This is a genomic window from Marinobacterium iners, assembly GCF_017310015.1.
Taxonomy (GTDB): domain Bacteria; phylum Pseudomonadota; class Gammaproteobacteria; order Pseudomonadales; family Balneatricaceae; genus Marinobacterium; species Marinobacterium iners.
Genome location: NZ_CP022297.1, coordinates 3,558,685 through 3,616,355, shown reverse-complemented (window position 1 = coordinate 3,616,355; position 57,671 = coordinate 3,558,685). Strand labels below are relative to the sequence as shown.

At 55.1% G+C, this 57,671-nt stretch carries 34 protein-coding genes and 1 pseudogene (2 of these 35 only partly in view); 28 read left to right on the top strand and 7 right to left on the bottom strand.

Translation table 11 applies throughout. From position 1 onward, the window contains the following. The 4 genes from radC (CFI10_RS17115) to CFI10_RS17100 form a co-directional block, all read left to right on the top strand. Window positions 1–460 carry the 3' portion of a RadC family protein gene (gene radC / locus CFI10_RS17115; RefSeq protein WP_206836845.1) on the top strand. Its footprint begins 35 nt before the window's first position, so only the last 460 of its 495 coding nucleotides appear in the window; the start codon falls outside the window, past its left edge; its stop codon occupies window positions 458–460. 136 nt (window positions 461–596) lie between these two features. Next, window positions 597–1,478: an Rpn family recombination-promoting nuclease/putative transposase gene (locus tag CFI10_RS17110; RefSeq protein WP_206836842.1), complete on the top strand. Its 882-nt coding sequence runs from the start codon at window positions 597–599 to the stop codon at window positions 1,476–1,478. Next, on the top strand, window positions 1,459–1,791 hold the full coding sequence (locus tag CFI10_RS17105) for a hypothetical protein (protein WP_242530036.1): 333 nt from the start codon (window positions 1,459–1,461) through the stop codon (window positions 1,789–1,791). The genes CFI10_RS17110 and CFI10_RS17105 overlap by 20 nt, the downstream gene beginning before the upstream one ends. 41 nt (window positions 1,792–1,832) lie before the next feature. Then, window positions 1,833–2,051, top strand: a complete 219-nt coding sequence (locus CFI10_RS17100; protein WP_206836839.1) for an RpnC/YadD family protein — start codon at window positions 1,833–1,835, stop codon at window positions 2,049–2,051. A 24-nt stretch (window positions 2,052–2,075) separates the two neighbouring features. On the opposite strand, the gene CFI10_RS17095 is transcribed toward CFI10_RS17100, so the two are convergent. Then, window positions 2,076–3,290 carry a tyrosine-type recombinase/integrase gene (locus CFI10_RS17095; RefSeq protein ID WP_206836836.1) on the bottom strand — a complete coding sequence of 405 codons (1,215 nt, stop codon included), beginning with the start codon at window positions 3,288–3,290 and terminating at the stop codon, window positions 2,076–2,078. An 88-nt stretch (window positions 3,291–3,378) separates the two neighbouring features. Between CFI10_RS17095 and CFI10_RS17090 the strand changes: the two genes are divergently transcribed. The 5 genes from CFI10_RS17090 (at window position 3,379) to CFI10_RS17070 (ending at window position 17,816) form a co-directional block, all read left to right on the top strand. Further along, window positions 3,379–3,696, top strand: coding sequence for a helix-turn-helix domain-containing protein (locus tag CFI10_RS17090; RefSeq protein ID WP_206836832.1), 318 nt, complete (start codon window positions 3,379–3,381; stop codon window positions 3,694–3,696). Between the two features lie 240 nt (window positions 3,697–3,936). Then, window positions 3,937–14,928, top strand: a complete 10,992-nt coding sequence (locus CFI10_RS17085) for a beta strand repeat-containing protein (RefSeq protein ID WP_206836830.1) — start codon at window positions 3,937–3,939, stop codon at window positions 14,926–14,928. A gap of 109 nt (window positions 14,929–15,037) precedes the next feature. Beyond that, on the top strand, window positions 15,038–16,294 hold the full coding sequence (locus tag CFI10_RS17080; RefSeq protein WP_206836827.1) for a glycosyltransferase family 9 protein: 1,257 nt from the start codon (window positions 15,038–15,040) through the stop codon (window positions 16,292–16,294). Beyond that, window positions 16,287–16,700 carry a hypothetical protein gene (locus tag CFI10_RS17075; protein ID WP_206836824.1) on the top strand — a complete coding sequence of 138 codons (414 nt, stop codon included), beginning with the start codon at window positions 16,287–16,289 and terminating at the stop codon, window positions 16,698–16,700. The genes CFI10_RS17080 and CFI10_RS17075 overlap by 8 nt, the downstream gene beginning before the upstream one ends. An 81-nt stretch (window positions 16,701–16,781) precedes the next feature. Next, window positions 16,782–17,816, top strand: coding sequence for an RpnC/YadD family protein (locus CFI10_RS17070; protein WP_206836821.1), 1,035 nt, complete (start codon window positions 16,782–16,784; stop codon window positions 17,814–17,816). Window positions 17,817–18,070: 254 nt separating this feature from the next. Here the strand turns inward: CFI10_RS17070 and CFI10_RS17065 are convergent, their stop codons facing one another. Beyond that, window positions 18,071–18,262 (bottom strand): hypothetical protein, encoded by a 192-nt coding sequence (locus CFI10_RS17065; RefSeq protein ID WP_206836818.1) that lies wholly within the window; start codon window positions 18,260–18,262, stop codon window positions 18,071–18,073. 44 nt (window positions 18,263–18,306) lie between these two features. Continuing rightward, window positions 18,307–18,999, bottom strand: a complete 693-nt coding sequence (locus CFI10_RS17060) for a SapC family protein (protein WP_206836815.1) — start codon at window positions 18,997–18,999, stop codon at window positions 18,307–18,309. Between the two features lie 419 nt (window positions 19,000–19,418). Between CFI10_RS17060 and CFI10_RS17055 the strand changes: the two genes are divergently transcribed. Both CFI10_RS17055 and CFI10_RS17050 read left to right on the top strand, forming a co-directional pair. Further along, entirely contained in the window at window positions 19,419–21,119 is a 1,701-nt protein-coding gene (locus tag CFI10_RS17055; protein WP_206836814.1) for a hypothetical protein, read from the top strand. Window positions 21,120–21,280: 161 nt separating this feature from the next. Continuing rightward, the gene (locus CFI10_RS17050) at window positions 21,281–22,432 is read left to right on the top strand and encodes an IS4 family transposase (protein WP_206836810.1); all 1,152 of its coding nucleotides are present in this window, start codon (window positions 21,281–21,283) and stop codon (window positions 22,430–22,432) included. A gap of 250 nt (window positions 22,433–22,682) precedes the next feature. On the opposite strand, the gene CFI10_RS19280 is transcribed toward CFI10_RS17050, so the two are convergent. Together CFI10_RS19280 and CFI10_RS17040 are read right to left on the bottom strand one after the other, a co-directional pair. Further along, a complete protein-coding gene (locus CFI10_RS19280; RefSeq protein WP_242530035.1) occupies window positions 22,683–23,153 on the bottom strand; it encodes a helix-turn-helix domain-containing protein in 471 nt (156 codons plus the stop codon). A gap of 125 nt (window positions 23,154–23,278) precedes the next feature. Beyond that, the gene (locus CFI10_RS17040; RefSeq protein WP_206836807.1) at window positions 23,279–24,166 is read right to left on the bottom strand and encodes an inovirus Gp2 family protein; all 888 of its coding nucleotides are present in this window, start codon (window positions 24,164–24,166) and stop codon (window positions 23,279–23,281) included. 599 nt (window positions 24,167–24,765) lie between these two features. Here CFI10_RS17040 and CFI10_RS17035 point away from each other — a divergent pair. From CFI10_RS17035 to CFI10_RS17005, 7 genes and pseudogenes are all read left to right on the top strand, one after another. After that, on the top strand, window positions 24,766–25,104 hold the full coding sequence (locus CFI10_RS17035; protein ID WP_206842320.1) for a hypothetical protein: 339 nt from the start codon (window positions 24,766–24,768) through the stop codon (window positions 25,102–25,104). A 91-nt stretch (window positions 25,105–25,195) separates the two neighbouring features. Beyond that, complete coding sequence (locus CFI10_RS17030; protein WP_242530034.1) at window positions 25,196–26,317, top strand: YqaJ viral recombinase family nuclease; 1,122 nt, start codon at window positions 25,196–25,198, stop codon at window positions 26,315–26,317. Between the two features lie 156 nt (window positions 26,318–26,473). Beyond that, a pseudogene (locus tag CFI10_RS17025) lies at window positions 26,474–27,361 on the top strand (recombination directionality factor); the annotation flags it as partial. Between the two features lie 427 nt (window positions 27,362–27,788). Next, window positions 27,789–28,616 (top strand): DUF932 domain-containing protein, encoded by an 828-nt coding sequence (locus CFI10_RS17020; protein WP_206836800.1) that lies wholly within the window; start codon window positions 27,789–27,791, stop codon window positions 28,614–28,616. An 18-nt stretch (window positions 28,617–28,634) separates the two neighbouring features. Beyond that, window positions 28,635–29,129 (top strand): RadC family protein, encoded by a 495-nt coding sequence (gene radC, locus CFI10_RS17015; protein WP_425270410.1) that lies wholly within the window; start codon window positions 28,635–28,637, stop codon window positions 29,127–29,129. Window positions 29,130–29,265: 136 nt separating this feature from the next. After that, the gene (locus tag CFI10_RS17010; RefSeq protein ID WP_206836797.1) at window positions 29,266–30,267 is read left to right on the top strand and encodes an Rpn family recombination-promoting nuclease/putative transposase; all 1,002 of its coding nucleotides are present in this window, start codon (window positions 29,266–29,268) and stop codon (window positions 30,265–30,267) included. A 41-nt stretch (window positions 30,268–30,308) separates the two neighbouring features. After that, window positions 30,309–30,503, top strand: a complete 195-nt coding sequence (locus CFI10_RS17005) for an RpnC/YadD family protein (protein ID WP_206836795.1) — start codon at window positions 30,309–30,311, stop codon at window positions 30,501–30,503. Between the two features lie 24 nt (window positions 30,504–30,527). On the opposite strand, the gene CFI10_RS17000 is transcribed toward CFI10_RS17005, so the two are convergent. Beyond that, window positions 30,528–31,742: a tyrosine-type recombinase/integrase gene (locus CFI10_RS17000; RefSeq protein ID WP_206836792.1), complete on the bottom strand. Its 1,215-nt coding sequence runs from the start codon at window positions 31,740–31,742 to the stop codon at window positions 30,528–30,530. Between the two features lie 88 nt (window positions 31,743–31,830). On the opposite strand from CFI10_RS17000, the gene CFI10_RS16995 reads away from it, so the two are divergent. From CFI10_RS16995 to CFI10_RS16960, 8 genes are all read left to right on the top strand, one after another. After that, window positions 31,831–32,148 carry a helix-turn-helix domain-containing protein gene (locus CFI10_RS16995; RefSeq protein WP_206836789.1) on the top strand — a complete coding sequence of 106 codons (318 nt, stop codon included), beginning with the start codon at window positions 31,831–31,833 and terminating at the stop codon, window positions 32,146–32,148. Window positions 32,149–32,456: 308 nt separating this feature from the next. Then, window positions 32,457–42,686 (top strand): beta strand repeat-containing protein, encoded by a 10,230-nt coding sequence (locus CFI10_RS16990; protein WP_206836786.1) that lies wholly within the window; start codon window positions 32,457–32,459, stop codon window positions 42,684–42,686. 108 nt (window positions 42,687–42,794) lie between these two features. After that, window positions 42,795–44,051, top strand: a complete 1,257-nt coding sequence (locus CFI10_RS16985) for a glycosyltransferase family 9 protein (RefSeq protein WP_206836783.1) — start codon at window positions 42,795–42,797, stop codon at window positions 44,049–44,051. Then, window positions 44,044–44,487, top strand: a complete 444-nt coding sequence (locus tag CFI10_RS16980) for a hypothetical protein (protein WP_206836780.1) — start codon at window positions 44,044–44,046, stop codon at window positions 44,485–44,487. Before CFI10_RS16985 ends, CFI10_RS16980 begins: the two co-directional genes overlap by 8 nt. Before the next feature lie 183 nt (window positions 44,488–44,670). Next, entirely contained in the window at window positions 44,671–46,038 is a 1,368-nt protein-coding gene (locus CFI10_RS16975; RefSeq protein ID WP_206836777.1) for a hypothetical protein, read from the top strand. A gap of 67 nt (window positions 46,039–46,105) precedes the next feature. Further along, the gene (locus CFI10_RS16970) at window positions 46,106–47,191 is read left to right on the top strand and encodes an IS5 family transposase (RefSeq protein WP_206834486.1); all 1,086 of its coding nucleotides are present in this window, start codon (window positions 46,106–46,108) and stop codon (window positions 47,189–47,191) included. An 18-nt stretch (window positions 47,192–47,209) separates the two neighbouring features. After that, window positions 47,210–48,055 carry a VCBS domain-containing protein gene (locus CFI10_RS16965; RefSeq protein WP_206836774.1) on the top strand — a complete coding sequence of 282 codons (846 nt, stop codon included), beginning with the start codon at window positions 47,210–47,212 and terminating at the stop codon, window positions 48,053–48,055. Between the two features lie 271 nt (window positions 48,056–48,326). Beyond that, window positions 48,327–50,087: an ATP-grasp domain-containing protein gene (locus CFI10_RS16960; RefSeq protein WP_206836769.1), complete on the top strand. Its 1,761-nt coding sequence runs from the start codon at window positions 48,327–48,329 to the stop codon at window positions 50,085–50,087. A 53-nt stretch (window positions 50,088–50,140) separates the two neighbouring features. Here the strand turns inward: CFI10_RS16960 and CFI10_RS16955 are convergent, their stop codons facing one another. Further along, entirely contained in the window at window positions 50,141–52,822 is a 2,682-nt protein-coding gene (locus tag CFI10_RS16955) for a Mur ligase family protein (RefSeq protein WP_206836764.1), read from the bottom strand. A 218-nt stretch (window positions 52,823–53,040) separates the two neighbouring features. On the opposite strand from CFI10_RS16955, the gene CFI10_RS16950 reads away from it, so the two are divergent. Next, a complete protein-coding gene (locus tag CFI10_RS16950; protein WP_206836762.1) occupies window positions 53,041–54,177 on the top strand; it encodes a hypothetical protein in 1,137 nt (378 codons plus the stop codon). A gap of 96 nt (window positions 54,178–54,273) precedes the next feature. Then, window positions 54,274–57,671, top strand: partial view of a choice-of-anchor I family protein gene (locus CFI10_RS16945; RefSeq protein ID WP_206836757.1) — the 5' portion only. 484 nt of this gene lie beyond the right edge of the window; only the first 3,398 of its 3,882 coding nucleotides appear in the window; it begins with the start codon at window positions 54,274–54,276; the stop codon falls past the right edge of the window.

Below are 57,671 nucleotides of genomic sequence, written 5' to 3'. Positions count from 1 at the left end.
CACCTATGTCGTCCCCAATGCCGTAACTGATGCCCAGTTGATGCACCTGGCTAGAATGCTGGCCCGTCGACGCCTGCGCAAAGGCCGTGCGCTGGATAAACCCGATACGGTGTTCAATGCCCTGCAAACCCTGCTGATGGAGTATGAGCATGAGGTGTTCGGCATGCTGATGCTGGACAACCGCCACCGCATCATCGCCTTCAAGGAGTTGTTCCGGGGCACCATCGATGCGGCCAGCGTGTACCCACGGGAAGTGATCAAGGAAGCGCTGACACATAACGCGGCGGCCGTGATCCTGGTGCACAACCACCCATCAGGGAGTCCAGAACCGAGCCAAGCGGATCGGCGCATTACCGATCGGCTGCAGCAAGCCCTGAGCACAGTGGAGATCCGGCTGCTGGACCACGTCATTGTCGGGCATGAAGGCACCTGCTCCTTTGCAGAAAAGGGGCTGATTTGAAAACCCCGGTCGTCGTGTTCGCCCTGTGCGAACACGGCGGCCACTGCGTCCTGTTATTATTTTTTTACACAACGGGCACTATCCTATGACACGCAGCGTGTGTGGTAGACTGGTCAGTAATCAGACAGGAGTAGCCATGACCGATTTACTCGACCCAACCAACGACTACGTGTTCAAGCGCTTGTTTGCAGAAGCACCGGATCTGCTGGTGGATCTGATCAATGACCTGCGCCCGGATCTGCCGAATATAGCGTCGGTTGAAATCCTGAACCCGAACATTGAAGCGTGTGAGTTGACGGGCAAATACATCATCCTGGATGTATTGGCACGGGATGGTCAGGGCCACTGCTATAATGTTGAGATACAGGTGCGCCGCTACGGTGCCTGGCACAAGCGCGGGCTGTTTTACCTGGCCCGGACCTTAGGAACGCAACTGGATGCCGGTGAAGATTACCAGCATTTGAGAGCGTCCGTTGGTTTGCATTTGCTGGATTTTGATCTGTTCACCGATACTGAAAGCGAGCGTCAGCAAGCTACCTGGCGGTTTGAAATGCGCGATGAGACCCAGCCAGATGTCACGTTGGGGAACATCTTGCAGATGAATCTGATCGAACTGAACAAGGCGGATCGCTTGGGACTTCCCGAAGGCCCGCTTCGCGCTTGGGTTACTTTTTTCAAGCACTGGCAGGAGGAACTGACCATGGCCAATGTAGCACACGAACCGGTTAAGAAAGCGATGAGCCGCATCCGTGAGCTGAGTGCTGATGACGAAGCTCGCCGCCTGGCGTTTGTGCGTGAACGCGCACTGCGGGATGAGGTGTCGTTGTTGAATGATGCTAAGCGAGAGGGTGAGCTGACAGGCGAGCGCCGTGTTTTGCAGCGCTTGCTGAAAAAGCGTTTTGGCGAGATACCATCTTGGGTGAACGAAAAGCTTGAGATAGCTGGCAGTCCTCAATTGGAGGTATGGGCAGATGAAATCCTGGTAGCAAAAAGCCTTGATGAACTCTTCAAGCATTAAAGCCGGAAAGTCAGAAGCGAGCAGCATCCGTGAGCTCAGTGCTGATGACGAGGCTCGCCGTTTGGCATTCGTGCGTGAACGGGCACTGCGGGATGAAGTATCGCTGTTGAACGATGCTGAAAAGCGCGGACGCATGGAAGGTCGGATGGAAGGAGAGTCACGACTTCTGCGCAAGATGATCGAGATAAAATTCGGCGCTATTCCTGAATGGGCTGAATCAGTACTGGAGTCTGCTGACTCCCAGCAGATTGATCTCTGGGCTGAATCGATCCTGACTGCCGAAAGCCTGGAAGCCCTATTGGGTAAGCACTGACCCCCAAGGCACTTGAGCGCAGCGGCATAGAAGGAACAGACATGTTGGCTGAACGTATGAAAAAGTGGCCCGAGCAGTGGGAGCAGCGCGGAATTCAGAAGGGTCGGGTGGAAGGCCGGATGGAAGGTCGGATAGAAACGATGCGTGAAACGGCACTCAATCTGATCAACATGAACATCCTGACCGATGCCCAGATCGCCCAGGCCTCTGGTTTGACAGAGGCTGAGGTCAAGGCATTACGCACTGAAGCCAGGCTCTGACCCCGGTGGGGCTGGAGTGCTCGACTAACGAGCCTCCAGCAGGGCGACTTGAGAGGCGCGGTTCGGCATCATGGTGGCCAGTGACGGCAGTGACCGGGTGGCGGTATCAGCCGCTGCAATCAGCGAGTCCTGCGTCAGGTGAGCATATCGCTGAGTGGTTTTGACTTGGGTATGCCCCAAAATATTCTGCACTTCATACAGACTGCGCCCTGAGTTGATCAGGAAGCTGGCAAAGCTGTGTCGCAGGTCATGTAACCTCAACTCCGGCATCCCGGCACGCTTACGTGCCACATCCCACGAGTTAAAGATATTATTGTACGGCTTCAGTGTTTTGGGGTTTGGGAACAGCCACTCGCAGCCGGGTATACGCAGCTGCTCCACGGCATTCAACATCTCCAGCAATCCATCTGAAATCGGAATATAGCGTGTCGTTCCGGTTTTATTGAACTCCACCGTCCAGATACGCCGCTCCAGATCCAGATCCTTCCAGCGCGCCGTTAACACCTCACCCTTGCGGGCACCAGTCAGCAAGAGCATGGCCACAATCCATTTAAGTTGAGGGTTGCGTGACCGTGTGATCGTCTCAAACAGGCGTGCAGCCTCCTCCGATGTTAAGTAACGCTCCCGTTTATTGTTTTCCACAAACAGGTCGATACCGGCCGTCGGGTTGCGAGTTGCCCCGGCAGTTTCCCAGCGCATGGCGCAGTTAAAAATATAACGGCACAGCACAATGAGCCGGTTGGTGGAGCTGGGCTTGTGCGTTTGACGGTTGACGTTGAACAGATCCACTAAATGACGCCGCGTAATCTCATCCAGATGCAGAGCACCGATGGCGGGCAGGATGTGCTTGTTCAGCAGGCAGACATCCGTTCTCCACGAGCGCTTGTAGGCTTTTATATGGGGCAGATAGGACTGCTCCACGAACTGAGCAAAGGTCGGGACCTCCTTCAGCGTTTTTTTCTGTTCAAAGGGATCAATACCCATTGCCAGTGTCGTCAGTCGCTCCGTTGCGAGCTGTCGAGCATCCGCCAGGCTCAACCGATTGGCCGGGCCTAACTTTTTCTCTTGTGTTTTACCCCGGACATCCTGATAACGCAGGTAATAGGTGCGCCGTCCAGATTTGAGGGCTTTGAACACCAATCCGGGTATTTTGGTATCGAAATAGTCGACTTTGGATTTGTCGGCCGGGCATAAGTTGCTACTCTGTACGAACTGTTGTGTAAGATTGCGCTTTGGCATGGCGGATACTCCTTTCATGTTTCGTAAACGCTACTAAAAGTAGCAATATATATTTAATAGTTCTTTTATCGGCTTGGAGTCAAGCTTTATGGATGAAAAAGTACGTTTTGCGATGGCGATGCGGATAGGGCGTGCCGCGTTGGGCATGAGTCAGCAAGAGTTCGCGGACATGCTGGGGGTGGCCAAGTCGACGATTGCACGCAATGAAACACTGGAGATGGTGATGCGTGCGGAGACACTGACCGCCATGATTCGTGCCTTGCGCGAAAGGGGGGTCGAGATCGATATACTGGGCAGTGATGATGTGCTGGATGTTCAGGTGAGAGAGGCAGCGGTAGAAAACTTGAAGAGTCGCCTGGAGGATGAGAGCCGTCGTCGCAGTGATCGAAAGCGCTCTCTGAACTGAAAGGAAAGAAGAGGAGACGTTGCTGCAGAGTGCGCTGGAATTGATGTGAAATGAAGAAACTGTGAAGAAAAATAAACGCTGTAGCTAAGAGACTGCAGGGCGCGTCAGATAGGCGATCTTGAGGGTATTAGATCGGTTATATTGGGCACGGATCGACTCGAAAAAATAGATATAGCGTAGAAAAACCATAATACGACATATTAGTAGCGTAAAAGCTGTTTTATAAACAGTATCTTACCTTTGAGCACTATTTGGTCGCTGACTGAAAATGTCACAGTGGTCGAACTGCCGGATACTTATCCGACTCAGATGCTGACTTACTGGGGCAACCCGGAAACAGGTGAAGGCGTACCGGCCGGTCAGGTGTGGGGCACAGTCCGTGCGTTCCTGTCTGAAGCCGACGATATGGCTGCTAACCTGTTTGACATCGGTGAAGCGCTGCACGATATCAAAGACATCACGCTGAATGGTGTAGGCGATGAGCTTCAGGGTGAAGGCTCCGCCGAAAACCCCGGTGCTGGCGACACCAATGGTGATGGCAGCCAGATTATCGATAAAGAGGGCGATTACACAGGTAACTATGAAATTACAGTTACTCTGTCGGATGGCACCATCAATACAGCCATTGTTGAACTGACTCAGGAGCAGTTCGAGTACCTGAACGGCTTGTTGTTTGATTCCAACGGAAACTCTCGTCTGTTCGAGAAAGAAGTTGCCTACACCATGACGGTGCAGGATGCCGAGGGTAATGACGTAGAAGTGCCTTCTGTAGTCGAAGGCGAAACAATTGTTACCAACCACCCGATCATCCTGACCCCGACTCAGAACAACGGTGGTACCGAAGAGATCGGTAAAACCTCTGCTGCGGATGACTTCATCGTTGCAGGCCGTCTGGACCTGCTGCACGGTGCCTACATCGACGGTGGTGAGGGCAACAATACTCTGGAAATTGACGCCAAAGGCTACTACGCTCAGCCGAAAGAGCTGTTGAACATCCAGACGATCAACATCGAAAACCTGCCAAACGTCTACACCAATGACAGCGGCGACAGCACTTACCCGGATCTGTCCGGTGACGGCTCCAACGACTCTACCATCGACCTGTCCCGTGCCGTTGACCTCGAAAAGCTGACCATCACCGAATCCGATTTTGACGGTGTTGATGAAGCGACTCTGGGTACGCTAACAATTGCCGGTGTACGCAACGGCGCGCTGACCCGCTTCGAAGGCGAGTTCAGCCAAGACGTGACCGTTCACTACGGCGAAGGCCTGACCGGTGAGCTGAACATCGAACTGGCAATCGGTGATGTTGATGGCACCATCAACCTGCTGCACAACGCCTCGACCCTGAATATCGATTCTCAGGGTACCGAGAACCACATGCATACGTTCTTCGCTGGCGGCACGCTGAGCCACCTGAACATCAGCGGCGAAGCGATCTTCTCTGTTGAAGACAGCATGGATAGCGGCTTCAACTCCGACCGTCCGGCTGTGATCGATGCCTCTGCCAACACCGGCGGTGTGGATCTGACCATTAATAACCATGAAGATGAAGTGATCTTCACCGGTACCGCTGAAGCGGATGACCAGTTCCAGGCCAACAACAACGGCAAGGCTGTCACCATCAATGCGGGTAACGGCGACAACGAACTCACCGCCGAAAACGGCGAAGTTGTTACCATCACTGCGGGCGACGGTGCCAACACCATCCGTGTTGATGGCAGCGACACTGTCTCTGTGACCGCGGGTAATGGCGGCAACATGGTTAGCGCTGCAAACGTTGATGATGTGACCATCTCAACCGGTGAAGGCGCTGATGTTATTACGGCCAGCGCTGGTGAAATCACCATCAACTCTCAGGGTGGTGATGATGTTGTTACGGTTGCGGGTCGTGAAGGTAGTGAAGCATCAGGGGTAACGGCTTCTCCGAACCTGGTGTTGGTGTTGGACGATTCAGGCTCAATGAGCAATGGTCAGACACCCGCACCTATCGAGGCACAGGCTGCGGCTGTTGCTGAACTGTTTGATCAGTTGCCTGATGATACTGCTGTGTATCTGGTTGCGGATTTGGGCTCAGGCACACAGCCGGCCGATGCTTGGGTCACTAAGGCACAGGCACTCGCAGTCGTTAATACAATGCAGGCCCAGGGTTACTGGAATACAGCTGGTTTTATTACTGAAGTACAGGCTGCGTTTGGTGATCAGACGGGTACGTACAATGTAGGTGGCGCCAATGAAGTGGTATTCATCACGGATGGCGGCAACAGTGTTCCAGATGAGCAGGCGTGGATCGACTTCCTCGTAGCCAATGATGTGCGCGCAAATGTCTTGGGCATTGGTGCAAATGATCAGAGTGATATTGATGTTATCAATAGCATGGCTTACGACGGTCGCGCTAACGCCGACCTGGATGGCATTGTTGCACCGACCACTGCCGAGCTGAGCGGTCTGCTCGAAGACCTGGGGCGTGATATTGCTGTATTGAACGGCAATGGTGCCAAAGTCAATATTGACCTGGGCGAAGGCAATAACGTTCTTGTGTTGGGTAACGCAGATGGTCTGGCACAAGGCCTTGTTGCCTACGAAGGCTCCAGCATTACAGGTGAAAACATCACCATGGTGGTCAATGCTGACAGTGATCTGCGTGCAGCAACACTGAATGGCATCACCAGCGTTGTACTGGATAATGGCGATGTGGGCAGTGCTGATCGCACTGTAGATAACGCCAAGCTGACCCTCACCTCAGAGCAGTTCCTTGCCATCGGTGCCGAGAACTTCAGTGTTGAAGGTTCTATCTTCCACACCTACGCGCAAATTGAAATCATCGTCACCGATGACATCTCCCTGACTGACCTGGGCGTTGACAACCTGTCGCGTAATATTGACCTGATCCTGGAAGTACAGGACGGCGTCACTCTGGAAATGACAGCTGAACAGCTGCACACCCGCGTTGCCGAGCAGGGCGTAACCCTAGCGAACGACAACAACGGCGACCAGCAGTCTGGCAGCGTACTGATCACCAATGCCGGTCTGGACTTCGACCCGTTCAACAGCAGCGACGACGCGCGCAGCATTGTTGACGGAGTGGCACTGTCTGGTGGTTCACTGTCGAGTGACTTCGGCGAAGATGGTAACGATTCAAACACCACTGTTGATCGTAACGAATGGGGCCAAAACGTCCTGATCGACCGCAACATGAACGGTTACGACCGTCCTGCGGATGTACCGTCTTACAGCCGTCTGGTCATCAACACCGACGAGATGTCTGAGATCGGTCCGTTTGAGACCATCGAAACCTTCCTGCGCATTACCGGTGATTCTGATCTGACCTTCACTCCGGTTGAAGGCGGTGTAGATGATTGGGGTCGTCCGATTGAAGGCGGCAGCGCGATTGCACTGGGCGTTGACAACGGCGTGGCCACTAATGGCTTCATCGTTGATTTCTCCAGCGTCGGCGGCGATGTCATCAATCTGACCCTGGCTAACTTCGAAAACGCGGATGCTATCTACGGTAACGGCTCTGAAACCAAAGATGTTCGTGTCAATGTCGAAATCAATGAAGAAGAAAGCCTCGATAAGGATGTCGGTGAAGTCGGTTCCTTGGCACAGGGGCTGGTGTCCAGCGGTGTACAGACTTACGTCGTAACCGATATCGACCTTCTCGATTCCGGCAGTGATTACGCAGTCGATTTCTACACCTGCGAAACTACTCAGGACCTCGAAGTCTTGGGTCTGCAGGGTAACTACGGCAAGACAATCAACTTCCTGAACACCGAACGTGGTGTTGAATTCCTGATGGAAGTTGCTTACGACAAGCAGGATGGCTACGCGGTTGGTGAACTGACAGCTTCCTTCGCTCGTCCTGAAGGCGCCACGGCTGTTGTCAACGTTGTGGGTCTGGATACACTGCCGGCTGGAGAAGTACAGCTGGTTGACGGTATCTCTACTAACGCAACTGCAGCTGTCATCAACATCGAAGGCGGCAACACCGTCATCGAAGAACTCACCGATACCTCTGAAGATGGTAACCTGACCAGCCTGACCGTAACCGCAGACGCTGATCTGGCCATCGAAACCGATCTGCCGGCTACACTGGAAAGCTTCGATGCATCCGGCGTTGTGGGTGAACTGGCGGTAACGGTTGATCTGTGGCAGGCAGGTGAAACCCCGCTGACCTTCGAAGGCGCAGCAGGCAGCACCACCCTGACCATCGACGATGCAGCTGAAGGTGCTATCGCCAGCATCACGGGTGCTGGTGAAGTTTCCCTGGTAATCGGTGACGGCGAAGGCACTGACAGCGCTGACCTGTCTGATACTAGCCTGACCAACGTTACCTCCGTGTCTATCCACGAAGGCCAGAGCCTGACTCTGACCATGGAACAGGCTGATACTATCGGTGCTGAGAACTTCTCTGTAATCGATACTGATGGTAATGGCACTATCACTTCTACCAGCCTGACCCTTGAAGGCCTGAACGATCAGCCGTTCTCCCTGGCTGATTATCCGGAAGACGTCGAAGTAACACTGACTCTGGCGGAAGAGCCGGTAGTTACTCTGCATCCGGATACCGACCTGACCGGCATTGCAGCTCTGGAAATCCCGGAAGGCACCGTTCTGGAACTGACCGCTGAGCAATTCCAGCAGCTGGAAGGTAACTCAGACGGAAATGTACTGACTGGTAGTGGCTCCGTTCATATCACCGATATGAGCAACAGCGAAGCGATCGGCGAGCACGGCGAAGAGCTGGATCTCTCCACAATTGCTATCGAAGACACCGCTACTGACGGTTCTACAGATGGCGTCGCCACTGTCACCATCTCTCTGGCTGATACAGTGAATCTGTCTGCAGCAACGGTGCTGGATGCCAACGGCAATCCTGTTGCTGACACCTTCAACATCGGTGATGGTCTGACGCTGGTGCTGGAAGGCATCGAAGATGCCGATGGCGTTGAATTCGTGGGCGGCGCTGAGTCCACCCTGAAGTTCATTGACATCGCTAACGATGCCGAAGACGGCTCCATCGATGCATCCAAGTTCGGCACAACCTATGTTCAGCTTCTGAACGTGCTCGTGGCAGATGCCAATGTTGACCTGCTGTTGGATGGCCTGCCAGGTAGCGTAACCAAGGTTATCTACAACGGTGACGGTTGGGTTACTACGTTGGATCAGGTGGCAAATGTTGAGCCAGAAACAACGGTTGATGGTCTTGTGGCATTCGATACCACGAACCCGGATGTAGAAATTGCGAACTTTACCCTGAACCTTCAGGGCGCAGCTGATATCACCGGCAACCTGGATTTGACCACTGGCGCCAAGTTCAGCGATGCAGATGGTGACCGCACCCAGGATACCGGCGAAGCCAACCTGATGCGCGCCTTCTTGCAATCGCTGACTATCAACTCCACCGATGAGACTGAAAACTCAGATGCGACGAACCTGCTTACAGGTGAAACCGCGAACATCATCGGCGGGAAAGTCACCGCAACTGACGGAGCTGATAGCGCTCGTTCAAACAACAACCTGCTGAACGTCACCATTACGGGTGATCAGGCGCTGGTTATCGAGGGCGGCATCGAGTTCAGTTCTGTTGTCGGCGATGATGACTTCACCGCGAACGACAACGACGAAGCGGTTGCAACGCTGAACGTTGAAAGCGACGCGTCTGTCGTGCTGGGCGTACTCGACACCAGCGACGTCGATGTGGTTGAACTGGTGGTTAACCAGACCGGAGCGGGCGACCTGACCTTCACCCTGGATCCGGATAACCTGGTTGCAGACGATCAGCTGACCATCAACGGCAGCGCGACTGCGCAGACCACCATCGTGGTTGCAGACGGTGCCACTGACCTTGACCTGTCTGACGACACGCTGGTCAACGTTGATGCCATCGTACTGGAAGATGATGCGGATCTGGTCCTGACTCAGGCTCAGTTCAACGATATCGGTGCGGCCAACTTCTCCCTGGCTGACAACGCTTCCGACGCTGACATCGACCTGGTTGCCTTTGAAGGCGCCGTTGTATTTGATGCCACTGCGCTTGAAACGGGTATCGACATTGACACCATCACCATGGCACCGGGTGCTCAAGTGATGGATCCGGCTACCAACCTGATGGGCGTAGCTCAGATCGTTGTACCGGAAGGTGGCAGCCTGACCCTGACGGCTGATCAGTTCGCGCAGCTGGATGGCGCTGGCAGCATTGTCGGTGTGGGCGCTACTCAGGACTTCACTGTGACCATCACAGGCCTGGATCAGGCTGACGTGGACGCAGGCCTGGATCTGACCGGTATCGACTCCACCAACATCATCGTGGATGTTGATGGCTCCGTTAACCTGCATGACACCACTGAGCTGGGCACTGTCGGCAACCTGACCTTCCAGATGGACGACAACGCCATCCTGGGTCTGGCCGAGATCGAACAGCTGAGCCCGACCTATGTGGTTGATACAACCAACACTGCAAACCAGCCTGCAACCTCTGTCGTGGTCGGCAGCGGCCTGACCGTGATTGGCGGCACAGGCTCTTCTGTTGAACTGCAGTTTACCCAGACCGCAGGCACAGCAGTTAACTGGTGGGAAGCATTCGATGCGTCCGGTATTCAGACCGACACCATCCGTCTGCTGAACGACCTGGTGATGAACCGCAACATCGAACTGCTGCAGGGTATCGACAGCGACGTTGAAGTGATCATCTTCGAAACGCTGGAAGACTTCCCGGGCTACCTGGCCACCATCAACCGTGTGGTTGAAGTTGAGCCGGGCGTCACCATCGATGGTTTCATCGTCTTCAATGACTCCACCGATGACAGTGAAATCCGCACGCTGCAGCTGGACCTGCAGGGTGATGCCACTGTTGACGGCAGCATCTATCTGACCACGCGCGACAAAGACAGCGACAAGCTGCCGCGCAACTTCGATACGCTGACCATCAACTCACTGGGTACCGATTCGAACACCATCGACGGTAACATCACGCCGATCAGCCAGCTGTCCTGGACCAATGACAACAGCCTGCTGAACGTGAATGTCAATGCCGACCAGGCACTGGAAATCACCGGCGACATCGTGTTCAACAGCCTGGGCACCGATGGTAACGACGACACCGCGACCCTGAACATCACTGGTACAGCGGATGTCACCATCGAGCAGCTGGACGTAACCGACAACACCGATGACGGAATTGGAACCCTGGTTGTCAACAATGCCGGTACTGGCGTGCTGACCATCACAGGCTCCAGCCCGGCCATCCTGACTGATGAAACAGGTCAGACTACCTCCAGCGTACTGGAAACGCTGATCTTCGAAGGTCAGGGCGACATCGTGCTGGGTACAGATGGCGAAGGTATCAGCTCTGAAGCCCTGTCCGAGATCGACGCATCCGGTCTGTCAGGTAACCTGACTCTGGAAGTTGTGGATAACATCGACTCTCAGAACTTCTCCTTCACGGCAGGTACTGGCGTTACCACGCTGACCCTGACTGACGCGGATCTGAGTGCTAATGTGAACGCCAACCCGGCAGATACCGGCTGGAGCTTCGACTTCACCAACGCACAGACAGGAACCGAGTTCCACCTGGCGGCAGCGCTGGACAGCAATCCGGCAGGTGACTTCGGTCCGCTGAACATCAACATGGGCCCGAACGGCGTCCTGTTCATTGATGCGACCATGGATCTGTCGGGTCTGGACCTGACCATCCTGGGTGATCAGCCGATCGTCCTGGCGGATGACGTAACCCTGACACTGACCGCTGCGCAGGCCTCTGGCCTGAACATCGTCGCCGGTACAGACGTGGGTAACGATGGCTACAACGGCTCTATCGAAATCATCGATCTGGGTGATTACGCTGACCTGAACCAGAACGGCAGCAACGATGATGCCGCCGAGCTGATTGATTATGACTTCAGCGGTCTTCAGGTGCCGGCGTCTGCCACCCTGGCTGACAACGATGTCACCCTGTCTGTTAACACCGACCTGGGTGATGTCGTGATCAATCTGGTTGATCTGGCTGATGGTGCAGGTGGAAACGCTGCACTGACCGGTCAGACCATCCGTTTTGCAACGGAAGAGCAGGCTGCCCGCACGATCAATGTGGGTACAATTGATGGTGAAGAATCCACCAACGTCATCTGGCTGTTCGACAGCGTCAGCGGTCCGGTTGATACCAGCGGTTACGATCCAGAGATTGCACGCCTGTGGATTCTGGAAGCACTGGCCAACGGCACCAACATTGAGCAGCTGTTCACCAGCCTGCCGAGCACCATTGTCCGTGTTGACTTTGCCGATCTGGATGATCTGCCGACTGCACTGGATGACTCTACCGCTCGCAGCCGTGTGGTTGAGCTGGCATCGTTCACTAACCTGCCGGCAGGTCTGAGCTTCAGCGATGAAGACCGTCTGGAGCACGTTGAAACACTGACTATCCGCATGGGTGGTGAAGTGACACTGGGTAACGTCGAGATCGATAACATCATCGACCTGACCGTTAACCAGGCCAACATCAACTTCACTAGCCTGGTGATCGACTCTCTGCTGGCAGACAACACCAACGACCTGTTGGCGGCTGACGGCTACGATGAAAACACCAACGTTGCCCCGGTTGCGGCCAACGTGATTGGTGACATCTCTGTCGGCACCGAAGAAGGTCTGGAACTGCTGTCTGTGACACTGAACACAGGCGACAATCTGGGCATGGATGGTAACGATCTCGAAATCGGTACGATCTACTTCGAAGCCAATGCCACTAACAGCGCAACGCTGATCGTAACCGGCGACAACGATGTCACCATCAAGTCACTGGATACCAGCGATCCTGAAGTGGACAACACGGTAACCGTGAATGCTGCTGGCCATACCGGCAACCTGGTCGTAACCGGCGGTAGCCCGGCTGCAGCAGTAGCTGACATCGAAGCACTGTTCATTAACGGTACTGAAGAAGATGCAGGAACGGTTTACTTCGGTCACGTTGAAGAAACTGAAAACGTGTTCGTTCTCAACCTGGATGGCAACGGTGTACCGTACGCCGGTGTTGCAGGCGCTGAGCTGAGCCTGATCGAGGTTGATAGCGAGAACAAAGTGGTCAACCTGGGTGTTCTGGCGCTGATCGACGGTACCGATGACGACTCAGATGATGACGGTATTGCTGATGTTGATGCCTTCACACTGACTGGCAATGGCAACACCAGCGCAATCCTGGGCGAAGGTAATGTTGACGGCGTTGTGACCTCTCCGCTGCTGGAAGCTGGCAGCACTTGGGCGTTCAACAGTGTTGACCTGACCATTCAGGAAACCACCAACCCGATGTTCGAAGCGGGCGCGATCCTGGAAGTGGATGGCGGCAGCCTGACCATCGAAGGTGAAGTGAACCTGACCGAGGTAACACTGACGCTGACCAATGGTGCACAGGTATTCGTACCGGCTGATCAGACCCTGATCCTGACCGTTGAACAGGTTAAAGCGCTCGACACTGCAGGTGTTGATGTGACTGGTTCAGGTACCGTTGAGGTTATCGGTAACGGCGATGACGCTACTGCTAGCATCTTCAGCCATCTGCGCACCGCTAATGTCGACCTGTCGGCTGTAGTTCTGACGGAAGATGATGCGGATGATGTGTTCGCGGCTAGATTCGTAGGCGGCGAAAGTGACGCCCATGAAGCAATCGGCCAGACCATCACTGGTTCTGCCTTCGATGATTACATCATTGCAGGTGAAGATACCGACGATACGCTGATCGGTGGTGCCGGTAACGACACACTGGTTGGTGGCACAGGTTCTGGCAGCAGCGATACCTACAACGTCGACGCAGGAACTGACACCATCACGGATCTGCACGCCGATGGCTCAAGCGGTGAAGAGGATGTGTTGGTTGTCAGCAGCGGCGCTGAAGCGGTTGCAACTGGCATCACTACCTTCACAGCTACGGCTGAGACCATCAACAACGGTACAGCTACCCTGACAGGTGCATCCGGTGACAGCACCATTGATGTCTCACTGGCAGGTGGCGATAGCGGCTTCATTCTGATCGGCGGACCGGACGATGGATCGAACGGTGCCAACACCCTGACCGGCAGCGCCAACGATGACATCATCAACGGTGGTGATGACATCCAGAATGGTGTCGATGTCCTCACAGGTGGCTTGGGTGATGATCGGTTCGTGTTTAACGTCAGCAGCAGTGTTCCAGCTTCATTCACTGAAGATGATCAGCTGCCGTTGCCGGTGGATCAGGAAACGATCGAGTACACACCTGGTAACACAGAGGTGGATAGTGGTGATGAAGAAATCACTATCACCTATGCACTGAACGGTCTTGTCCAGACAGCAGTAACCGTCACAGAGTTTGATGCCGCAGACGCTGCATCTGTACACAGTGCCATTGCTGCTGCGCTTGATGCCCGTCCAGGTATCAGCGCTTACGTGACAGCAGGTCGTGTCGTGATCGAAGGCGATAACGGCAACTCTGTAGGCAATGTGACGCCGACGCTCAGCAGCGGTACTTGGGATGCTGATGGCACCCCTGCCGATACTGCAATCACTTCTATTAATGGAACTGATATCCCTCAGGTTACACGCTTGGATATCGACACTTCTATCAACGGAGTTTCTGCCGGTGAAGAGTACACAGTGACTGTTACTCTGGCAGAAGGTGGCGGTGCTTTCGGTACAGCTGTTGCAGGAAGCAACGATCCTCAGGCTTTGGCTGAGGCTTTGGCGGATTCCTTTAATACAAACGCTGGCCCCAGCACTGTAGTTGCAGTGGCTGATAACACCAGCGGTAGTTGGGGGATTACCTTCACGGATGAAAACGCAGACAACGGCGGCTTCAGTCTGTCAACTGATGCGCAGGGAACCTACGGTGGTTCTGGTGCGTCTAACATCGGCGCGACTGATCTGGCTACTGCCGATATCATCACGGACTTTACATTAGGTGAAAACGTGATTGATCTTGGCTTGGTCGCAGGTTCTTCTGCGAACTACGCTGAAGCAGCAGAAGCTGGAAGCTATGCAGTTGCTCTGTCTGATGCGGCCTCCGCGTTCGACGGTACCGTTCAGTACTACCTGACTTCTATCGAAGCAACAGGTGCTGAAAATGATGCGCTGAGCGACAACACTGAAGCTGGCGACAGCATCGGTCTGTTGTTCTTCGATGCGAATGCAGATGGTGCCGTAGATGGTGTGATCGCAATGGTAGGCGTTGACGAATCTAACTTCGCCTATACCGACATCGTAGCCTGAAGCTGATCGTTTCACTCACTGACCCGCAGCTCCTTGCGGGCCAGTGATGGCTGATAAAACCCCCGCTTCTCACAAGGAGGCGGGGGTTTTTGTTTATGGAAGGAAGACTATGCAAGCCTTTATTGTGACGAAAACCTTTATCGGTAAACTGGGCGACTCGCCCTATCCGTTTGTGGCCCCGGGTGACCTCGCGCGGGTCACCCCCTACGAGATCTATCTCGATACCCGTCAGGGCCAAAAACGTATCGCCGCCAGTGCCGAAAAAACCGGGGTCGAGTGCCGTGTGCTGGACCCCGCTCAAAACCCGTCCTTTACACTGCCCATTACACTCAACGGGCACGAGGGCAAACCCACACTGTTGCCGCTGGACCCAGATATTGCCACCCAACTGCGTGCGCGCATCCGCCCCGGTCAACCCTTGCGGTTGGCGCTGTTCAATGCCCTGGGCACAGGGCTGGGGGATAACCTGGTCGGCGCACAGGCGTTTCGGTTGGTATTGCCCCTGCTGAAGGCGATCCACCCGCTGATCGAGGTGGACGTGATCCGCTCATGGGCCGCCACCAAACCGGACTATGTGCTCAAGCACGAGCCCTGGGTGACGCGCATCCGCACCACCCCCATCCGCCTGGACGAATGGCGTGAATACGATGCCTGTTTTGATTTTTCCGGCTTTGTGTCGTTGCCGGGATTCAGGGGCGTGCCCTGGCCGGATTTTCATCTGATCAATTTGGGTGTCGCACCGGAAAAGATCGCCCCTGAGCTAAAGCAGGCATCCTGCGGTAACATCAATGCGGATGATTTCGCACGCGGGGCCGCTGCCGTAATAGCGTCCAAATCACAGGCGAGTGTGCAGGATATCTTTGTGCATGCGACGGCTTCGACACCCTTGCGCTCAATTCCCGCTGTGGCTTTGTTGCGACTGTGTACGGCACTTAAACAGCAGAGCCTGCGCGTTGTGACCGATGATAATGCCGTTGTTGCGGCGGCCCAGTCGGTAAACTGTCCCTGCTTAATGATCCGAGATCGCAGTTTGAGTGAACTGTACGGGGCCGTGTCAGCCGTGGACAGCGCCATCTGCTGCAACTCGTTTGTACTGCATGCGGCCAACGCCGTCGGCCAGCGCACGGTTGGGCTGTTCATGGGCCTTGGCTGGTATGATAACGGCATGCTGCCCTATCAACCGCAGCTGACCGCGATCGACGTGGACCACGAACAGCGCTACGCAAAACACTATAAACTGTCAGCCGATGCCCTGAACGACCCGGACGAAAAGGCCTACTTTGAAGGCTGCTGGCTGGCGGCGATCGAGCAGGTCATACACAGGCTCATTGAGCCCACCGACAAGGAGGCCCTCCATCATGCATAAACCCGCCTGGCCCGCCCGGCCTCTGATCCCCGTGGCTTGGGGTGAGGTGTTCGACAAACTCTCGATCCTGGCGATCAAGCGCGAACGCATTGATGACCCCACCAAACAACGCAACATTGCCCGCGAACAGGCGGCACTGGAAGAAATCGTGGGCGACACGGCCCGATACCCCGCCGCGCTGGATGACCTCCGCCAGGCCCTTAAAGCCGTCAATGACCAGCTATGGGACATCGAAAACGGCAAACGGGCACATGAAGCCCGGCAGTGCTTTGACGATGCCTTTATCCAGCTGTCACGCAGCGTATACCGCCTGAACGACCAGCGGGCACAGCTCAAACGCGAGATCGACACCCTGCTGGGCAGTGAACTGACAGAAGAGAAGAGCCACCCGGACTATGGACAATGACAGGCCCCGAACGCTCAGAGTGCTGAGCTTCCCGTTGCGAAGGCCAAGCTGCTATCCTGTGCCCAGCAAACAGGAGGCCCCATGACCGACACCGATACGGATCGCACCACCGATCACGACAGCCCTTGGAAAATCGCCCTGGATGGCTATTTCAAGGAGTTTCTGGAACTGCTGTTCCCGCATATCCCGTCAGAGATCGACTGGCGCCAGGGTTATACCTCGCTCGACAAAGAGCTGCAGCAGGTGACGCCTGACGCCAACTCTGGTAGGCGTTACGCCGATAAACTGGTCAAGGTACACACGCTGGAGGGCCATGAGACCTGGGTGCTGATCCATGTTGAAGTGCAGGGCGAGCCAGAGGACGCTTTTGCACAACGGATGTATACTTACCAGTATCGCCTGCGTGACCGCTATGGGGTGGATGTGGTGAGCCTTGCGGTACTGGCCGATACCAGCCCCGGCTTCAGGCCAGCGGCATTCAATTATGATCGCTGGGGGTGTGCACTGCAGTACCGTTTCCCAATGAGCAAATTGATCGATTTTGAGTCTAACTGGGAAGCGCTGGAACAGAGCGCCAATGTGTTCGCCTTGGTGGTGATGGCACAGCTCAAGGCCAAGCGAGTGAAAGACGGCGTGGCGCGTAAAGATGCCAAAGTCGCCATTATCCGCCTGATGTACGAACGCGGCTACAGCAAGCAGCAGATCCTGGAGCTGTTCAACGTGATTGATTGGATGATCCAGCTCCCCAGCAGTCTGAATGAAGCATTTTTGAACACGATCTATGCGATCGAGGAGGACAAGAACATGCCGTATATCAATACCGCTGAACGGGTGGGGTTGGAGAAGGGCCGTCACGAAGGTGAACTGATCGGTATCCAGAAAGGTGAGCAGATCGGTATCAAGAAAGGTGAGCAGATCGGTATCCAGAAGGGCGAAAAGATCGGTATCCTGCGGAACCAGCGCGAGACTGCCCTTACCCTGCTGGAATTAAAGTTCGGTGCACTGCCGGACTGGGCAACCGAGATGATCCGCCAAGCCGATGCGACCAAGCTCGATGCCTGGACGAGGGGTGTTCTGACAGCTGAAAGCTTGGAAGCCCTGCTGGGCAAGCACTGAGTCACGGCAGCACGTTGAAACCACGCATTGAGGCGGGGTGGGGGCTGTCCTGCCCCATGACCGTGTTGCCAGGTGCTGGCTGAGCGGGAGGCTTATGGCTATTCGCTGTTCGAGCTATGGCCCCGCGTGACCTTGCTTCCACACGCTCAAGCCCTAGACGCGGGTCAATGTCGTGTATGACTGGGTGGCTGAGGGCCAGGCCTCCGTGGAAGCGTCTAAGCCCTCTTTCCCCGATGCTTTGCCCGGTATCAGCGTCACTGCATCGGTGGCGCATTCTTTTTCACGTTCTCACCTGTCATAACCGTCCTCTCGTGCAGCCCTTTCTCACCCTCAATCTGGGTCAGCCAGCGCACCTGATCAGCCTCAAGTCTCTCTTGGGCATCAAGCAACCGATGGGCCAGTACGGTGGCACTCAAACCCTCTGCTTCGGAATCCAGGGCCTCCATCGTGAAAGCGCCTATGTAAGGCGCAGAATGTATTACGCCGTCGTTTATCCACTGTCAGAGTTTACCCAGATGCCATCGTACTCCGTTAGGTGAGATTGTGATTCCAGTAAGTAATCAGCCAGGAGTAAGGCTCGCAGGCCCCCTGGTTGATCTTCTAGCCAGTTGCTGTGACTTGAGAGTGCTCTTGGGTCGATGCGAGCCATGACATATAAGCGCCCTTGATGGAGCAATGTGATCGACGACAAGAGATTTGCTTGATGAATTAGTCCTACCAATTCCCGGATATCGGCTATTTGGTGTCTAACCGTTTGAGCTACTTCAATTTTGCGCTGTAAATAGCGTGTTGGCTCGCCGTTGTCGGTAAACAAACGGTAACCGCTAAACTGGTTAAATTGTCTGCTTGTAGTATCGACCCAAAGGGTACTACCGGCATCATCAAGGGAGTCGCTTGGGTTGTCAGTTTGTACCTGTGTATCGGCTATCTCAAATGGATACTGCTCCCATTTGCACGGAACATAGCCATCTAGAGGTTCGCTTTCAATATCCGCTTCAAGGGGTACAACGGGTAGCGTTAGAGCTGAGTGAGGATCAAGCAGAATGGGAAAGCGGTTTTTCAGCGCATGGATATCTGCGCAGGTGAGCTCCGCAAATCCACTGTTGGTTTGGTTGCTGAACACCCATCCCTTGTCAGCAGGGATATGACGTAAGTCAGGGTGCGTATAAGCATTAATATACATGTGTGATCTCCAGGGCCGATAAAACGACACCAATCTCTGTTTCCAACGCGGCTAGCTGTCCTGCGTTGGAACCAAAAAAAAATGCACTGAGCGACTGAGTCGCTATGCAGCACTTGAGTGGGCTTCCTTCAGCCCCGGAGATTTGAAAGGCACTAAACGGTTGAACGGTCGAACAAGTAAAAGTTGGGTTGTAGGATGATCCGTTACTGCCTTTCTTATATATACGTCCAGAATAGATACTTGATGGTGAAGGAGTCAAGTACCGCGAACGGGAAGTTCTTTGAGATGACTGGTTTTTTAGTGCCAGGGGTATTCTTTGTATCCTCTTTCATAGCTGTAGCAGACAAAATTGATTATTAGTCTATGATTTAGATTAATTATTTCTATTTTGGGGCTATTAATAGCACGAAGGAGCTGTAATGAGTACTGATAGCGCACGACAAGCGACCGAAGGCACATCAAATCATAGCACTCGCGCCATTAATCATACCGAGCCTGAAATGCCGGAATTTACGCCGCCTCCTCCTCCTCCCCCTCCCAATCATCCCCCTCCCAATCATCCTAGGTTTGTTTGGCGGGATTCGCAGCCATTTGAGGGGCAGTATCTTGAAAGAAATGATCAAATCGTTCAGCCCTTTCCGCCTCAGCAGCGGCGGCAAAGGGGTATGACACGCAGGGATTTGGTTCAATCGATGGTTGTCTACCTTGAGCAGCACTATTATTTGCTTCGAGACGATTCTGGTGTGTTCTTCCTGCAGAACAAAGCTAACGCTTATCTGATGCCTGTCAACGCGGATAGCTTGACGATTCCCATGAAGGATTATGCGATGAGGTATTTCGCTAAAGAGCTCACCGACGGAATGATTAAAAACGTGCTGGACCTCTTTTGTGGACTCTATAGTGCTCAGTCAGTGCAGGTTCCTTACGTCGAATGTGGCAGGGGGGGGAGCCGCCACGACCATCTGGTTAACTATTACGTTGGTCCAGGTATGTTGTGGCATCTTTACTATGACCCCATTCAGCAGCAGTGTTTTTCAACACACGACAGGACTGTTGTGCCGTTGATGCTCAACCGCTCAGCACAGTTTGATTATAAGTATCACCACACAACGCGCCCTGCTGACTTGGAAAACCTGTTCCGGGGCTATTCAGTACCCGAGAGCGAATATCTGATACTGATCACATGGATGGTCAGCACGCTGGTGTACGGCAGCAATGTATTTTTGCTGGAATTGATCGATAGCGATGATGAACGTATCCACAAACTTCAGCGAGATCTGAAGAACCTGATCGATTTTTGTGGAACAAGCTTTATTCCGGAGGTGCCCTCCAAACGTAAAGGGCTAGAGAAACTGGCTCTTGATCACTATGTGATGAGTTTCAGTCCCGTGGATAACCTTACCGCCTCCATGCAGAAGAACCTGCTGGATCTTCTAAACGGTTATACTGTCGATGCTGAACTAAAACCCAAGCGCCACAGCTATTCCGTATTCATTCAACGCCCTGTTCTGCTGTCTGCAGATGAAAGCGTCATTACACATGGGCCGCTGCTGAATCGCTCCATCACGTTGTATTTATCCCGATTGGGTGAGCCAACGGGTGTGGATATGAGCGTTCCGTTTGATACATATTTTAGCGCTTGGCTGCAGCTGACAGTCTGTGTTAAACATCACGTTCATGGCTTCCTGAAGGAGCACATTAACGATCATACCTCCCCAATGGAGATTTTCCGTGAAGTAGGGTTACAAGTATGTAAGTGCTTGAATAAGGATGAGAATCTGTTCCTGAATGAACTCGCTTATCAAGTAGCAGCTAGACAGGAACTATCGCAATCGGAGAGTCCGGCGGCTCAGGCTCTAATCGCATACCTGGATCACAACAGTCTCTGCGAGCAGTCAATGCCTGTGAGTGATTGGCTTGATGCGTTGGAACCCTTCCGCCCCAAACGCGTTCTTATAAGCAACTGGCCTGCTAACGCTAGGGCGCTGGGAGCAGCACTCAAGAAGGCCAAATCGGTTCTGGCTGCATCCAATATTGAGTGCTTCGGTAAGAAGCGGGGCTCGTATCGGGTCTTGGCCATCCGTCGAAGCACCCCGCTGAAACCTTCAGCCACGGATTAATCTTAAGCACTTGGCCTGGACGCTTGAGTGTTTTTGATCGAAACCAAAGGGGGGCTTGAAGGCCACTGCTGTCCCATAAATGGCAGCAAATGAGAAAGCCTGAATCCAAGTGAGTAAAATGAGAGTGCGACCAAACACTCTACTCACAAAGGATTCAGGCTTTGTCTCATCATAACACCGCGTTTCATCAGTTGCTCCAGCCTTTGTCCAGACATGATTTTGAGCGAACGGCCCGTGAGCATCATGTGGGGCAAAAACTCCGTTCAGCTTCACGCTGGGATCAGTTCATTGGCATTGCGATGTCCCAGATTTCTGGCCGACAAAGTCTCCGCGACATCGAGTCTAGCCTCGCCAGTCAGCGGCATAAACTCTACCACCTCGGAGCCAAGCCGATTGCTCGCTCAACCCTCGCCCGCCTCAATGAGCAGCAGCCTGCCGAGCTCTATGAGGCCATCTTTTATAAGCTTTTACAGCGCTGTTCTGTGCGTTCAAATGCGCATAAATTTCGCTTCAAAAATCCACTTTATTCACTCGATGCCAGCACCATCGATCTGTCATTGAATATTTTCCCCTGGGCAAAAATCCATCAGTCAAAAGCCGGTGTAAAGCTGCATACCGGCCTGAACAACGCCAGCTTAATTCCCGAGTTCGTTGCGCTCAGTGATGGCCGGGAAGGCGATTTGATTCAGGGGCGCCAGTTCACCTTTCCGGCAGGTAGTATCGTGGCTTTTGATAAGGGCTATGTTGATTACCGCTGGTATGGAGAGCTGACAAAACAAAAGGTTAGCTTTGTCACGCGACTGAGACCCAAAGCTGTTTATCAGGTGCAGAAATCGAATCCAGTACCTGCCAAGACGTCGGTTGAGTACGATCAAGTGATTGAGCTGAGCAGTCAGCACGCGCAAAAACAGCGCGCACCCACGCTTCGATTGGTGGGGTATAACTGCCCGGAAAGCGGTAAACACTTCCGCTTTATCACCAACAACTTCAAGCTGGCCGCGACGACGATTGCGGCGATCTATAAGGATCGTTGGCAGGTGGAACTCTTCTTCAAAGCGCTCAAGCAAAACCTGAAGATAAAGGCGTTTTTAGGTAACAGTAAGAATGCTGTGCTGACGCAGATCTGGATCGCCATGATCTGCTATCTACTGCTCTCGTTTGCTCGCCACAGCGCCCGGCAAGGCTGGAGCGTACAACGCATAATGCGAACACTTCAGGTGAGCTTGTTCGAACGCATACCCCTTTGGGCGCTACTTAATCCTCCTTCACTAAAGCCAGAAAAAAGGGACCCTCAAATGAGGATCCCTTTATGATCAAAAACTATGGGACAGCAGTGGCTTGAAGGCCCCTTCTCCGCCCGACTCCTTGTTTGATTGTCTCTTCCCGCAGCTGTTTTCTCCTTCGTCTTAACTGGCGATAAAGTCTCACTTCGGTTGCGTCCATGCACGCATTGAAATAACCAGCCTGCACGACGTTGCAGACGTTTAAAGGTATGAAAAATAGAAAAAAGCCGATATTAGGCGCTATTACGCCGGTTTATCTCGGTTTTGATCGTCGCAATGTCTAATGTCGTGATGCAGTGCCGTCTGTTTCCAGCACTTCCCTGACCCGTTCCAGCAACGCTTTCCCCGGTCCTTGCGGCTGTCGTCGACCCCGTTCCCAGTCCTGTAGAGTGCGCTGACTGATACCTAAGGCACCGGCCATTTCCATCTGTGTCATCGCCCGTTCGTGCCTGAGTGTGAGGATCGCTTCGACGCTCGGATGCAGTCCTTTGGGTGGATCACTCGGAGAGCGTTTGGCTCGATGCGGCGGTAGAGTCTCGGGCTGATCCCCTGCGCTGTGCTGCATCATCTTTTCCTGGTTGAGACAGGATAGTTTCGTCTGGCCTGTCGGTGCTGCAGTCGGGTGTGACACTGACTGATTGCGTGCAGGCGGTGCATTCGTTTCCGGTGCCTGCCACTGGGGCATGGCGTCCGCCTGCAGTGGGCTTTTCTCCTCTGTGCCGTTCACTGACTCTGTGCGGTCGGTGTGCATCGCTCGATTCTCCTCTGTCGTTGCGTGCTCCATAGGATAGGGCGTGAGTATTTTTTTATTTTTCACAGTCAATGCACGTCCTTGTGCCGGGATCGACTCGGATTAAACCGATCCGTCTGCTGCCGTTAGCAACGACACCTGCGGCTGCTATCAAAACAACGCGTCCCTTCACCAAAACGTTTGCTATACGCCTTGCAGAGGTAACTCGCCCGGTAGTACAGCCGTGCCAGCTCATAGCCATCTGATGGATGACTGGAAATCCGAAAATGCCCGGTCTCGTAATCGATGGCCTCTGAACGGCTGGGTACGTCACAGCCGTAGGGATAATCCGTGTCGTACTGCCCACCCACCGCGTAGTGAACCAGCCCTTCGACTCCATGATCATTCGCCAGCCTCAATGCGTAGCACCACGCCCGTACAATCCGATGGAACAGGTTCTGGCGGTGATATCCGCCTTCCTCACACGGCCCGTAAGTACCGATCTGATGAACGGCATTCTGGTTGAACATCAGCAGCAGGTGGTAGTGGGGATGAGGGCTGCTGTCTTGCTCACGTGCCCAGACGTAATGCACACGGGTCGGGTATTTCAGATCGGCTCGATCCAGTTCCCGTTGCAGGTACTCAAAAAACCGCTTCATGCACTGATTGTCTCGACTCAGCTCTACCGGATAGGCCTGCGGGTAACGCAGATCCACCCGCACGGCATAGACTCTCGGATATTCCGTCAGTGCGGCATCGATCACCTCCCAGGTACGTTCCAGGTAGTTTTCGACCAGCCCTCCGTATTTCGGCTGCTGTAACACTGCCCAGCCTCGGTACTGGCTTTCGTAGTGCAGACGCAGCTGAGGACTGCCGGGTACCCGCTTGGGCAGTCCTGTGGTGTTGTGCGGGTGTTCTTCCCAAGGATCGAAGGACTCGATGGCTGGATCAGGATCAGGATCAGAGACTGAGCTGGGGTATGGACCGTAGGTGTTGACGTAGGTTTGGTAGTGTTCTGGGTTGTAAGGATTCATGAGTGTGCTCCAGTACCGGTTAAAGGGACTGAGCGTGGAGATCACTCGGGTGGCTGCCCTCACCCTGGTGGAGGTAGAGGGTTGTGTATCATGGACTTATGCCTGATCTCTCTTTGGGAAGAGATCAGGCTATGACCTGTTTGAATCTGGGGGAGTGGTAGAGGGATGGGTTATATCCATTGATAAGTAATGGGTTATACGGAATAGATCTATGTGTTGGTTCCAGAGAGTGAACTCTGATTGGATAACCTGTTGGTTATATATACTACTGTAACCGTCATTCCGACCTTGCCAAAAACCCCCGTCCCATCGAGGTTTGCCCACAGGCACACCCCCGGAAACATTGACCCTCGATTTCAGAAATTAAATCATTTTGGGTTCGGGGATAACTCAGTGGGTGATCACCACGCTCACTGTATTCCACCGCCCGATTATTTTTTACACGCACTGCGTTCTTAGCCCGGATACCGCACTGAATCGACTCCGCATCCAGCTGTTGGCACTGGCAGATTCAACCAAATCTCAAACCTATATCACCGACCTGGATACACCCCGAGGTGCGTCCGCTCAACGCAGGGTTAATGCCCAGGAGGTGATAGATGACAAACACATGCCCGGTCTGTGCATCAGACCGTATTCTGCCCCGTCGTATGGGGCGTAAAGCCGGAACCGTGACCGGCATCGCAGCCGGCACGGCCAGTGGCATCGCCGGTGCGCTCAGTGGGGCAGGCGGCGGTGCTGTAACCGGCCTGCAGCTGGGCCGGATCGCAGGCCCGCCCGGTATGGCCTTAGGCACCCTGTCCGGTGCGCTGATTGGTGGACTCATTGGGGGTGCTGCCGGTGGCGTGACCGGTGCCCAGATCGGTGATGAGCTGGATCGACGGGTGCTGGATAACTGCGAGTGCCTGAACTGCGGCCATACCTTTCGACGCGACTAACCGACCTCTTTTTGACTGACTACTGGTTATCCCCAGGCATTGCTCCGGCGGTATGCCGGGGCGTTATGCTGTTACGGGACATAGGAGAACGATGATGAATACACACCACACCGCGATTCAACCGACCGCTCTGGCACTGCCTGCGCCTCATAGTGCCCTGACGGATCAAGCCATGATGAACGCTCAGGCCGAAGCGCTGCAGGGGCTCACCTCCAGCAAGCGCCGCCATGCCCAGGCGCACCGTCTGGTGGATACCCGTCAGCTGGATCGCAATACCTGGCTGGCCGTGCGTCAGACCGGCATTGGCAGTTCGGATGCGGCGGCTGCCGTTGGACTCAATCCCTATAAATCCCAGCTGGAGCTGTGGATGGAGAAGACCGGTCGGCTGGTCCATGCCGCTCAGTCGGATGGGCTCGCTGAACAGCCTGACGATGACGATAACAGCCCCTTGTTCTGGGGCACGGTACTGGAGCCCATCGTGGCCGAGCACTATGCCAAGCGCACCGGCTTCAAGGTGCGCCGTGTCAATGCGGTGCTGCAGCACCCGACACACGCCTGGATGCTGGCCAACCTGGACCGTGAGGTGGTCGGTTGCGATGAAGTGCAGGTACTGGAGTGCAAAACGGCGGGCATCAACGGGGCCAAGCTGTGGAAGAACGGCGTGCCGGAGTACGTGCAGCTGCAGGTGATGCACCAGTTGGCCGTCACCGGTCAGCAGGCGGCGGATGTCGCCGTGCTGGTCGGAGGGCATGAGCTCAGGATATTCCGTCTGGAGCGGGACGAGGCGTTGATTGAACGGCTGATCCAGCTCGAAGCCGAATTCTGGCGGCATGTGACGGAGGATACACCACCCCCGGCCGATGCCAGTGACTCAGCCGATCGTGCGCTGCGGGCACTGTTCCCGGAGGATGACCATGAGGTGATGGACTTCACTGAGCAACCGGAGCTGTCCGAGGTGTTTGAGCAGCTGCTGGTGGTGCGCTCGGTACTGGATGATGCCAAACGCGATGAGGCCCAGTTGAAGCATCAGTTGCAGCAGGCGATGGGCACGGCCAGTGAGGCTCAGTTCTCACAGGGCCGCATTACCTGGAAGAAGAGCAGTGACAGCCGGGTGGTGGATCTGGCACGGCTGAAGAAAGATGAGCCGGAACTGGTGCAGCAGTACCTGACGGTAAAGCCCGGCAGTCGCCGCTTTGTGGTGCATGGAAGCTGAACGTTGCAACCACTGATACTGCCGGTTATCCACAGTACTACTCAGATCCATTCGTATCATTTCAACACAACAGCCCCAGCCCTGTGCCCTCTGCGGAGGCACGGGGCTTTTTATTGTCTTCAATTCAGGCTCTGACTGCAGAGCAGGAGGTACCCCATGTTAAAAGGACTCGCCATTACCCCGCCCATTCTGGGGCGGATCGCCATCGGTAAGGTGGTGGAGAAGGACGGCAAACGCCTGCCACAGAAGGATGATCAGTTTACCCTGACCTCCCAGATCCAGACCCGTGAAGGCTGGTTGCCACACCCGCTGGATGAACAGCTGCGCGAAGGGCAGGGCGGTAAGCTGCGCCGCATCCCGATCCGGTTGCTGTTCAATGACCCGGATCTCAACCTGAGGGCGGAGTATTCGTTGTTTGATCGCAATACCGCAAGGCCTTTGTGCGTGGGGGATGGAGAACAGTGCCGCCGTCGGACCCGTGAAGGGATGCAGACGCTGCCGTGCCCTGGCCCCGATAGCTGTGAGCTGGCTCAGGGCGGACGCTGCAAACCCTATGCCCGGCTCAACGTGGTGATCGGGGATGAAGACCCGCTGGGGACGTTCATCTTCCGTACCACGGGGTTCAACTCCATTCGGACCCTGGCTGCACGGCTGCAGTACTTCAAGGCGGTCTCCGGTAACCGTCTGGCCTGTATGCCGCTGGAGTTAAGGCTGCGGGGCAAGTCCACCCGTCAGAGTCACGGTACGCCCATCTACTATGTGGATATCACCCTGCGCGAAGGCATGGATCTGGAGGAGGCCTTAGCCAAGGCGCACGATATGGCCTTGGACCGGAATGAGGTGGGGTTTGATCAGAAGGCGTTGGATCGGGTGGCTAAGCAGGGCTTTGCCAACGGGCTGTTCGAAGAGCAGGAGGAGGATGTGGCAGCCGTGGTGGATGAGTTTTATCCACAACTGGAGGCTCAGGCAGGTCAGGGGCATCACCTGAACCCACCCGCCACGGGCCAACTCAGTGCCACCGGTACGCTGAGTGACAAGCTGGCTCAACGCTCCCATCGACTGACCCGCAAGCCTGCACCCTTTGAGGATGGGGATGCGGCTGCATCGGGTGCGTCTGAGTCTGAGAATGCAACCAAAGAAGCGTTAGAAGCCGAGACACAGCAGAAACAGAAGGCTGCAGCTAATGTCGACGCTGAGATGGACGCAAACGCCATCGAAGCCTCACTGCAGGCGGATATTGCTCAGGCCTCCCGCCTGGCCAAACGTGCACGTCAGTCAGGGGTGAGCAAGGCGCGTCCGACCGCTCATTGATCAAGCCGCTATCCCATGCCGTGCTGAACGCTTGGGTACCACAACGCCACAACGGCGCTTCCAATCATCCGCTCTATACCAAACAAATAACTACTCTCAATCACCCTGCCGGTATCGCTGCCCTGTGGGGTGGCGATGCCTGCAGGTCTGGAGGTTTATCATGACGACTCACTCCCATGCGGGCACTTTGTCCCGTGATCAACTCTACCGTCAGGCCCCGGCCATCTTTGCCCGCGCGCCGGATGATGCTGTCTCTGACCGCTACGGCTTTGTGCCCACCATTGAAGTGGTGGACGCCCTGCAGGCGGAGGGCTGGTACCCCGTCCGTGCGCAACAGACCCGTGTACGTGATCCTGAGCGCCGCGATACCACCCGCCATCTGGTGCGGTTCCGCCAAGACCCACAACGCCAGATCACGGTGGGCGACAGCATTGCGGAACTGGTACTGACCAACAGCCATGACCGCTCTGCGGCCTATCAACTGGATCTGGGCTTGTTCCGACTGATCTGCAGCAACGGCATGGTGACACCGGTAGGCGATATGGGCGGTATCCGGGTACGCCACGGCAAGCAGGTGGTGGATCAGATCCTGGACGGCTCCCTGGCCTTGGTGGACGAAGTCCCCAACCTGGCCGGTACCGTCGAGCGCTTCCAGTCCCTGCGGTTAAGCCCGGAAGAGTCCCGCCTGTTCGCACAATCCGCTCTGACCCTGCGGTACGGGGAAGACTGGCGTCAGGTCAGCCCCATTCAACCGGATCGCCTGCTGGATGCCCGTCGCGCGGAAGACCGGGATCAGAACCTGTGGCGGGTGTTCAATCGCACCCAGGAAAACCTGCTCAAAGGCGGACTGACGGGGCGTTCGGCATCCGGGCGTCATACCCGCACCCGTGCCATCACCTCCGTCACCGAGGATGTTCGCCTCAACCGCGCACTCTGGCAGCTGACCGAGCACTTTGCCGCACTCAAAGGACAGGCCCGTGTGGCCTGAAGAAAGGAGAATACACTGATGACACCCCAACTGATCGCCGGGGAACGCCCCGGTACCTATGTCGTCCCCAGCGCTGTAACCGACGCAGAGTTGATGCACCTGGCCAGAATGCTGGCCCGTCGTCGCCTGCGTAAAGGCCGTGCGCTGGATAAGCCCGATACGGTGTTCAACGCCCTGCAGACTCTGCTGATGGAGTATGAGCACGAGGTGTTTGGCATGCTGATGCTGGATAACCGTCACCGCATCATCGGGTTCCGGGAGCTGTTCCGGGGTACCATCGATGCGGCCAGCGTGTATCCACGGGAAGTGATCAAAGAGGCACTGGCACACAACGCGGCGGCCGTGATCCTGGTGCACAACCACCCGTCGGGCAGTCCAGAGCCGAGCCAGGCGGATCGGCGCATTACCGATCGGCTGCAGCAGGCCCTGAGCACGGTGGAGATCCGGCTGCTGGATCACGTCATCGTCGGGCATGAAGGCACCTGCTCCTTTGCAGAAAAGGGGTTGATTTGAAAACCCCCGGTCGTCGTGTTCGCCCTGTGCGAGCACGGCGGCCACCCCGTCCTGTTATTTTTTTTTACACAACGGGCACTATCCTATGACACGCAGCGTGTGTGGTAGACTGGTCAGTATTCAGACAGGAGTGGCAATGGCAAGTCAGCATCACGATACCGGATATAAAGAGGTCTTCAGCTATCCTGAGTTCGTTCAGCAGTTGATTGAGGGCTTCATACCGCCCGAGATTGCGCAGATCATGGACTTCAGCACTCTGAAGAACCACAGCGGCAACTACATCACACCGCTGTTCGAGGAAAAGTTTGAGGATGTGGTCTGGTCGGTCGAAGTGAACTGGGATGGCACCACACAGCAGGTGTATCTGTATATCCTGCTTGAGTTTCAGTCTCAGGTCGATCAAACCATGCCAATCCGGCTGATGCACTACGTGGCCTGCTTCTACGACCACCTGTTGAAGCACAAGGAAATAAAGCTCAGCCAGGGGCTACCACCCGTGTTGCCGATCGTGCTGTATAACGGTTCGCAACGCTGGTCGGCCAAGCAGGACATCTACGATATGGTGCAGCCGGAACCCCCGGCGTTTCTGCGGGTCTATCAGCCGCACCTGCGTTACTATCTGGTGGATGAAGGCCGCTATACGGATGCAGAGCTGGGACTGAACCCCTCACCGCTAAGCGGGATGTTCAGTGTTGAGAACGCAGGCGATAGCTGGGAGTCACTGCAACGGGCAGTTGATCGAATTGTGGCCATTATTCAGGCTGATCCTAACAAGGAGCGGGTTGACCGCGTGATCACCCGCTGGATAAAACGTCACCTCAGCCGCTTGGGCGCAGACGTGAACTTGGATCAGTTGAACAGCTTAGTAGAGGACAAGAATATGTTAGCCGAAAACTTGGAAAACCTTGTTAAGAAGGAACGCCTGCAGGGTGAGCAGATCGGGGTTCAGCGTGGTCGGATGGAAGGTCGGATGGAAGGAGAGTCACGACTTCTGCGCAAGATGATCGAGATAAAATTCGGTGCTCTCCCAGAGTGGGCTGAATTGGTGCTCCAGTCGGCAGACTCGCAGCTGATTGATCAATGGGCTGAGTCGATCCTGACAGCTGATAGTCTGGAAGCCCTGCTGGGCAAGCACTGACCCCCAAGGCACTTGAGCGCAGCGGCATAGAAGGAACAGACATGTTGGCTGAACGTATGAAAAAGTGGCCTGAGCAGTGGGAACAGCGGGGAATTCAGCGAGGTCGGATAGAAACTATGCGTGAGACGGCACTCAATCTGATCAACATGAATATCCTGACCGATGCCCAGATCGCCCAAGCTTCTGGTTTGACAGAGGCCGAGGTCAAGGCATTACGCACTGAAGCCAGGCACTGAGCCCTGTGGGGCTGGAGTGCTCGACTAACGAGCCTCCAGCAGCGCGACTTGAGAAGCGCGGTTTGGCATCATGGTAGACAGTGACGGCAGTGACCGGGTGGCGGTATCGGCCGCTGCAATCAGCGAGTCCTGCGTCAGGTGAGCATATCGCTGAGTGGTTTTGACCTGGGTATGCCCCAAAATATTCTGCACTTCATACAGACTGCGCCCTGAGTTAATCAGGAAGCTGGCAAAGCTGTGTCGCAGGTCATGTAACCTCAACTCCGGCATCCCGGCACGCTTACGTGCCACATCCCACGAGTTAAAGATGTTGTTGTACGGCTTCAGTGTCTTGGGGTTTGGGAACAGCCACTCGCAGCCGGGTATACGCAGCTGCTCCACGGCATTCAACATCTCCAGCAATCCATCTGAAATCGGAATGTAGCGTGTCGTCCCGGTTTTATTGAACTCCACCGTCCAGATACGCCGCTCCAGATCCAGATCCTTCCAGCGCGCCGTTAACACCTCACCCTTACGGGCACCAGTCAGCAAGAGCATGGCCACAATCCATTTAAGCTGAGGGTTGCGTGACCGTGTGATCGTCTCAAACAGGCGTGCAGCCTCCTCCGATGTTAAGTAACGCTCCCGCTTATTATTTTCCACAAACAGATCGATACCGGCCGTCGGGTTGCGAGTTGCCCCAGCGGTCTCCCAGCGCATGGCGCAGTTAAAAATATAACGGCACAGCACAATGAGCCGGTTGGTGGAGCTGGGCTTGTGCGTTTGACGGTTGACGTTGAACAGATCCACTAAATGACGCCGCGTAATCTCATCCAGATGCAGAGCACCGATGGCGGGCAGGATGTGCTTGTTCAGCAGGCAGACATCCGTTCTCCACGAGCGCTTGTAGGCTTTGATATGGGGCAGATAAGACTGCTCCACGAACTGAGCAAAGGTCGGGACCTCCTTCAGCGTTTTTTTCTGTTCAAAGGGATCAATACCCATTGCCAGTGTCGTCAGTCGCTCCGTTGCGAGCTGTCGAGCATCCGCCAGGCTCAACCGATCGGCCGCGCCTAACTTTTTCTCTTGTGTTTTACCCCGGACATCCTGATAACGCAGGTAATAGGTGCGCCGTCCAGATTTGAGGGCTTTGAACAGCAATCCGGGTATTTTGGTATCGAAATAGTCAACTTTGGATTTGTCGGCCGGGCATAAGTTGCTACTCTGTATGAATTGTTGTGTAAGATTGCGTTTGGGCATGCTGAGTACTCCCTTCATGTTCCCTTTTCGCTACTAAGAGCTTCTTTCAATATTTAATAGACCTTTAATGTGCTTGGAGTCAAGCTTTATGGATGAAAAAGTACGTTTTGCGATGGCGATGCGGATAGGGCGTGCCGCATTGGGCATGAGTCAGCAAGAGTTCGCGGACATGCTGGGGGTAGCCAAGTCGACGATTGCACGTAATGAAACACTGGAGATGGTGATGCGTGCAGAGACACTGACCGCCATGATTCGTGCCTTGCGCGAACGGGGTGTCGATATCGATATACTGGGCAGTGATGATGTGCTGGATGTTCAGGTGAGAGAGGCGGCGGTAGAAACCTTGAAGGGTCGCCTGGAGGATGAGAGCCGTCGTCGCAGTGACCGAAAGCGCCCTCTGAACTGAAGGGATGAAGAGAGGATAGTGCTGCTGAGTGCGCTGGAATTGATCTGAAATGAAGAAACTGTGAAGAAAAATAAATGCTGGAGGCAGGGGGCTGCAGGGCGCGTCAGATAAGCGATCCTGAAGGTATTAGATCGATTCTGTTGGGTGCGGATCGACTCGGAAAAATAGACATAGCGTAGAAAACTCAAAAAAACAGCTATTAGTGTTGCTAACGCGGCTTTATAAACAATATCTTACCTGTAGGTGCTATTTGGTCGCTGACTGAAAATGTCACAGTGGTCGAGCTGCCGGATACTTATCCGACTCAGATGCTGACCTACTGGGGCAACCCGGAAACTGGCGAAGGCGTACCGGCCGGTCAGGTGTGGAATACAGTTAATGCCTACCTGTTCACAGCAGCCGATATGGCCGATGACGTATTTGGTGTCATCAACGCTAGCCTGGGCCAGATTGCTCAGATTACGATCGAAGGGGCCGCGGACTCAATCCAGGGCGGCCAGGGCGATCAGTTCAACAATACCGGCGACGGCTCTGTAACGGTTGGCGATAATGACGCTGACACGGGCTTCGACACCGGCAAGGATGGCGACTACACCGGTAACTACCAGATCCGCGTTACGCTGCTGGACGGTACGGTTGCTGAGACAGTTGTCTCCCTGACTCAGGAACAGTTCGAGTACCTGAACGGTCTGCTGTTTGATGCCGATGGCAACTCTCGCCTGTTCGAGAAAGAAGTCGCCTATCAGGTTCAGGCAACAGATGCCGAAGGCACCCCGATGGTTGACGCCGATGGTAACCCGATTCTGATCGATGCCGTTGTTGAAGGCGATACTATCGTTACCAACCACCCGATCATCCTGACCCCGACTCAGAACAACGGTGGTACCGAAGAGATCGGTAAAACCTCTGCTGCGGATGACTTCATCGTTGCAGGCCGTCTGGACCTGCTGCACGGTGCCTACATCGACGGTGGTGAGGGCAACAATACTCTGGAAATCGACGCCAAAGGCTACTACGCTCAGCCTAAAGAGCTGTTGAACATCCAGACGATCAACATCGAAAACCTGCCAAACGTCTACACCAATGACAGCGGCGACAGCACCTACCCGGATCTGTCCGGTAACGGTTCCAACGATTCCACCATCGACCTGTCCCGTGCCGTTGATCTTGAAAAGCTGACTATCACCGAATCCGACTTTGACGGTGTTAATGAAGCGGAACTGGGTACGCTGACAATTGCCGGTGTTCGCAACGGCGCGCTGACCCGCTTCGAAGGCGAGTTCAGCCAGGACGTGACCGTTCACTACGGCGAAGGCCTGACCGGTGCATTGAACATTGAGCTGGCAATCGGTGATGTTAATGCCGATATCAACCTGCTGCACAACGCCTCGACCCTGAATATCGATTCTCAGGGTACCGAGAACCACATGCATCAGTTCTTCGCAGGCGGCACTTTGAGCCACCTGAACATCAGCGGCGAAGCAATCTTCTCCGTTGAAGAGAACATGGCGGCTGGTTTCAATACCGATCGTCCGGCTGTGATCGATGCCTCTGCCAACACCGGCGGTGTGGATCTGACCATTGATGGCCACGCTGATGAAGTGATCTTCACCGGTACCGCTGAAGCGGATGACCAGTTCCAGGCCAACAGCAATGGCAAGGCTGTCACCATCAACGGCGGCAATGGCGACAATGAATTCAGCGCCACCTCCGGCGACGTTGTTACCATTACAGCGGGTAGCGGCAACAACACCATCACTACCGACGACTCTGATACCGTCAGCATCACCACCGGTGAAGGCAACGACGTGATCTCCTCTGTGCGCGGTGAGACTGTATCCATCAACGCCGCAGGCGGTGACAACAGCATCACCGTAAGCGCTGATGAGATGAACATCACCACCGGTGAAGGTAACGACACCATCGTTATCTCTGGCATGACTGATACAACTGGTCTGAATGCCGATGGCAACTGGGCTGCACTGGTAAATATCGATACTGGCACGGGCGAAGACACCGTTGTACTGGGTCGTGACCTGGCATCATTCGACTTCGGCATTGTGGCGCTGGAAGGCTCCTCCATCAGTGGTGAAAACATCACCCTGTACGTTGAGAACGCCTCTGACCTGCGTGCTGCAGAACTGTCCGGTGTTGAAAACGTTGTACTGAACTTCGACGTTGACGGCGGTATTCTGACCCTGACGGACGCTCAGTTTGCGGCCATTGGTGCCGAGAACTTCGCCGTTGAAGGTGCACCGTTCTACACCTCTGCGCAGGTGAAGATCATCGTTACTGAATCCACCTCCCTGACTGATCTGGGTGTGGATAACCTGCCGGTTGGTGTCGACCTGATCCTGGAAATCCAGGACGGCGTTACCCTGGAAATGACCGCTGAACAGCTGCACACCCGCGTTGCCGAGCAGGGCGTAACCCTGGCGAACGACAACAACGGCGACCAGCAGTCTGGCAGCGTACTGATCACCAATGCCGGTCTGGACTTCGACCCGTTCAACAGCAGCGACGACGCGCGCAGCATTGTTGACGGAGTGGCACTGTCTGGTGGTTCACTGTCGAGTGACTTCGGCGAAGATGGTAACGATTCAAACACCACTGTTGATCGTAACGAATGGGGCCAAAACGTCCTGATCGACCGCAACATGAACGGTTACGACCGTCCTGCGGATGTACCGTCTTACAGCCGTCTGGTCATCAACACCGACGAGATGTCTGAGATCGGTCCGTTTGAGACCATCGAAACCTTCCTGCGCATTACCGGTGAGTCTGACTTGACCTTCACTCCGGTTGAAGGCGGTGTAGATGATTGGGGTCGTCCGATTGAAGGCGGCAGCGCGATTGCACTGGGCGTTGACAATGGCGTAGCGACCAACGGCTTCATCGTTGATTTCTCCAGCGTAGGCGGCGTGGTCAACAACCTGACCCTGTCTGGCTTCGAAAACGCGGATGCGATCTATGGTAACGGCGCACGTGTCAATGTTGAACTGACTGGCAACGTGGGTGACGACGGTACAGCCACAAACGCAGAAGGCGGTCTGGTCTCCAGCGGCGTTCACACCTATGTCGTTACCGACATGAACGATGGAGACCGTGAATTCTGGACCTGTGAAACCACTAAAGACCTCGAAACCCTGGGTCTGCGTGGCAACGACAACACCACCATCACCTTCGGCAATACTGAGCGCGGCGTTGACTTCCTGATGGAAGTGGTCTACGACAAGCAGGACGGTTATGCAGTGGGTGGACTGGTTGCCAACTTCGCGCGTCCTGAAGGCGCTACGGCTGTTGTCAACGTTGTGGGTCTGGATACACTGCCGGCTGGCGAAGTACAGCAGGTTCAAGGTATCTCTACTGACGCAACTGCGGCTATCATCAACATCGAAGGCGGCAACACCGTTGTTGAGTCTCTGTCCGGCGCTAACCTGACCGATCTGGCGGTGTCTGCAGATGCCAACCTGACGATCGCAGGCGATCTGCCGAGCGGCCTGACATCTTTCGATGCCTCTGGTGTCGCAGGTGATCTCGCGGTCACCGTTGACCTCTGGGAAGCGAATGAAACTCCGCTGACCTTCGAAGGTGCGGCAGGCAGCACTACGCTGACCATTGACGATGCAGCCGACGGTGCTATCGCCAGCATCATGGGTGCTGGTGAAATCGCACTGGTAATCGGCGATGGTAATGGTTCTGACAGTGCAGACCTGACAGGAACTGAGCTGTCGAACATCACCAGCGTGAGCCTGTCCGAGAATGCACAGCTTGCATTGACCCTGGACCAGGCCTACACCATCGGTGCAGAGAACTTCTCGGGTGAAGGCAGTCTGACCCTGACCGAGCTGAATGATCAGCCGTTCAGCCGTGCAGACTTTGAAGTTGACGTAACAAACCTCACCCTGCGCGTAGTTGAGCAGAGCGATGTTACGCTGAACTCAGCGACTGACCTGACCGGCATCACTACACTGGAAGTGTACGAAGGTACCACCCTGAACCTGACGGCTGCACAGTTCCAGCAGTTGAACGGCAGCAACGGTGGCATCATTACAGTGCTTGACGGTTCCGACGAAGGCACTGCTGTGGATCTTTCCACAGTGACCATCAATATCACTGACCTGAGTCAGGCTGATCTTGAAAATGGTGTGCTGGATACATCAGCAATCACAGCGGCAAACATCAACATCACCACGGCTGAAAGTGTCACGCTGGTCGACGCTACAAACCTGACCGGTGTTGATACCATCACCCTGGCGGATGGCACCACGCTGTCTGTTGAGGCGCTCGAAGAGCTGGATGGCATTGATGTAGCCGGTATTGATGCAATCATCAAAATCCTTGATGAGACCATCGGCGCCACCACATCGATTGACGCGTCTGGCTTTGATGTGTCCCAGATCTACCTGGCCAACACCCTGCTGCAGAACGGCGTGAACGTTGATGCCCTGCTGGCAGGCCTGCCGTTTACCGTTGAAAAAGTCATTTTCAATGGCGAAGGCTTGGTCATCGAAGGTGATCAGACTGTCACGGTTGAAGCACAGACCACAGTTGTAGGTAATCTGGAATTCAACAAACTGGCGCTGGATACTGAAGTTCAGAACTTCACGCTGAACCTTGAAGGTGGCGTAGAACTGCAGGATGTTGACCTGTCTTCTGCAATCAAGACCGATGCAGACGGCAATCCGCTGCTGAACACGCACCTTGAAACGGTTGTCATCAACTCCAACAAGTCCGTTGATGCCGATAACCAGGACTTGGCCAACCTGATGTCGGGCGAAACCGCCAACGTCATCGGTACGCTGACAGCGGCTGGTACCCTCGCCAGCCAGGGTAGCACCAACGATACTGACAACAGTGGCTACGAAGACGACTCCGAAGAGAACAACCTTCTGGACGTCACCATCAATGCGACTCAAGACCTGCGCATGGATGGTATCGTGTTCTCCGCCGTTAACGGTGACGACGCCTGGGGTATTAACGATCAGGATGCTGCAGCTGCAACGGTTGAAATCACCGGTACAGCCGACGTGGCACTGGGACTGCTCGACACGACTGATGACGACGTCGATGCACTGACCGTCAACAACTCCGGTACTGGCACTGTATCCGCCACCATCGATGGTTCGGCTACAGGGTTCGACGCAGACGATGCACTGAGCTTCACTGGCAGCAGCATCGCGCTGACAGTGGAAGGTACCGTAGACCTGTCTGACGATGACCTGTCCGGCGTTAGCGCTGTTACACTCGCTGACGATGCGGCTCTGACATTGTCCTTCACGCAGCTGACTGCACTGGGTGCAGAAAATGTCGTGGGCACTGAAGGAACGTTGACGGAAGACCTGACAATCAACGGCTATGACGGCTCTGCCTTCGACTTCACCACAATCGATGAAAACATCGATGAAGTTGCGCTGGTACTGGATGGTTCCGATGTGGTACTGGATGCCACGGTTAACCTGACTGGCGTCGTCAGCATTGATGCCAACGGTGGAACCCTGACGCTGACAGCGGCTCAGTTCAATCAGCTGGCCGGTACTGGCACCATCACGAACGCAACCGCACTCAACATCACCGACCTGACTCAGGACGATGTTGACGCCGGTTTCGATATCACGGGCGTGGCAAGTGGTCTGGCTGACCCGACCGCTATCACAATCACCTTGGGTGAAGACCGTGTTGATCTGGGTACCTTCGAAGGCGGCCAGCTGGTCGCGAACTCTGAAGCGGACCTGGATGCTGATGGCCTGACCAATGACCCGTCTGCAAGCTTCCTGCTGGCTGATGGTCAGACCCTGGGTCTGGTCAACATCACACAGGCCAACGGTCTGGTTGTGAACAGCGAAGCGGGTGCAGACACCACCCTGGTGTACATGTTCGACACGGTACCGCCGTACCTGTTCGACTACCCGGACTTCGTGATCGACGCATCAGGCTACAAGGTTTCAACCCTGAAAGCCCTGAACACCATGGTCGATGGCACTAACATCGAAGCGCTGCTCTATGAGCTGTCCAGCGATGTGACGCTGCAGATCTACCATGATCCGGAACAGCTTGGTCTCCTGAACCCGACGTACCGTGTCGTAACGGTAGAAGAAGGGGTAACGGTTGATGGCTTCCTGATGTTCAACGACCCGGATACGAACGATGAAGTCCAGTCTCTGACGCTGAACCTGCTGGGTGGCACGCATATCGATGGCGACATTATTCTGTCGACACGCGATAACAAGGATGGCACTGCAGAAGAAAAATTCCTGCAGACCATCACCATCATCTCTGAAGGCACGGCTGAAAACCTGCAAGACGCCAACAACGGCAATACGGGTGTAGTGGCCAACCGCATCTCCGGTGCAATTGACGGACGTGATGGCTTTGCGACTGACGGTGCGGAAAACAACGTACTGAACGTCAACATTACCGCGACGCAGGATCTGATCATCGCAGATGATGCTCAGGGTACAGCTGACGGTATTTACTTCACATCCGTTGAAAGTGGTGCAACCGCTCGTCTGACCATTACCGAAGAGTCAACAGCCGACGTCACCATCGAACGACTCGATGTGTCTGATGACGAAGTTGATGCATTGGTTGTGACCAATGATGGTACAGGTGCACTCACCATCACCGGTGCGTCTGCATCTGTGTCGGGTGATGTCAAGACAATTACCCTTGAGGGTGCAAGCACTGGCAGCATGTACTTCGGTACGGCTGAAGCAATAGAAGACCTTCAGGATGGTATTGATGGTGACGATGTGCTGTCGGCCATTGACGCGTCCGGCCTTGCCGGCATGCTGACCATTGAGAACGTCTCTAACGTTGATGCCAACCTGTTTGCCTTCACCTCAGGTACCGGTGAAACCAACGTCACCTTCCACGGCCTGACCGTGAATGCTGACGCTGATCCGGCAACAGCCAGCGGTACCACGCTTGACTTCTCCAATGCAGCAGCAGGCTCTGAGGTACATCTGGGTACTAACATCTACACGAATGGTTCTCTGACCATCGATCTGGGTGCCAACACCACGCTGTACATCGATCAGAACACTGACTGGAGCAATCTGGACAGCCTCACCATCAACCAGACCAATGCGATTGTGCTGGCTGACGGCGTGACTCTGACGCTGACCGCTGAGCAGGCGAATACCCTGAACATTGTCGAAGCGACAGATGCTACTGCAACGGTTGAAGTGGTTGACCTGAGCACCGAAGAAGTTCACCTGGAAGACATCAACGTCACCAACATGGTTGCGACGCTGAAAACGGTATCCGGTACGGATGCAACCTTTGCAGACGTACTGCTGGATCCGAACACGGATCTGGGTGAATTCACCATCAAACTGTTCGGTTTGGGTGATGACTTCAGCGCTGGACAGAACATCCGTTTCAGCACGGCTGAACAGGCTGAGCGCACCATCGATGTGGTAGAAGTGGGTGGTAATGGCACCGACGGCGTGAACGTTGTGTGGTACTTTGACACCATCACCGGCGACGTTGAGGTAGCAGACCAGATCGATGTATCGGGCTACAGTGCCGATATCGGTCGTCTGTGGATCACTGAAGTTCTGGCGAACGATGCCAACTTCGCTGAGATCATGAACAAGCTGCCGGAATCCATCATCCGCATCGAATTCCCGGCGGATATGGGCTTTGCGGTACCGGGTCTTGATACGGCTGAAGGCTTTACTCGTCGGATCGAAGTTGTGGCCTTCTCCAATGTTGACCAGGGCTTCGAGTTCAGCGACCTCGACGCGCTGAACTACGTTGAAAATCTCGTGCTGACCCTCGGCGGTGAGGTGAATCTGGGCAATCTGGTGCTGAATGATCAGATGGGTGGCAACACCGATCCTGATACAGTGACCTTTGATACCCTGACCATTAACTCTGAACTGGCAGAAGACGATTCGAACGATCCGCTGCTGCCGGATGAGTGGGAAGATGACGGTATAGCCCCGGACAACGTGCTGCCGACAGGCAACAACGTGATCGGTGACATCAGCAGCGGTGCAAACCTTGAACTGCTGAATGTAACCATCAACGCCTCTGAAGTTGGCCTTGAAGTGGGTACCATCTACTTTGATGCCGACACTGCAGGTTCTACTGCGAATCTGGTAGTAACCGGTAGCGAAGATGTCACCATCAAGTCACTGGATACCATCGATCCTGAAGTCAACGCGGTAGTTAACATCGATGCGACTCAGCATAACGGTGTTCTGACCGTGACCGGTGGTAGCCCGGCAGCGGCGCTGAATGACGTTGAAACTCTCAACATCAATACTGGTGTTGATGACAATCAACCTGATCCGGAGACATTCGATAGCGATGTCTACCTCGGCCACGTTGCAGGCGAAGCTGAAGGCGAGTACGTCCTCAACCTGGATGGCAACGGTGTTCCGTACGCCGGTGTGGCCGGTGCAGAGCTGAGTGCGATCACAATCACTGGCGACGGTGATGTAAATCTGGGTGTTCTGGCACTGATCGATGGTACAGACGATGACTCTGCATCCGATGCCTTTACGCTGAATGGCGGAACAGGTACTGGTACAGTCACCGCAATCCTGGGCGAAGGTAATGTTGACGGCGTTGTGACCTCTCCGCTGCTGGAAGATGGCAGCACTTGGAGATTCGTAAACGTTGACCTGACCATTCAGGAAACCACCGACCCGATGTTCGAAGCGGGCGCGATCCTGGAAGTGGATGGCGGCAGCCTGACCATCGAAGGTGAAGTGGACCTGACCGAGGTAACGCTGGATCTGACCAACGTAACCATCGATGTACCGGCTGATCAGACGCTGATCCTGACCGTTGCACAGGTTGCTGAACTTGCGGCTGATGGTGTTGAAGTCGTTGGCTCAGGTACCGTTGAGGTTATCGGTAACGGCGATGACGCTACTGCTAGCATCTTCGGCCAACTGCGTACCGCTAACGTTGACATGTCGGCTGTAGTTCTGACGGAAGATGATGCGAATGATGTGTTCGCGGCTACATTCATAAGCGGTGAGGATGACACCGGTGAAGTAATCGGTCAGACCATTACGGGCTCTACTGGCTTCGCGAACGAAATCTTGGCAGGTGAAGACGACGATACGCTGATCGGTGGAACTGGCGACGACACACTCTATGGTCGTGGCGGCAGTGATACCTTCGAGATCACAGCAGGTTCTGACATTGTTATGGATCTTCGCTCTGAAGCGGATGACGAGGATGAGAACACTACTGAAGAGCAGGATGTTCTGATTGTGTCCTCTGGCGCGTCTGTAACTGCAGATGACATTGTTGAGTTCGTCGCTACGGCGGAGACCATCAACAACGGTACAGCAGCCCTGACCGGTCATTCAGGCGACAGCACCATCGACGTATCACTTGCCGGTGGAAGCAACGGCTTCACACTGAATGGTGGCGAGTCCGGTGCCAACGTCCTGACCGGCAGCGCCAACGATGACATCATTGACGGTGGTGATTCGGTTCAGAACGGTGCTGATGTTCTGACAGGTAACGGTGGTGAAGATACTTTCCACTTTGTGGTAGGTACCAGCACACCGGCTGCAATGTCTTACACCACACCGCAAGCGAACGTGGACCGTGAGCTTATTACAGTTACCACCGGTGCCGTGACGCAGGCTGGTTCAATCACCATTGTGTATACACTGAACGGATCACCGAACACCAATAACCTTGAGGTTGTATTGGCCGAAAGTGATACGCCGGAACTGGTTGCAGGTAAGATTGCATCCGCGTTCAATGGAGTTAACGGTTTCACTGCCATCCCGGTGAATGAAGTTGTAACCGTCAATAATGCTGACGGTGCTAGTTTCACAATTAACACAGTTACCGACTCTGGCGGTACTGGAGTTGTGGCTAGCATTGCCGATGGAACCGATCAGCCACAGCAGACTGTTGTGACAATTGGTACAGCCGATACTGATACAGTCGTAGCCGGTGAAAAATACATCGTTGAACTGGATCCGGTAGGCCCGGGTACTGCTACAACGTTCACCTATGAAGCTGGTGCAAACGAGACTGTTGCCAATGTCCTTGCAAATCTTGCAAGTGCAATTGACGGTAATGTTGAGTTTAGCGCTACAGTGAATGGCAATGAGCTGACTATTGAGGATGCAATTCCAAACAATGGTGGTTTCACTGTAGTTCTGGACACTGAAGGTGGCTTCGAAGGCTCCGGTGCTTCTGTTGACGGTGCGCTTGGTGACAGCATTGTCGATGCACAGGCCGATTTGATTACAGACTTCATCAGCGGTGAAGATGTGATTGACCTTGACCTGGTAGCAGGTACTGCAACCAACTTCCTTGCAGAAGCTGAAGTTGCAGATTACGAAACAGCCTTGGTTAACGCCAATAACGCTATGGATGGTGTGGTACGTTACTATCTGACTTCTCTGGCAGATAATGATGCTACGGCTGAAGTTGATGATGCTACAGGCTTGCTGTTCTTCGACGCGAACGAAGATGGCACAGTCGACGGTGTTATAGCGCTGACAGGTATCGACGAAAACAACTTCGTCTTTGGCGACATCGTAGCCTGAAGCTAAGCGCTTCACTCACTGACCCGCCTACAGTGCGGGCCAGTGATGGCTGATAAAACCCCCGCTTCTCACAAGGAGGCGGGGGTTTTTGTTTATGGAAGGAAGACCATGCAAGCCTTTATTGTGACAAAAACCTTTATCGGCAAACTGGGCGAATCGCCCTATCCGTTTGTGGCCCCGAGTGACCTCGTGCAGGTCACCCCCTACGAAATCTATCTTGATACCCGTCAGGGCCAAAAACGCATCGCCGCCAGTGCCGAAAAAACCGGGGTCGAGTGCCGTGTGCTGGACCCCACTCAAAATCCGTCCTTTACACTGCCCATCACACTCAACGGGCACGAGGGCAGGCCCACACTGTTGCCGCTGGCCCCACAGATTGCCACCCAACTGCGTCAGCGCATCCGCCCCGGTCAACCGTTGCGCTTGGCGCTGTTCAATGCCCTGGGCACAGGGCTGGGCGATAACCTGGTCGGCGCCCAGGCGTTTCGGTTGGTATTACCCCTGCTGAAAGCGATCCACCCCCTGATCGAGGTGGACGTAATCCGCTCATGGACCGCCACCAAACCGGACTATGTGCTCAAGCACGAGCCCTGGGTGACGCGCATCCGCACCACACCCATCCGCCTGGACGAATGGCGTGAGTATGATGCCTGTTTTGATTTTTCCGGCTTTGTGTCGTTGCCGGGATTCAGGGGCGTGCCCTGGCCGGATTTTCACCTGCTGAACCTGGGAGTGTCACCGGAGCGGATCATACCTGAACTCAAGCAGGCATCCTGTGCCAACATCGATGCGGACGACTTTGCCCGTGGCAGCGCCACCGTGGTCGAGTCAAGGCCACACGGTATTGTGGCAGACACCTTTGTGCACGCCACCGCCTCAACGCCCCTGCGCTCCATACCCGAGCCCGCGCTGGTACGATTGTGCGAGGCACTCAAGCAACAGGGCCATCGTGTCGTCACCGATGATAAAACCGTTGCGACCGTCGCCCACTCAGTCAACTGTCCGCTGCTGTTCATACGCGACCGCAGCTTGAATGAACTCTACGGGGCACTGTCGGCGGTAGACAGCACCATCTGTTGCAACTCGTTTGTACTGCATGCGGCCAACGCCGTCGGCCAGCGCACGGTTGGGCTGTTCATGGGCCTTGGCTGGTATGATAACGGCATGCTGCCCTACCAGCCGCAGCTGACCGCGATCGACGTAGACCACGAACAGCGCTACGCACACCACTATAAACTCTCGGCCGATGCCCTGAACAACCCGGACGAAAAGGCCTACTTTGAAGGCTGCTGGTTGGCGGCGATTGAGCAGGTCATACACAGGCTTGTTGACCCCACCGACACGGAGGCACCCCATCATGCATAAACCCGCCTGGCCCGCCCGGCCCCTGATCCCCGTGGCCTGGGGTGAGGTGTTCGACAAGCTGTCGATCCTGGCGATCAAGCGCGAACGCATTCAAGACCCCACCAAACAACGCAACATCGCCCGCGAACAGGCGGCACTGGAAGAAATCGTGGGCGACACCGCCCGATACCCCGCCGAACTGAATGACCTCAGACAGGCCCTTAAAGCCGTCAATGACCAGCTATGGGACATCGAAAACGGCAAACGGGCACATGAAGCCCGGCAGTGCTTTGACGATGCATTCATCCAGCTGTCACGCAGCGTGTACCGGCTCAATGACCAGCGGGCACAGCTCAAACGCGAGATCGACACCCTGCTGGGCAGTGAGCTGACAGAAGAGAAGAGTCACCCGGACTACGCATCTGGTGATGCATCATGCGAGAGGGGTCTCGTATAGAGAGTATGTACGTGCGGTTGAGTGATGTTGACCTTATGATGTATCTCATGTCGATTCAATTAAGTGTTTAATACACTGGAAATGACCGTATCTTTGGTGATAATAAAATTCCGAATCGATGTACATGAAGTCAACACCTGCATGGTTACCCCCGGCCATGGTCATTAACAAGGAGTTACACTGATGGCGATTTATACCTCTAGCCGCACCTATTCATACCTGCGCGGCAGTAATGATGACGACTACCTCTACGGATACGGTGTGTACCTGATTGATGGGCACATCATCGAGGACGAGTCCCTGGCCGCGAGCCGTTCGGCAGACCGCCTTTATGGCGGCGCTGGCAACGACTGGCTCTATGGCGGCGGCGGTAACGACTACCTGCTCGGCGGTTTGGGCGATGATCACCTCTTTGGTGGTACCGGCAACGATATGCTGTATGGCGAAGCCGGTAATGACACGATTGATGGCGGTGACGGTAATGATATCGTGCAGGGTGGGGCGGGTGATGATCGTCTGATCGGCGGTGCAGGCTTTGATCGGCTCTACGGTGGCAGTGGTATTGACACCGCCGTGTATGCTGGCCCAGTCAGCGACTACAGTTTTGGCTGGTACGGCAGTGCGTTGAAAATATCCACAACCGGTAGCCAGGATACGCTATATCAGATTGAGCGGTTGGAAATCGACGGCGAAACCTACACAGTCGGTGGTGTCATTGCAGAGGATGACACCGCTGCAGGTGAAGAAAACAACCTGGCCATCGCCGTGGCGGACCTGCTGGCCAACGACGTAAACCTCAAATACAACACACAACTGTCGATCGTAACTGACGAAAACGGCTTGGTCGGCACCACCACCGAAGGGGTCAATGTTTACCTGAGCAACGGCGTCATCCGGTTTGCGGATGGCGAAACCGGCTACGACTATCTGGATGAAGGCGACACACTGGTCACCCAATTCGAGTACACGTTGGACAACGGCAGTGGCATCACCGACACGGCCAGTGTTGAATTGACCCTGACAGGCCGAAACGATGCGCCGGTGGCGGGTAATGTCAGTTTTATCGCCAATCTGCTGGTGAACGGTGAGTTTGACGAACAGCCGGATTTCAACAGCTGGTCCGTGAGTACGGCAACGACCGACTTGCCCAGCACGTACTTCAGCACGGCTGAAATTGACCGTACGGGCTTCTGGAATAGTGACTCGGCTGTTGCCGTGTTAAGTTTCGAGGGGTATCTGGCTGGCAACAATTATGGTGGCAATGCGTACGGGCCTTCCATCATGAGCAACACATTCACTGCGTCGGCGGGCGATACACTCAGTTTTACCTACGAGTTAAACTCCGGTGGTGATTATGCGCTTGGCTTTGGCTACATTCGTGACGCAGACACACATGAAATTGTAGAAACGGTATTTGAGTACAATACGGGCTTTTCAGGCAGTACCGGTATCCAGGAGTATGAGGTTGACCTTGCTCAGTCAGGTAACTTCGTTCTTGATTTTCGTGTGGGCTCCTACGATGCCACTCAAGGTGGTCTAGCAGGCTGTTGATTTTCTACCCCACAAAATGGGGCCTTGGTAGACTATCCGCATCAATAACCGACTGACACGACCCAATATGCGCGGCGAAGACATCATTCAGGAGTCATTGTTCACGACCGTCCATCTGGACACCTTCGTTCCCAGTGAACACCCATTACGACCGATTCGGCAACTGATCGATGAGGCCATGAAGCGGCTCAACTGGCTATTTGATCAGATCTACGCCGAAGGTGGCCGTCAGTCGATCCCGCCTGAGCGTCTGATTCGTGCACAGCTGTTGCAAGTCCTGTTCTCGATTCGCAGTGAACGGCAGCTGGTAGAACAGATCAGCTACAACCTGCTGTACCGCTGGTTCGTTGGGCTGACCATTGATGACCTGGTATGGCACCACTCAAGTTTCAGCACCAACCGGGATCGACTGCTGGAGCATGATGTCGTTACTCATCTGTTTGAAGAGGTGGTCAGTCTGGCACGGGAGCGCAGTCTGCTTTCAGACGAGCATTTCAGCGTCGATGGGACGCTGATCCAGGCCTGGGCATCACAGAAGAGCTTTCGCCGTAAGGACGGTACGGGCAATACAGATGACGATGGTCCTGCCGGACGCAATGCTGAACGCAACTTCAGGGGTGAGAAGCGCAGTAATGAGACCCACGCATCTACCACAGATCCAGAGGCTCGACTGGCCAAGAAGTCGCGGGGTAGTGAGTCACGCATGGCGTACATGGGGCACACGGTCATGGAAAATCGCAATGGCCTGATTGTGAAGGCGGCGGCCAGCCTCGCAACAGGTACGGCTGAACGCGATGTTGCAGCTGAACTGCTGGCCAGGCTGCAGGGCAGTCATCGCAAAACGGTGGGGGCTGACAAAAACTACGATACCCAGGGCTTTGTTTCGGCTTGTCGAAAGATGAAGATAACGCCCCATGTGGCACGAAATGAAAGCCGACCTGGGGGCTCCGCGATTGATGGGCGTACCAGTCGCCATGCGGGTTACACAATCAGCATGCGTCAACGAAAGCGGGTAGAAGAACCCTTTGGCTGGGGTAAAACCATTGGACCCATCCGGCAAGTGATGATGCGCGGTCGGGAGAAGGTTCACAGCCTGTTCCAGTTCACGATGATGGGTTGGAACCTGGTCCGCATGCGCAATCTACAGGGATAGTCCTCTTGAAGGCCCGGAATGGCTGCTGAGCACCGAATATATAGTCCAAAATGGCTAAAAACACGATTCAGCGGCGCCAAAATTGATCAAAAAACAAACATGGCTGTTGAAGTCTGTCAGATTTTCAACAGCCTGCTAGTGGGTGCGACGATGAAAATTGGTGAAGCCACAATTGCCAAAGAGAGTATTGATCAGCAAACCGAAGATGTCGTCACGACGTTTGATGCCTCTGCCATCATGGCCAACTCAACGGATGTCGATGCCGACGATACGCTGTCATTATTTTCAGTTGGGGCTACATCTGAACAGGGTGCATCGGTTTCAATCGGTGAAAATGGCGTCGAGTATGACCCAGCCTCAGCCACCAACATTCAGTCTTTGGCAGCGGGGGAGTCAATAATTGATCGTTTTCTGTTCACGGTCATCGACTCAGAGGGAGCAATCTCATCAGCGATCGCACATGTTGAAGTCTATGGGCTCAATGATGCCGCCGAGTTTTCAGGCGATCTCAGCGGTGAATTGGTAATAGCTGGGTTTATTGAAGGCCCTGAGCCTGTCGAACCAAACTGGCGTGTCACAGGTGATGCAGACAATACGGATATCGATAACGGCACCCCTCAGGACACGTTCCAGGTCGTAACCAACGGCACTACAGCCTACGGCTCTTATACCGTCACTGAAAATGGTGAATGGGAGTATATCTTTAACCCTGAGAGTGAAGTGCTTCCACCCCCTGAGAGCCCCTTCAATCCAGAAGGCCCTCCCTCATTACCGTCATGGTCTGACTCGTTTGACCTGGTCTCGTTTGACGGAACAGTACAGGAAGTTCAGATACAGATTATGCCGGATATGTGGCTGGTGTAATGCAGGTGATCTGCTAATGACAAAAGGGCGCACTTGCGCCCTTTTGTTGTCTTTCATCTATTTTTGTTTATAAGTGCTCAACCTCAAACAAAACCGGTATCGTCACAGGATGAGGTGCCGCAAAAGCCAACGTCCGCTTTGCGCTGAGGGATGTATACTCACCAGTATCGCCTGCGCGACCGCTCTGGGGTAAAAGTGCTGCCTGACTGGTCGGTGAACTGGCGTGCGAGAAGCGGCATTTAGGTCGCTTTTGCTGATGAACAACGAAAGGATGTCAATCCAGATGCAGCTGAGCTGGCAACACGAGTTTCATGGCCCCAACCCGTTCACGACGGAGCCGGTCGTTGTGGCCGTACTGGATCTGGAATCCGCACGCACGCCTTTAACATGGGCTGCGGCGGCCGAGTTCACCCGCCGGTTTACGGCATGGGTTGACGGAACAACATCTGAGTCTAACGGTCAGGCTGACGCCTGTGATTCAGTTGCGATATTGCAGGCGGTGATTCAGTGGTCGCTTGGTGTACTGAACGAGGTGCGCGGTGACCTGCAGGCCGGTGGTGTCCGGCGGGATCTGTCGGGCCGTCTGTGCTGCTGGCTTGGCTTTCATGAGCCTCAGCTGTCCCGTGCGGTGTTTGAACGGGGCCTTCGCACCTTAACTGCGGTTCAGAACGGTTCTCTGGATATGCAGGCATTGAATGCTCGATTGGCCGATATAGAGCAGGCATGTCGCCGGCATCACCCCGACTATCAGGCCCGTATACTTCGGGTGGCGGCACGGGCACAGAATAGCCCCGTGTTGCCTTTTGTGCCTGGCAGCCGGTTTTGGCAGTTCGGCTGGGGGGTACACAGCCGCGTGTTTTTCGAGTCTTTCTCGAATGATGATGCGGCACTGGGCAGCCGCTGGCAGAGCGATAAACCACTTTCCAAACAGATATTTCAGTCACTGGGCTTACCCACACCACGTTTCGAAAGAGTGAATGACACTGCCCAGCTGCACGTGGCGGCGCAGCGGATCGGTTACCCCTGTGTGGTTAAACCGGTTTCGTGTGGGGGTGGCAAGGGGGTTACGGCTGCCATCACCGATCAGGCGGGGCTTGAGGCTGCTTACAGCCACGCCCGGCGCCTCGCCCCCACCGGGCCTTTGATGATCGAGTCGCATCAACCCGGCGATGATTGCCGCTTGGTTTTGGTGTCGGGCCAGCTGGTTGCCGCGATCCGGCGCCGTCCTGCCTGCGTGACAGGGGATGGTCACTCAACGGTAACCGAGTTGGTGGATGAACTGAACCGGACCCGATCCGCCAACCTGGTTAAAAGCCGTTACCTGCGTCCCATTATGAAGGATCACTATTTGGTGGCGCATCTGGCTGCGCAGGGTATGACACTGGATACGTGCCTGCCAGCGGGCCAACGGCTGTCTCTGCGCAGCAATGCCAACCTGTCGACTGGCGGCAGTTGCGATGACTATACCGACCAGGTCCACCCCCAGCTCAAAGCTATGGCGGAACAGGTTGCCCAAACATTCGGCATTGCAACCGCCGGGCTGGACTACATCACGACGGATATCAGTGCGCCACCCGCCATGGGTGTCGGTGCCTTTATCGAAATCAACACAACGCCGGGACTGGATGCCTGTGTCGCGGCGGGCTGGAGTGAAAGCCGTATCGGTCACATGGTGTTGGGCGATATACCGCAGCGTATACCGGTAACGCTTCACGTCGTGATGGAAGACCGTCGGGAGGCTGCACTGGAGCAGCAGAAACATACGCCGCTTCCTGCCGGTCAGGCCATGGCCTGTGGTGAACAGCTGCGGGTCGGTGAAGCGCTGTTCACGTGTGAGCCTGCAGAACCCTGGCCGGCTGTCAGGGCTGCATTGCGCAACAAAAGCGTTACGTCGCTTCTGGTAATCTGCTCAGAGCAGGAGATTACGCGCCAGGGCCTGCCTGTGGATAAAGTGGATAAGGTTGAATATCTTGGATGCACACTTGCTCCTGAATGGATGCAGGTGCTTTCGGCAGTTAGCACGTCCGCTTAAGGCAGGCTCTTCACCTCAAACGCCACAATCGGCTTTTGCTTGATATGCGCAGACTAAACGGCACTGCAGTTGGGTTTAAACGATTCAATGACCGGCAGGCAATCCTCAGGCTCAGCCAGTATCACGACCCTGTCACCCGGCTGGCTCTCCTTTAGGGCATACTCAGTCGCCAGTGCCGGTGACTGGAATAGCCGGGTGTTGTTCATGTCGAAGCCATGTTCCTGCAGCAGGGCTTCCAGTGTCCCCATATAGTGCTGGACAGGCTGCTGATGCTGCTTCCAGTCCGGGCTTTTGAGGATGCGTGCGTGGTCGCCTGCGAAATAAATATCGTCGAAGGTCTCACGCAGGGCCGGCAGGCACTGCTCTATATGCCTTAGGTGCCGACTGCCCAGTGTGCAGCATATGAGCCGCTTGCGTCCGGATACCAACAGATGCTCCCTGGCATAGTCGCACAATGTCAGTATGCCCGCCGGGTTGTGGCCATAATCAAGCACCAGTTCGAACGGGAACCCGGACATACGCTGAAACCGGCTGGGGTTTTCAGTGGGGTCCTGCCCGAACAGCGCCAGGCCCCTTCTGATGCTCTGCTGGTCGATACCCTGTGCAACAGCTATTGCGGTGGCAGCCAGGGCATTGGCTACATTACAGCCGATGAGGCCGTGCTGGGTGCAGGCGATATCGGCCACCGTCATCAGTGTCGTCATGCTGCCGCCCTGGGCAATCATCAGCTGGCGCCCGGCCGGTGTTTCGTCGACATAGACAGCATCGCCACCCGCTGCAATATGGGCCTGCAGTGCCGCGTTGGTGTTGGGGTTACACGAAAACAGCCACAGCCTCACCGGCTCTTGTATCCGGCATCGCTGGGCCAGGGCATGTGGGTCGTCTGCGTTGATGACAGCGGCCCCGTGCACGCGCTCCAGTACAGAACCTTTGAGACGGGCCATCTGCTCCAGGCTGTCTATGCCAAACTCGCCCAGATGATCGTCCTGTACATTCAGCAATGCTGCCACGTCATACCGGTCGCAGGGGTGCCCAAACCGGATCAGCCCCTTGCGTGGCAGTTCGATGATGGCGGCTTCACTGGCCGGGTCTTCCAGAACCAGCCGTGCGCCCGGGTAACCGGACAGGTTTTGGCGGCTGATCAGGGTATTGCCGATTTTCACATGTTGGGTGGTGCAGACACCGGCGGTGCGGCCGCTTTCGGTCCAGATCCGGTGCAGCAGATTGGCGGTGGTCGATTTGCCGTTGGTACCGGTAATCGCGGCGGTCGGGATGCGACAGTTGCTTTGGCCGATAATCAGGTCCAGAACCCGGCCGTTAATATCTTGCTCCGGTGTGGCCAGCCAGTGGGGCCGGAAGCCCGGTTGGGCATTTACCTCACAAATAACGCCGCCGGTGTCGATCCAGGGGGCAGTGATATCGGTGGTGATAAAGTCGATTCCGGCGATATCCAGGCCCAGAATTCTGGCAGCACGAATCGCCAGCGCCCGGTTTGCCGGGTGGATGATGTCGGTTACATCCACGGCATCGCCGCCGGTGCTGATATTGGCGGTTCTGCGCAGGAGTACGGCAGTGCCGGCGGGCGGTATGGAGGTGCGCTGCCAGCCCTGCTGTGCCAGGCAACTGAGTGCTTCATCATCAAGCTGTAGTCGCTTCATCAGGCTGCGGCTGTTGGTGCCGCGTCTCAGGTCTCGATTAGCCTGCCCGATGAGCTGTTGAATATTACGATGGCCGTCACCTCGCACCTGGGCGGGTCGGCGTTCAGTCGCCGCTACCAGGGTGCCATGCACTACAAGCAAACGGTAATCCTGCCCTGCGATATGTTTTTGCAGTATCAGGCGGGCGTCGGTAATCGTGCAGACAGTGTCGAATGCTTGCGTGAGCGTGTGCGCGTCTTGGATGTTGGGCATGACACCAATGCCCTGTTCAGTTGTGGCGGGTTTCAGCACCACTGGCCAGCCCAGGTGATTGGCCTGCTCTGCAAGCGTTGCCCGGGAGTTGACGGTCAGTGTCGGTGGAAAGGGAAGTAAGGCACGCTCCAATATGCGATAGGTTGTGAGCTTGTCACGGGCGTTACGTGCCCCCAGAGCGGATGTTCGACCAGTGAAGCTGCTTTCGAAGCGGTGTTGCAGGTGTCCCCAGCCCAATAGTAGCTCTCGGTCACGGGTGGTGATCGGTATCTGTCGCACACGTGCCGCATCGGCAAAGGCCAGGGTATTAGGGGCGAGGCCTTTGTCCCGGTGGTGTGCCAGCCATTTCAGGTAGCGGGGGTTGTGTTGACCCGCATCGGGTACTGCTTTGCCATCGCATAGCTGCAACATAAGCTTCAGCACCCACTGGAGCCCCTCGCGCAACGTGTCCTTGCGCCACCAGGGAATAGCGATCCTAATATGTATGGATGTGTTATCCGGGCTTGGGGTGTTCTCAAGGACTTTACCACCGGCAACCGGCTCACGCAGTTCGCGCAGCAGCCTGACGGTCAGGGTAACCACCCATTGTGCGAAGTCTTGCGTCTCAGGCAGCGGTGCCTGTTTTTGCCAAAAAGGATATTCGAGCTGCCAGGCGCTGCCGGGGCAAAGAGCGCGCAGTGCGGCCTGAATTCTGTTCAAATGCAGTGCTTGCCATTGCGGCGGCAGGTATACAGGTATTTCCAGCTCCACATGGGCCGTGCGGTTATCAAGGTCAGATTGGCAACCAGCGAACAGAGCAAGTCGGGTGATTTTTATTGTGGACAACGGTACTGGCTCCAGACGGTTCAAGGCAGTAGCCCTGAGGCACAGGCGGTGATATTAACTCACCAAATGCATCCAATGGGTGGGGTTTTCAATATAGTAGAGGCGTGGGCCGAATCTGCAAAGGTCTGGATGCCGGTATGGCGGCGTGTACACCCTGTGCATTATTCTATAGGTTACAGTATGCGACAGGTTGATCTGTAATCAGACAGGGGTACAGGGTGAACGGCGACCAAACCATTGATCAAGCCAAACAGGCTCACGTTATTAACGTTCGGCTGGCTAACACCGCCCGAGCCTTGTTGTATCAATATGTGGAGCCAGAAGACAAGGTTTCTGTTGGCCTGGTGTCGCCCCAGTCACTGACCGTTGAGGGTAACGACCATGCCCGCCGGTTGGTGTTTTCTGTCGAGTGCTATGTGTACCCGCAACAAGGCAGGGCGTTACGCATACAGGGTGAATTGACCAGCGATGGCTGGGTGCCGCGAGGGCCGCTGCCACCGGTCGGACGTATGTGTGCTGAACTTGTCCCGACCCATAACGATGATTCAGAGGCCGAGCTTGCGTATATATTTACGCTTTTGAAGGCCCCAGAGACTGTAGATATCCGGTTGCCGTGGAAACGTTTTTTGACACCGGGTGATCCAGACCAGCCACCGGTATCTGACGCAACCGATACATTTGAGACGGCCTTGCAGCAGTCGCTGGGGCGCTGGCTGGCGACCCGGTTTAGGGCTGATACACCCGAAGCGGCAGTGAAGTTGGCGTGCGAGGGCAGTTTGGGCCAGTTTGGTCCGGTTGAATCCAGAGTGTTACCTCGCACAGGGCAGGCTGACCTGGCTGTCGATGTCACGCTGTTAAGCAAAGTGAGTGGGCAATCAGAACAGGACAACGGCAGTGGCATGCCGGCTCTGAGTCTTGCGCTGTATGGTGAGCGGTTTGGGTACTGGTTGTTGCATCGGCACCTTGAGCAACCTTTGAAATCGGCAGGCAAAGAGGCGGGCTCAGTGCCAGTGCGTGTCACCGATCAGGTCATCATCGCCGACAGTACTGAAAGCCTGATAGAGCAAGCGGGCTTGACAGACCCAGAAAAGCGCGTGTTTCAGCTGGCAGGTATTTTGCCGCCTGCAACCTTGTGGCCGGCTTCCGGCAGCTCGCATGACGAATCGCTGGCGCAGAGAGATGTGGATGGTGCGGAGTGCGCTATTTCAACGGCAATCAGTCTTGCAACTGTACCTGATCGGCCGCGCCGACACTTTCAGTCAATTGTGACTATGGTTCAGAAAGGAACGCTCGACCCTACGGATGTTGATTTGCTGTGGCGTACGGCGCGTCAATTGGCACGGGCAAAACGATAGCCTCGTCATTTATAATCGTCATAATTCCATCATTCGATTGTCAACTCTGTAGTGAACCATGACCCTTTACATCACGAATCCAGTGAAGGGGTTTTTATGGCCAATTACACTCTGCAAATCCTGCATGCGTCCGATATGGAAGGTGGCGGCGGTGATCTGCTGAATGCACCTGCGTTCGTTTCAATTGTTGATCATCTTGAAGACCAATCTGCCAACTCGCTGTTCCTCTCCAGTGGTGACCTGGTTTTGCCGGGGCCGTTTATGGCGGCTGCCGGGGACTCGCTGCTGCGCAGTGCGATCCAGCGTGCCAACGAAGAGTGGTTGGGGCTGGCCCCCGGTACACTGAGTGATCTGCGTGAGGGGGCAGGGCGGGTCGATCTGACCTTGGCAAACCTGTTGGGTGCCGATGCCATTACCCTGGGCAATCATGAGTTTGACCAAGGCACCAACGCACTGGCTGATCTGCTCCGGGCTGACATTCGAGGTGATGACCTTGGTAGCGTTCGTTGGCTGGGCAGCCAATTCCCCTATTTGAGTGCCAACCTGGACTTTTCGGCAGACAGCGCGCTGGCGGGCCAATACACCGATGAGATCCTGCAGAACACGGATTTCGCAATGGACTTGGAGTCGCTGACATTTGCGGCAGGCAGTGCACGAATCGCCCCGGCCACCATTGTTGAAGAAGGTGGCGAGCGTATCGGTATCATCGGTGCGACCACCCAGATACTGGAAAGCATTTCCAGCACCGGCGGCGTTGATGTTGTTGGCACCGACAGCAATGATATGGCTCTGCTGGCGCAACAGCTACAAGTGTATATTGATGCCCTTGAGGCACAGGGTGTTAACAAGATCATCCTCATGACTCACCTGCAGCAGATACAGCTGGAAGAGCAGCTGGTGGGCCTGCTTGATGGGGTGGACATCGTCATGGCGGGCGGCTCCAATGCGCTCTTGCTGGATGATGGAGATGCCCTGTATCCCGGCTCGGGGGCAACAGCTTACGATGCCTACCCGATCCTGACCCAGGACGCCGCCGGTAATGATGTGGTACTGATTAACACGGATGGCGGCTGGCGCTATGTAGGTCAGTTGCAGGTTGAGTTTGACGATCAGGGGCGTATCGTCACCGAATCGATAACAGATGCCAATTCAACGGTATACACCGCGACTGATGAGACCGCCAGTGCACTTTGGGGTAGCCTGGATGCGGCCTATGCTGAGGGCTCCAAGGGGGCGATTGCTCAGGCTCTTGTGGGGTCTGTGGCTGATCTGGTCTCGGCAAAGGATGGCATCATCTACGGCAAGACAGACGTCTACCTGCAAGGTGAACGTGCCTTTGTGCGCACCGAAGAGACAAACCTGGGCAACCTCACCGCTGACGCGAATCTGTGGTACGCCCGTCAGGTCGATGAGACGGTGACAGTATCGATCAAAAATGGTGGCGGTATCCGTGAGCCGATCGGAACAACCTTTGCGGTTGGCTCTGAAGGGGAATACGAACTGCTGCCGCCGCAGGCCAATGATGTTGCGGGTAAGGCCGAGGGAGAAATATCCCAGCTGGATATCGAGTCGTCTCTGCGTTTCAATAACGCGCTTTCCATTCTCACTCTCACCCGTGGCCAGCTCGTAGAGGTGCTGGAGCATGCAGTTGCGGCATCGGCGGAAGGAGCCACACCGGGCCAGTTTGCTCAGGTGTCGGGCGTGAATTTCAGCTTTGACTGGAGTCAGCCTGCAGGTGCCCGCATTGTCAGTGCGGCCATTACCGATGAAGCCGGTGTAGTACTGGATCGGCTTGTGGAAAATGGCCGCTTCATTGGCGATACCGACGCGCATGTGCGTGTTGTGACCCTCAGCTTCTTGGCTGACGGTGGCGACGCCTACCCATTCGCCCGTTTCCTGGCCGAAAATGGAACCGTCGATGAGCGTATCGACCTTAGCGAAGCAGGGCTTGAAGAGGGAACGGCTACCGCCGTCGCACCGGGTACGGAACAGGATGCGTTCGCAGAGTACCTGCAGGCCCAATATGCTGAAAACGCTTACGGTGCAGCTGACACAGCCAAGGGTGATGACACTCGCATTCAGAACCTGGCCTACCGTGAAGACAGTGTGCTGTCATCTATGAAGAGCACGTGGGAAGAGGCGCTGGATGCTCAGATTCTGAAAGCCACGTTGGCCGCCACGTTTGACTCGGGTGTGGGTGAGGCCGGGTCAGAAGTCGTGACGGTTGCAGACGGCAAGCTGTATTCAACCAACGGTGCGCTCGGTCGAATCGATATCTATGATGCGGCCAGTGGCGAACACCTGAATGCACTTGATTTGACGGGCATTGAAGGTTTCGATGGTGTCACCTCGGTGGCGGTAGCCAACGGTATCGTTGCAGCGGCCATTGACAGTGCCGGTGGTGCTAACGGCACCATTGCGCTGTTCTCGGCGGCAACTGGAGAATTGCTCAATACTCTGAATGCAGGCGGGGTTCTGCCTGACATGATCACGTTCACGGCCGACGGTCAAAAGCTGCTGGTTGCGATTGAAGGTGAGCCGGTGTCGGCCGAATTTGACCCGGCTGGTGGGGTTAGCCTGATCGATTTCTCTGCAGGTGTAGAAAACGCTTCAGTTCAGTTTGTGGGTTTTGAAGCCTTTGATGGACAGGAAGATGCATTGCGCGAGCAAGGTGTACGCCTGTTCCCTGGCAAGGCCCCATCAGTCGACTTTGAGCCGGAATACATTGCACTCAGCCCTGATGGCATGCAGGCGTTTGTTACACTGCAAGAAGCCAACACGGTGGCTGTGCTGGACCTGGCCAGTGCAACGTTTACGGATCTGTTACCGCTGGGTACAACCGACCATAGCCTGACCGGTAATGGGCTGGATGCCTCTGATCGTGACAATGCCATCAATATCCAGAACTGGCCGGTGTTTGGCCTGCGGATGCCGGATGCAATTGCCAGCGCCGAAATTGACGGCATTACGTATTTCGCCACGGCTAACGAAGGTGATGCCCGTGACGTAGATGTCCGTATCAAAAACCTGACGCTGGATGCCACTGCATTTCCCGATGCGGCTGAGCTTCAGGCCGATAGCCAACTGGGACGGCTGCAGGTGTCGGGTATCGACGGTGACATCGACGGTGATGGGGACTATGACCAGCTATTTGCCTACGGCTCTCGCTCCTTCACACTGTACGACGCCGAAGGTAATGAAGTGTTCGACAGTGGTGATCAGTTCGAACGGATTCTTGCCGAGATTCGACCCGAGCGGTTCAATCACGACGAGGGCGAGTTGGAAGGCCGCTCTGACAATAAAGGGCCAGAGCCGGAAGCGATCGCACTTGGAACAATTGGCGAAGACACCTACGCCTTTATTGGGCTGGAGCGCGACAACGGCATAATGGTCTACAACATCAGTAAGCCGGCTCAGTCGGAGTTTATCGGTTATATTGATGCTGAAGCCTGGGGGCATGTGTCACCAGAGGTGATCACGTTCATTCCTGCCAG

What these genes read in the sequence shown, in the direction of transcription:
- CFI10_RS17110 (WP_206836842.1), top strand. Translation starts at nt 597, where the DNA reads ATGACCGATTTACTCGACCCAACCAACGACTACGTGTTCAAGCGCTTG.
- CFI10_RS17105 (WP_242530036.1), top strand. Translation starts at nt 1,459, where the DNA reads ATGAACTCTTCAAGCATTAAAGCCGGAAAGTCAGAAGCGAGCAGCATC.
- CFI10_RS17100 (WP_206836839.1), top strand. Translation starts at nt 1,833, where the DNA reads ATGTTGGCTGAACGTATGAAAAAGTGGCCCGAGCAGTGGGAGCAGCGC.
- CFI10_RS17095 (WP_206836836.1), bottom strand. Translation starts at nt 3,290, where the DNA reads ATGCCAAAGCGCAATCTTACACAACAGTTCGTACAGAGTAGCAACTTA.
- CFI10_RS17090 (WP_206836832.1), top strand. Translation starts at nt 3,379, where the DNA reads ATGGATGAAAAAGTACGTTTTGCGATGGCGATGCGGATAGGGCGTGCC.
- CFI10_RS17080 (WP_206836827.1), top strand. Translation starts at nt 15,038, where the DNA reads ATGCAAGCCTTTATTGTGACGAAAACCTTTATCGGTAAACTGGGCGAC.
- CFI10_RS17075 (WP_206836824.1), top strand. Translation starts at nt 16,287, where the DNA reads ATGCATAAACCCGCCTGGCCCGCCCGGCCTCTGATCCCCGTGGCTTGG.
- CFI10_RS17070 (WP_206836821.1), top strand. Translation starts at nt 16,782, where the DNA reads ATGACCGACACCGATACGGATCGCACCACCGATCACGACAGCCCTTGG.
- CFI10_RS17065 (WP_206836818.1), bottom strand. Translation starts at nt 18,262, where the DNA reads ATGGAGGCCCTGGATTCCGAAGCAGAGGGTTTGAGTGCCACCGTACTG.
- CFI10_RS17060 (WP_206836815.1), bottom strand. Translation starts at nt 18,999, where the DNA reads ATGTATATTAATGCTTATACGCACCCTGACTTACGTCATATCCCTGCT.
- CFI10_RS17055 (WP_206836814.1), top strand. Translation starts at nt 19,419, where the DNA reads ATGAGTACTGATAGCGCACGACAAGCGACCGAAGGCACATCAAATCAT.
- CFI10_RS19280 (WP_242530035.1), bottom strand. Translation starts at nt 23,153, where the DNA reads ATGCACACCGACCGCACAGAGTCAGTGAACGGCACAGAGGAGAAAAGC.
- CFI10_RS17040 (WP_206836807.1), bottom strand. Translation starts at nt 24,166, where the DNA reads ATGAATCCTTACAACCCAGAACACTACCAAACCTACGTCAACACCTAC.
- CFI10_RS17035 (WP_206842320.1), top strand. Translation starts at nt 24,766, where the DNA reads ATGACAAACACATGCCCGGTCTGTGCATCAGACCGTATTCTGCCCCGT.
- CFI10_RS17030 (WP_242530034.1), top strand. Translation starts at nt 25,196, where the DNA reads ATGATGAATACACACCACACCGCGATTCAACCGACCGCTCTGGCACTG.
- CFI10_RS17020 (WP_206836800.1), top strand. Translation starts at nt 27,789, where the DNA reads ATGACGACTCACTCCCATGCGGGCACTTTGTCCCGTGATCAACTCTAC.
- radC (WP_425270410.1), top strand. Translation starts at nt 28,635, where the DNA reads ATGACACCCCAACTGATCGCCGGGGAACGCCCCGGTACCTATGTCGTC.
- CFI10_RS17010 (WP_206836797.1), top strand. Translation starts at nt 29,266, where the DNA reads ATGGCAAGTCAGCATCACGATACCGGATATAAAGAGGTCTTCAGCTAT.
- CFI10_RS17005 (WP_206836795.1), top strand. Translation starts at nt 30,309, where the DNA reads ATGTTGGCTGAACGTATGAAAAAGTGGCCTGAGCAGTGGGAACAGCGG.
- CFI10_RS17000 (WP_206836792.1), bottom strand. Translation starts at nt 31,742, where the DNA reads ATGCCCAAACGCAATCTTACACAACAATTCATACAGAGTAGCAACTTA.
- CFI10_RS16995 (WP_206836789.1), top strand. Translation starts at nt 31,831, where the DNA reads ATGGATGAAAAAGTACGTTTTGCGATGGCGATGCGGATAGGGCGTGCC.
- CFI10_RS16990 (WP_206836786.1), top strand. Translation starts at nt 32,457, where the DNA reads ATGCTGACCTACTGGGGCAACCCGGAAACTGGCGAAGGCGTACCGGCC.
- CFI10_RS16985 (WP_206836783.1), top strand. Translation starts at nt 42,795, where the DNA reads ATGCAAGCCTTTATTGTGACAAAAACCTTTATCGGCAAACTGGGCGAA.
- CFI10_RS16980 (WP_206836780.1), top strand. Translation starts at nt 44,044, where the DNA reads ATGCATAAACCCGCCTGGCCCGCCCGGCCCCTGATCCCCGTGGCCTGG.
- CFI10_RS16975 (WP_206836777.1), top strand. Translation starts at nt 44,671, where the DNA reads ATGGCGATTTATACCTCTAGCCGCACCTATTCATACCTGCGCGGCAGT.
- CFI10_RS16970 (WP_206834486.1), top strand. Translation starts at nt 46,106, where the DNA reads ATGCGCGGCGAAGACATCATTCAGGAGTCATTGTTCACGACCGTCCAT.
- CFI10_RS16965 (WP_206836774.1), top strand. Translation starts at nt 47,210, where the DNA reads ATGGCTGCTGAGCACCGAATATATAGTCCAAAATGGCTAAAAACACGA.
- CFI10_RS16960 (WP_206836769.1), top strand. Translation starts at nt 48,327, where the DNA reads ATGTCAATCCAGATGCAGCTGAGCTGGCAACACGAGTTTCATGGCCCC.